Consider the following 55,703-nt stretch of genomic DNA (forward strand, 5'->3'; position numbering starts at 1 on the left):
TCACCAGGTGAGAGATGTCGGCGTCGGTGGCGGGCCGCAGCACGGTGACGGTGGACATGGCTCTATCACTCCAAGGAGTCGGCGGGGGGACCCCAAGACGGTAGCCGCCGAGGCGGCGGCGCGTCTGTGACCTGGGTCAAAGAGTGGTGGCGGTCACGACGGCGGTCCGGTTGCCGGCGCCTGCGCCGGTGCCGGTCAGGGTGCTGGGCGCGGGCCGAAGACCGCCGTACCCACCCGTACGATCGTCGCGCCCTCCGCGATCGCGAGCTCCAGGTCGCCGGTCATGCCCATCGACAGCTCCGTCGCCGAACCCGTCCCCGGTGCCCCCGACGCGAGCACCTCGTCGCGGATCGCACGCAGCCGGGCGAACCCCGCGCGGACGGTCTGCTCCGAGGATCCCTCCAGGCGCGCGCCGATGGTCATGAACCCGGTCAGGCGCAGGCCGGGCAGGGCGGCGACGGCGGTGGCGAGCGCTCCGGCGTCCTCCGGCCCGACACCGGACTTGCTGTCCTCGCCGGTCACGTTGACCTGCACCATCACGTCCAGGGCGGTGTCGCCGGTGCGGCCGTCGCGCACGCAGCGGTCCGAGATCGCCCGCGCCAGGTCGAGCGAGTCGAGCGTCTCCAGGCCCGTGGCGGTGGCCAGCACCTGGTTGATCTTGTTGCGCTGCAGGTGGCCGATCATGTGCACCTGGAGCGTGCCGTCCGCCAGCCGGCCGGCCACGGCCGGTGCCTTCGCGACGAGCTCCTGCACCCGGTTCTCGCCGATCAGGTCGACGCCCGCGGCCAGCGCCTCGAGCACGGCGTCCGCCGTCTGCGTCTTGGTCGCGACCAGCAGCCGCACCTCCTCCGGGCCACGCCCGGCGGCGTCGGCGGCCGCGGCGATGCGGCCCCGGACGGTCGCGAGCCGGTCGGCGACCGTGCCGGGTGCGGGCTGAGGCTGCACTGCCGGGGGCTCCGCTGCCGAAGGCTGTGCTGACGAGGGCGGAGTGGCGGGCTGGGGCTGGTCGGGCACGGGGCGAGTCTATTTCGGGGTGCCGGGGCAGGCGGACGTCGGCAGACTGGACCGGAGGCCGCGTGCGGGCCCGGCGCCGTCGCCGATCACGCCGGGACGCTCAGGGTCGGATCAGGGAGGTGCCTGGTTCCGTGACCTGCTGCTCTACGGAAGGATGGGTCCCATGAGAACTCTGCTGAACATCATCTGGGTCATCTTCGCGGGGTTCGGGCTGTGGCTCGGGTACATGCTCGCGGGGATCATCTGCTGCCTGCTCATCGTCACCATCCCGTTCGGCGTCGCGTCCTTCCGCATCGCGGGATACGCCCTGTGGCCGTTCGGGCGTGAGGTCATCGAGAGCCCGCGCTCCGGCATCTTCTCCCTGATCGGCAACGTCATCTGGGTGATCGTCGCCGGCTGGTGGCTCGCGCTGGGGCACGTCCTCACCGCGATCCCGCTGGTGATCTCGATCATCGGCATCCCGATGGCCTGGGCCAACCTCAAGCTCATCCCGGTCTCGCTCATGCCGCTCGGCAAGCAGATCGTCCCCAGCGACGCGCTGCTGCCGACCTACCGCAAGCAGGCCGCGGCGGCCTGAGCCTCCGGCTCAGTCGCGCGCGATCGGGGCCGTCGTCCCGTTCGTGAGCGTCAGCAGGTCGGCCGGCGCGAGGCCGACGTCGAGCCCGCGCCGGCCGCCGGACACGTAGACGACGTCGAACGCCTCGGCGGACTCGTCCAGCACCGTGGTGTGCCGGGTCTTCTGCCCCAGCGGCGAGATGCCGCCCACCACGTACCCGGTGGCCCGCTCGGCCGCCGCGGGATCGGCCATCGCGGCCTTCTTGCCGCCGGCCGCGCGGGCCAGCGCCTTGAGGTCCAGCTTGCGGTCCACGGGCACGATGCCCACCACGAGCTTCCCGTCGACGTCGGCCAGCAGGGTCTTGAACACCTGCGGCGCGTCGACGCCGATCGCCTCCGCGGCCTCCATGCCGTAGCCGATGTCGCTCGTCGGGTCGTGCTCGTAGGGGTGCAGCGTGTGCGGCACGCCCGACTTCTCCAGGGTCACGACGGCGGGCGTCCCGTGGCTGGCGCGGGCGGACTTCGAGTTCTTGGCCACGACGCGATTGTGCCGTGCGGGCCGCGCGCCGGCGCAACGGTTTTGCGGTACGGACGCCGCCGTCGGCCCGGGGCCCCCAATCCCCTGGAGTCCGGTCGGAAACTACGTGGCTAGCGTAGGGGGCGTGCTCGCCCTCCTCGTCCTCGCCATCCTCGTCGGGGGCTCCCTGCAGCGCGTCGCGGGAATGGGCTTCGGGCTCGTCGCCGGGCCGTTCATCGTGCTCCTCATCGGCCCGATCGAGGGCGTCCTGTTCGTCAACCTCGTGGGCGCGGTGATGGCCCTGCTCGTGCTCGGGCGCACCATCCGCCGCGTGAACTGGCGCCGCTACGGCTGGCTGGTGAGCGCCTCGGTCGCCATGAGCGTGCCGGCGGCCCTGGTCATCCGGGACGCGAGCGCGTCCGCCCTGGAGATCGGCGTGGGCGCCGTGGTCGTGGTCGCCATGACGCTCGCGCTGGTGACCTCGCGCCTGCGCGGCGCGGAGCGGCCCTTCGCACCGGAGGCCCGGCTCCCGCTCCTCGTCACGGGTGCGGCTGCGGGGTTCGGCAGCGTCGCCGCCGGGATCGGGGGACCGCCCATCGCCGTCTACTCCGTGCTCGACCGCTGGGACCCGCGCGACTTCGCGGCCACCGCCCAGCCGATCTTCCTCACCAACGCGGTCGCCGCGATGACGGCGAAGCTCCTCTTCGCCGAGGCCACGTTCCCCTCCTTCGCGGCCTGGGAGTGGGCGACCGTCGGCGTCGCGCTCCTGGCCTCCGTCGGGCTGGGCGAGCTGCTCGTCGGGCGCATCTCGGCGAGTGCCACGCGCAAGGTGCTCGTGACGCTCGCCTACATCGGCGGTCTCGCGACCCTCGGCCGCGGACTGCTGGACCTGCTCTGACCCCCGCCTGGGAGGTGTCAGACGTACAGGTCATCCCGGTGACCTGTACGTCTGACACCTCCGGAGCGGAGCGGGTCAGCGGAGCGACATGACCGGTTCGCCCGTCGGGCTCAGCTTCGCCGTGCCGAGATTGCCGACCGTGCAGCTTCCGCTGCGCGGGTTGCCGGCGTTCCAGACCTGGCGCAGGCAGTTGCGCATCGCGAGCTGCCCCCAGTAGCTGGGGTGCAGCGACTCCTGGACGTAGTAGGGCGAGTCGCCGATCGTGCTGACCGTCCGGATCTGGTTGACCCACTCGGTCCGGTCGACCGCGCCGGGCGACTGCCAGCTCGGCAGGCCTACCTCCTCGTAGAGACCGACCCCGGTCTCGCACAACCGCTTGCCGTCGAACGCGTGCGTCATGTCGAGGGTGCGGACGTTCGGCAGCCCGACGTCGGAGGCGGCGCCCAGCAGCGCGCCGTTGATGGTGGGCAGGGCCGTGGAGTTGGCCCAGTCGGCGTCCTGGTTCCAGAGGCCGCACCCGCCGGTGGACTGGCGCGTGTACCCCGACTCCGAGTAGCGGATCCCGGAGCCGTTCGGCACGGGCGACGGGTAGGTCTGGACCACGAGGGTCCACTGGCCGGTGCTGTACCCGGCGTTGCTCATCGCGGTCGCGACGTTGCGGAGCGCGCCCGCCACCCGGGCCCGGATCGTGGCGACGTTCGAGGCGGTGAAGCTGGCCGTGACCGAGCTGTCGTCGTGGCAGTAGTTCTTCCACCAGGTCGGCGAGGTGAGGAAGTTGACCACGCAGCTCTGGACGACGCTCGCGAACTGGAAGTCGTTCCCGCCGATCGAGACGACGACCATGCGGACGTTCCTGGTGGCGGCTGCCTCCTGGAGCATGCGGGCCTGGCCCTTCCCGGCGGAGCCCTCGTAGAAGTCGATGCCCGGCTTGAAGTACGTGCCGGTCGAGGTGGCGGTCGTGGCCCCGCTGCAGGCGAGGTTGAGGCCGTTCACGCCGCCGCCGATGTGTGCCTCGGCGGAGGAGGCACGGTGGCAGCGCGCGATGGTCTCGCCCGTCCCGCCGGCGTTGTCGTAGTAGGCGGTCGGCCCCAGGGCGTCGGCCCGGTCGGAGTCGCTGTTGGAGCTGCCGGCCCAGCGGCCGGCCTCGCCGGAGATGTAGGAGTCCCCGAGGGTCACGACCCACGGGGTGCCGACGCCGGGGCCGTCGGCGGTCAGGGGAGCCGCGGCCGCCGGCCCCGCCGCCGCGACGGCCGTGGCGGCGGCGAGGCAGGTCGAGACGAGCAGGCCGAGGGCCCGGCGGGCGGACGGGTGTCGGTTGCGGTGGCTGGAGCGGTCGGGAGAGGGCAGGTGCGTCGTCATTGGCACTCCTGTGTCCAGGCAGTGCCGGTGCGGCACTGCTGACCGGATCTTCAATACCGGAGTTTATGCCACGGCCGAACTTGGGTAAATAGACGGTAAATCGCCCGGGAAATCTTCCCGCGGCGCCTAGATCTGGCCGACGGCGACCACCGTCAGCACGACCTCGCCGGCCTCGTCGCTCGCCGCCAGGTCGACCCGCGCGGTGATGGCCCAGTCGCGGTTGCGGTCGGCGTCGTCGAGCACCTGCCGCACCCACCAGGTGCCGGGCTCGACGCGGCCGGTCTCTCCGTCCGGCCCGCCCGGGCCCGCGCTGCTGGTCGGCAGCTCCGCGCCAGGTTCGAGGATCGTGAGCAGGGCGGCCGAGCGGGCCTCCGGGCCGATGCCGACGGCGTCGTCGCCCTGCTCCTCGAACAGCGGGTCCAGGGCGTCGCCCCAGGCGTCGGCGTCCCAGCCCTGGTCGAGCGCGGCCAGCGCCGGGTAGGCCTCGCGGGCGACGAGCTCGACGCGCCGGAACATCGCGTTGCGGACCAGGCGCCGGAACGCGCGCGGGTTGCCGGTGACGGGCCGGGCGGGCGCCTCGGCGCCGGCGTCGGCCAGCTCGCCGTCCGTCACGAGGTCGGCGTCGTCGTCCACAGGGTTGGCCAAGCGCTCCCACTCGTCGAGCAAGGAGGAGTCCACGCCGCGCACGAGCTCGCCGAGCCACTCGATGATCTCCTGCACCTCCTCGGTGCGGTGCTCGTCGGGGACCACCTGGCGCACGGCCCGGAACGCGTCGGCGAGGTAGCGCAGCACCACGCCTTCGGTGCGCTCCAGCCCGTACACGCTGACGATCTCGGCGAACGTCATGGCCTTCTCGACCATGTCGCGCACCACGGACTTGGGCGACAGCTCGGCGTCGGCGACCCACGGGTTGGTGCGGCGGTAGGTCTGGAACGCCGGCTCCAGGAGGTCGGCCAGCGGCTTGGGCCACGTGACCTCCTCCAGCAGCTCCATGCGTTCCTCGTACTCGAGCCCCTCGGCCTTCATGGCGGCGACCGCCTCGCCGCGTGCCCGGTTCTGTTGGCCCATGAGCACCTGGCGCGGGTCGTCGAGGGTCGCCTCGATGACGGAGACGACGTCGAGCGCGTGCGTCGGGCTCTCGACGTCGAGCAGGTCCATGGCCGCCAGGGCGAACGGGGACAGCGGCTGGTTCAGCGCGAAGTCGCGGGGGAGGTCCACCATGAGGCGGGCCGACGGGCGGAGCCGGCCGTCGCCGTCGGGCACCCGGACCTTCTCCACGACGCCCGCGAGCCGCAGCGAGCGGTAGATGCGGAACGCCTGCCGCACGTGCTCGGCCTGCTGCGTCTCCGAGTCGTGGTTGGCGGTCAGGAGGTGGCGCATGGCGTCCACGGGGTCACCCGCGTCGCCGCCCGAGCGCGCCGAGGCGCGGGCCAGCACGTTGAGCACCATCGCGTGGTTCACGCGGAACTGGGAGACCAGGGGCTCGGGATCGGCGTCGCGCAGGCGCTCGAACGTGGCGTCGGTCCAGTTCACGGAGCCCGACGGCGCCTTCTTGCGCACGATCTTCTTGAGCTTCTTCGGGTCGTCGCCGGCCTTGGCCAGGATCTTCCGGTTCTCGATGACGTGCTCGGGCGCCATGACGAGCACCTCGCCCACGGTGTCGTACCCGGCGCGGCCCGCACGGCCCGCGATCTGGTGGAACTCACGGGCGCTGAGGTGGCGCATGCGCTCGCCGTCGAACTTGACGAGGCTGGTCAGGAGCACGGTGCGGATCGGCACGTTGATGCCGACGCCGAGGGTGTCGGTACCGCACACGACCTTGAGCAGGCCCTTCTGAGTGAGGCGCTCCACGAGGCGGCGGTACTTGGGCAGCATGCCCGCGTGGTGCACGCCCACGCCGTGCCGCAGGAACTTGCTGAGGATCTTGCCGAACCCGGTGCCGAACCGGAAGGCGCCCATCTCCGCGATGATCGCCTCCTTCTCGGACTTGCTGGAGACGTTCATCGACAGCAGCGACTGTGCCCGGTCGACGGCGTCCTTCTGCGTGAAGTGCACGACGTACACCGGGGCACGGTGCGTGGTCACCAGCTCCTGGATCACCTCGGTGAGCGGCTCCACCACGTAGGAGAAGGTGAGCGGCACGGGGCGCTCGGCGCCCGCGACCTCCGCGACGGGCCGCCCGGTGCGCTCCTCGAGGTCCTCGCGCAGGCGGGTGGTGTCACCGAGGGTGGCGCTCATCAGGATGAACTGCGTGTTCGTGAGCTCCAGCAGCGGCACCTGCCAGGCCCAGCCGCGCTGCGGGTCGCCGTAGTAGTGGAACTCGTCCATGACGACCTGCGCGATGGCGTCGTCGTCCGCGGCGGTGTCGGTCTCGTCCGCGGCGTCGCCGCGGCGCAGCGCGAGATTCGCGAGGATCTCCGCGGTGCAGCAGATGATCGGGGCGTCCGGGTTGACGGCGGAGTCGCCCGTCATCATGCCGACGTTCTTGGAGCCGAAGGCGGCGACCAGGTCGAAGAACTTCTCGCTCACCAGCGCCTTGAGCGGAGCCGTGTAGTACGTACGGCCGCCGCGCCCGGACCGGTGGGCGGCCAGGGCGGCGAACTGCGCGCCCATCGCGACCATCGACTTGCCGGAGCCCGTGGGCGTCGCGAGGACCACGTGGGACCCCGTCATGACCTCCAGGAGGGCCTCCTCCTGGTGCGGGTAGAGCGCGCGCCCGCCCGCCGCGGCCCACTCGCCGAAGCTCTCGAACAGGACGTCCGGGTCGGGGTCCTTGCCCGTGGGCGCGGGCAGGTAGGGGATCAGGGTCCCCGCGGGCTTCGGGGCGCCCGACGACGAGGCGGGCCGGTCGGTGGCGGAGGGGGCGGTCGAGGTTGTCGACGTTGTCGAGGAGGGCGCGGTCATGGTGCTGCCCATTCTTGCAGGCGGGTGAAGCGGGGCGGCGATGTCCGCCGGTCGTCCGGCTACGCGGGGGTCGTCCGGGCGACGGCGTCCGGCTGGTCGTCCGCGGGGGCGGCGTCGACCCGCTTCTCGCCGGCCTGGACCGCGATCACGCCGGCGAGGATCAGCACGCCGCCCACGAGCTGGACCGGCTGCGGCAGCTCGCCGAGCAGCAGCCAGGCGAAGCCGATGGCGGAGACGACCTCGAAGAGCCCGACGAAGGAGGACAGCCGCGGGCCGAGGAGCCGGCCCGCCGCGATGCCGGCGACGTAGGCGAACGCGGCGGTGACGACGCCGAGGCCGAGCAGCGGCAGCCACCACGGCACCGCCGTGCCCGCGTAGACCGGGGAGGCCGTGCTGTACTCCAGCGGCATCAGCCCGGTCACGCCGAGCAGGCCCAGGGCCACGGTCGCGGTCGTCAGGCCGCCGGCTGCCAGGGCGAGCGGCGGCAGGCCGGTGTCGACGTTCGCGTTGATGACGAAGTACGTCGAGACGCCGAGCATCGCGACCAGGGCCCAGGCGATGCCGACCGGGTCGACGGCCGTGGCGCCCGGGGCGCCCGAGACCAGGTTCAGCACGAGCACGAGGCCGACGGCGGCGAGCAGCGTGCCGCCGATCGTCGCCCTCGTCGGGCGCTGACCGTGCCGGAGCCAGAACCAGAGCACCACGGCGGCCGGCGCCGTGTACTCGATGAGCAGGGCCGGCCCGACGGGCATGTGCTGCACCGCCGAGAAGTAGGCGAACTGGCAGCCCGCGACGGACACCGCGCCGTAGACCGCGATGAGCCCGAGGTTGCGGCGGACCGGCCGCCAGTCGCCGCGCAGCGACACGATGCCGAGCGGCAGCACCACCAGCGTGGCGATCGCCACGCGGACCAGCACCATCGCGCCGGGGCTCCAGCCCGTGTCCAGGAGTCCGCTGGCGAACACCCCGGACAGGCTGAACGCCACGGCCGAGGCGCCGGCGAACACCAGGCCCAGGGCGAGGTGGCGCGACGGTCCGGACCGGACGGCACGGAACGCGCGGAACCCGCGCGGCGCCGGCCGGCCGAGGCTCGGCCCGCCGGGGACCGGCCCGTTGATGTCAGGTGTCACAGCGCCCATGGGTCCTGACGCTACGAGTGGAGCGAGTAATGTGTCAACGTGGTTTTCACTCATGACACCGAGGAGTCGCTCCAGGCCGCCGTCGTGCTCGTGAACGCGGGCGAGCCACCGGTCACGATCGAGACGGTGGCCGACCTCGACGCGTTCTTCGCCGGGCAGGGCTACACGGGACGGCACGACAGCACGCAGGCCGAGCTGGAGGAGGTGCTCGGGCTGCAGCCGCGGCTGCGTGAGCTGCTCACCGCCGACCGCGACGCGGCCGTCGCGCTGGTGAACGACATGCTGTCCACCGCCGGCGCGGTGCCGCAGCTCGTGCGGCACCCGCCGGCCGACTGGCACATCCACGCCGTGCCGAGCGACGCGCCGCTCGCCACGCGCATCCTGGTCGAGACGGCGATGGCGATGATCGACGTGATCCGGGACGACGAGCTCTCCCGCCTCGCGGTGTGCGCCGACGACGACTGCGCGGGGATCGTCCTGGACCTGTCCCGCAACCGGTCGCGGCGCTACTGCTCCACGACCTGCAGCAACCGCAACGCCCAGGCCGCCCACCGGGCCCGGCGCGCGGATCAGGCGTCGACGGCGTAGCGGGAGCGACCCGAGGCCATGGCCGCGACGATCGCGTCGGCCACCCCGGCGACGTCGTCCGGCAGGTCGGTCAGCACGGCCCCGGGTGGGGCGTCCGGGCCGCCGGCGCCGGCCGCGTCGGGGCGCGACGTCGTCGCCCGGACGAAGTCGTCGTGCATGTGCTGCGCGGCGTCGAGGTCCGTGAAGCCGTGGCCGGTGCGCGTCTCGACCCGCTTGAGGCAGACCTCCGCGGGCGGCAGCAGCACCACGTAGTCGAGCACCGCGACGCCGGCGAGCCGTGCGAACGTGGGCAGGAACCACGGCCCGATCACGCCGTCGTAGACCACGGCCATGCCCCCTGCGGCGAAACCGCCCGCGGCGGCCGCCGCCGCGCGGACCGTCGTGTCGTTCTGGGCGTGCGACTCCGGGAGCCACGGCGGGACCATCCCGCGCCGCAGGAAGCGGAAGAACGCGTCGCCCTCCACCAGGACGCTCGGCTCCCAGCGGTCGGCCAGGGCCTCGGACACCGTGGACTTGCCGGAGCCGGGCGGACCGGTCACGACGAGCAGGCCCGGGGTGACGGTCCCCGTCCCGGCCCCGGTCTCGCGGTCGGTCCCGCTCATCCGAGGTCCCACAGGAGGCGGTACCAGGCCACCCGGTCCGGGTCCTCGTCGATCCCGTACGCCTCGTAGACCAGGTAGTCGTACCCGGGGCCGTAGTTCCACCCCAGGCTGTAGGTTGCGACGGCGAGGTCGGCCCAGCGGTCGGCGACGCCGAGCCCGCCGAGGTCCACGTGACCGGCCCACGTGCCGTCGTCGGCGAGCAGGGTGTTGGGCGCGCAGGCGTCGCCGTGGCAGACGACGACCCGGTCGTGCTCGGGTGCGTCCAGGAGGCGCGCCCGCGCCTCGGCCGACCACCCGTCGGCGGCGTGGCCCCGGGCCGCCCGGTCCTCGGCGATCGCCATCCGGTCCTCGATGCTCCAGGTCCACGGGCACTCGTCGACGGGCAGCGCCTCGTGCAGCGCGCGCAGCCCGGCGCCGATGGCCCGGGCCGCCGTCTCGGGCTCGGCGAGCCACCGCGGGTCGACGGCGGAGCGTGCGGGCATCGCGGCCGTGACCAGCCACTTCGCCTGCTCGTCGGAGCCGACGTCGAGGACGTGCGGCACCGGCGTCCAGGTCTCGGCCCAGCGCATCCGCGCGGCCTCGTTCGCCAGGTCGACCCGTTCCGTCGTGGCCCGGTCCGAGAAGGGCATCCACTTGACGTAGCAGGTGGACGACGGCGTCGGGTCTGTCGCGGGGTGCGTCGTGGGCTGTGGCGAGCGGTCGACCCGGAAGGTCAGGCCGCCCAGCTCGTTGCGCCAGGCCGGCGTGATGACTCCGTCGCCGGCCAGCTCGCGCACGACGTCGGGCACCGAGACCGCTTCGGCGGGGATCGTCATGGGCCCAGGGTGGCAGACCGGGCCCCGTGACCACGAGGTGAATTCCGGGTGCGCCGTCCGGGTGCGCCGTCCGTGTCCGCCGAACCGGCCTCCTCCGAACCGGCCTCCTCCGAACGATGTATGCCGCCGTGCGGAGATCGGCCGGATGGCCGACGCCGTGGCGCCCGGACCGCGACAGGCTCGGGACATGCCCGCCAACCAGCCGTCGAGCACGGCCACACCAACCTCGCCCGTCGTGTCGCGGACCCCGTCGTCCGCCGCCGTTCCCACGGGCGCGAGCGGCCGGATCCTCGCGCTCGACGTGCTGCGCGGGATCGCGATCCTCGGCACCCTCGCGAGCAACATCTGGCTGTTCACCACCCCGGGCGGTCCGGCGGCGTGGCTCTCGGACGGCTTCGCCACCGACGACCCGGTGCGGACCGTGCTGCAGGCGCTGTCCAACGGGAAGTTCCTCGCACTGCTCACCCTGCTCTTCGGGGTGGGGCTCGAGCTGCAGTACCGCTCCATGGTGCGGCAGGGCCTGCCGTGGCCCGGCCGGTACGTGCTCCGGGCCGCGATCCTCTTCGTCGAGGGTCTGCTGCACTACGTGCTGGTCTTCGAGTTCGACGTGCTGATGGGGTACGCGATCGCGTCGCTGCTCGCCGCCTACCTGGTCGGACGCAGCGACCGGGTGGTGCGCGTCTGGGGCGGCGTGGTGGCCGGCGTCTACGTCGCGGCGATCGTGGCGCTCACCGCACTGCTGGTCAGCACCTCGGACGCGGGAGGCGGACAGCAGGGCGGACAGGGCCAGCGGGGCGGGCAGGGCGCGCCGGCCGCCGCGGGCGACGGCGCAGCGAGCCTGTCGACCGCGAGCTGGCTGGACCAGGTGGTGCTGCGGCTCACGCACATGGACGTGTTCCGGATCGAGCTGCTCCTCATCGTGCCGTCGGCCACGGTGCTGTTCCTCGTGGGCTCACGGCTCGTCCGCGCCGGGATGTTCTCGACGACGGAGGAGGGGGCGCGGCTGCGTCGTCGGCTCGCGTGGATCGGGCTGGGGGCCGGTGTGCCGCTGAACGCGCTGACCACGTGGGCCGGGCCGGGCTGGGTCCTCGTGGACCGCTACCTGGTCCCGCCGCTGGTGGCGCTGGGGATCCTCGCCCTGGGTACGACGCTCGTCGCCCGTCTTCGGCCGGGCGGCTCGCCGAGCCTGCTGCGGCGCGGCGTCGAGGGGGTCGGGCGGACGGCGCTGTCCTGCTACGTGCTGCAGAACGTGCTCGCCTCGGTGATCTGCTTCGACTGGGGTCTCGGCCTCGCCGGAGGCGAGCCGTGGCAGGTCGTGCTGATCTGGGCGGGCATCTCGCTGACGCTGATGGTGGCGGCGCCCCTGTGGCTGCGCAGATGGCCGCGGGGCCCGATCGAGCTGGTGATGCACCGCGTCTACGACGCGGGCCGCAGGTGACGTCGCCGGCCGGGATCTCGCCGGCCGGGATCCCGCTGGTCGGGGCAGCACGGGCTGGGCTGCCCGACGCGCCGCACCCGGAGCGCCTCCTCGGCGTCCCAGAGGGCCCGGTAGTAGGTGGTGCGTTCGGGGTCGGGCGCGACGCCGTAGGCGGCCAGGACCAGCGGCTCCAGCCCCGGGCCGTAGCGGCGGGTGACGCTGCGCGTGGTCACCGCGATGTCGGACCAGCGGTCGGCCACGCCCAGGTCCCCGACGTCGACGTGGGCCGCGAACCGGCCGCCGCGGTCCAGCAGCGTGTTGGGCACGGTCGCGTCGCCGTGGCACACGACCAGCCGGTCCACCGGCGGCGGGCTGCCCAGCGTCGTCGCGATCGGCGCCCGGGACGCCGCGCCGGTCGTGGTCGTGAGGGCGGCGACGCGCAGCTCCGCCGTGCGGACGAACGGGCAGGTGTCGGTGGGGAGCGCGTCGTGGAACCGGCGCAGGCCCAGGCCGACGGCGATCGCCGAACGCTTCGCGAGGGCGCGCCAGCGGGGTTCGATGGCGGACGTCGCGAGCGCGCCGCCCACCTCGACGGTCTCGGTGAGCAGCCAGGAGCCGTGCGGGTCGCGTCCCACGGCGAGCACGCGGGGCACCGCCGTGAACGATCCGGCCCAGGTCAGCCGGTCCGCCTCGGCGAACGGGTCCGGGCAGGCCGACGCGCGGGGTACCCACTTGAGGTAAGCGCTCCGCCCGGCGGTGTCCGACGTCGGACCGGTCTCCCGCCGTGGGTCCTCGAGCCGGGCAGTGAGACCGCCGTACTCGTTGCGCCACACGGGAACGACCGTCGCGACGGGCCGCAGTCGTCCGGCCAGGTCGTGCACGACGGGCGGTACTTCGACAGGGGTCGGACCGATGCCGACCAGTGCGCTCGACACGCCATCATCGTCCCATAGAGCGGGTGAAAAATGGCTCCCCGTTCTCGACGCTGCCGGGTACTGGTCGACACGGCGGGGCCGGGTGTCCGGCGCACGGATCGGCGTCGGGCACCCGGCCCCGGGTGAGTTCCTGGGCGTCAGACGGCGGTCAGCGCCCCGCGCGTGCCGAGGGCGGTGGGCGCCTGCGTGTCCGCGCCGGCGTCGGCCGCGGCGGCGCCGGTCACCGTGACGTCGACGCACTGGTAGAACGCGTTGACGGTGTTGGCGATGTTCCAGCGGGCGAAGATCGTGTGGTCGCCGGCGGGCAGGCCGGTCAGGGTGTGCTCGACGGTCGCGCCGGGCTGGGCGCCGCCGTCGTCCACGGTCTTGAAGAGCTGGCCGTCCACGAAGTACTCCCACGTGGAGGTGGCGTGCCGGGCGGTGATCTGCCAGCGGAACGTGGTGTCGCCGCCGATGGTGGTGCGCGGCCAGGGCAGCGAGTCGTCGTCGACCACGGTGAAGCCGCTGCCGCCCGAGCACTGCGTGGAGCCCTTCGGGGCCTCGATGCTCTGCGGCTCGTACTGGAGGCCGCCGCAGTCGAAGCTCACGGCGCCGGTGGCGCAGTGGTCCGCGCGGCTCGGCGGGCTGGTGATCCAGCCGTGGGCCTGCGCCTGCGGCAGCAGCGCGCTGGGGGCGGCGGTGAGGAAAGCCGCCGCGAGTGCCAGGGCGGCGAGCGCGGAGAGCAGGAGGCGGGTCTGCGGGCTTGCGGTTCGTGCACGGTTCACGGTGATGCCTTCCGTTGTGCGAGCGGGACGCCCGGCCCGGGCGAGGCCCTGGGGTGGGTGCGCCGCGTCCGCGTCGAGCGGGTGAAATTTTCCGGGTAGGCATCGAACCTAGGAAATGGTCGCTTTGCTGACAATGAGGGTGAATTCGTACGCGGTTCCCCGTATTTTTCGGCCGTGGGTGCCCGAACGGGTCGTCACGCACGTGATCAGGACCGGCCATCTGACTCACCGCACCGCGCTCGCCGAGTCAGCGGGGCAGTCCGACCGAGCGACTGACTCGCCGCATTCCGCGCGGCGAGTCAGTCACGCGGTCGTCTGTCGTAGGACAGGCGAACGGCCGGCCTCCCCGGCGGGGGAGACCGGCCGTTCCGGCCGTCGTTCCTGGCGGCCGTCTACCGGCGAGCGGTCACAGCTGGGCGGCCAGCAGGCGCCCGTCGACCGCCGTCTGGCCGGCGCTCGGGCTGCCACCACCGATGTTGACGTCCATGCAGGCGTAGAACGCCATGGCGGTGTCGTACACGTTCCACCGGGCGAGGATCGTGTGGTTGCCGCTCGGCAGGCCCGTGAGGGTGTGCGTGACGGTCGCGGGCGGTGTGGCCCCGTTGTCGTTCACCGTCTTGAAGAGCTGGCCGTCCACGAAGTACTCCCAGCTGGCCGTCCGGTGGAAGGCCGTCAGGGTCCACCGGAAGGTGTGCGTGCTGCTGATGCTGGTACGGGGCCAGGCAAGGGAGCTGTTGTCCAGCGTGGTGAAGCGGCTGCCGCCCGAACAGAGCTTCGACCCCTTCGGTGCCTCCACGCTCTGCGGCTCCCATTCGACGCCGTTGCAGGACCAGCTCACGGTCCGCTTGGCGCAGTGGTCCTGTCGGCTCGGTGGCGAGACGACCCAGCCGTGGGCCTCGGCCCTGGGGGTCAGGGCGTTCGGTGTGGCGACCAGCGCCGTCAGGGTCAGGGCCAGGACGGCGAGGACGCCGAGCAGGACTCTGACGACGGGTGTCTGCGGTGCGGTGACTCTCATGGGGCTCACCTCGTGATCTGTAGTGGGGAACTACGAACTTGGGAACTTCCTGGAGTGCTCCTGAGTGCTCGGGTGCGACAGACACGACGCTAGAAAGGGGGAGGACCCGGCGACAAGTAGGGCAACTACGTACTCGCGCGGGCCCGAGATCCGCGGATCGGCGCCGGTTACGGCGTGCCGAGCACCGCGTCGCAGGCCTGGAGCAGGCGCTGCCGGAGCGCGCCGGACCGGCGCGCGAAGTCGCGCTGCCGGCGCACGTACTCGGCCTTGCCGTCGGGCGTCTCGATCCGGATGGCGGCCACGCCGTACTCGGAGACGTCGTACGGGGAGGCCGCCATGTCGGTCCAGCGGATGTCGCGGGCCAGCTCGAACGCGTCGAGCAGCAGGTCGCCGGGCACGGCCGGGCCGAGCTTGAGGCACCACTTGTAGAGGTCCATGTTGGCGTGCAGGCAGCCCGGCTGCTCCATGCCGACCTGGGCGGCGCGCGTCGGCTGGAGCTGGTTGCGCGACGTCGCCTCCGGCGTGAAGAACCGGAACGCGTCGAAGTGCGAGCAGCGCACGGGGTTGGCCTCGACCACGGCGTCGGTGCCCTCGTGCCCGAGCCGGAGCGGCAGCGGGTGCCGCTGGTCGCGGCCCGCCTCGCGGTCGCGGTAGACCATGGCCCACTCGTGCAGCCCGAAGCAGCCGAACGTGCCGGGCCGCGACGCCGTCGCCGACAGCAGCTCGCGGACGTACCGCACGGTGTCGCCGCGGTCGGCGAGGAACGCGTCGAGGTCGAGCGTCACGGCGCCGTCCGGCCGGGACACCCGGTGCCACCGCCAGGCGGTGCGGTCCTCCGGGTCGAGCACGCCCCCGCCGTCGGGCAGCGCGAGGGCGACGCCCGCACCCGGGTGCCAGCGGCGCAGGTGTGCGACGCGCGTGGGGTAGTACGTGAACAGGAAGTCCTCGATCGCGTGCTTGCGCCCGGCCGCGCGGGCGGCGCGCCAGACCGCGGTGAGCGCGTCCGCGCGCCCGGCGTGGGCGGCGGCGAGGGGCACCCACTCCTCGGGGAGCAGCGCCGCGGTCGGCCTGCCGAGGACTGTGGTCACCGGTCCAGGGTACGGCGGCCGCGACACCCGTCCGGGCCCGGCCGGCGGTGCGCGACGGCCCGGGCACCGCGGCTCGGGCCGCGCCGCGCGCGACGCATAGGGTGCGACCATGTCCGACCTTCCTCTGCGCCGCCTCGGGCGCTCCGGCCTGTCCGTTCCCGTCGTCGGCCTGGGGTGCAACAACCTCGGCCGCCCCGGCACCGTCACCGAGACCGCGGAGGGGGCCACGGCCCTGGTCGACGCCGCGGTCGACGCGGGCGTGACCTTCTTCGACACCGCGGACGCCTACGGCGCCCGGCCCGGGCTGTCCGAGGAGCTCCTCGGCGCCGCGCTCAAGGGGCGCCGCGACGACGTGCTCATCGCCACGAAGTTCGGGCTCGACGTGCACGGCGCGAACGGCCAGGACTTCGGGGCGCGTGGGTCGCGCCGGTACATCGTGCGGGCGGCCGAGGCGTCGCTGCGCCGGCTGGGCACGGACTGGATCGACCTCTACCAGCTCCACGCGCCCGACCCGGCGACCCCGGTCGACGAGACGCTCGCCGCCCTGGACGACCTCGTCCGCTCCGGCAAGGTCCGCTACGTGGGCCACTCGAACTTCCGCGGCTGGCAGGTGGCCGACGCCGAGCACGTGGCCCGGGCGGCCGGCGGCACCCGGTTCGTCTCCGCGCAGAACCAGTACTCCCTGCTCAGTCGGGGTCTGGAGCGCGAGGTGCTGCCGGCCGCGCGGGCCTACGGGATCGGCGTGCTGCCGTTCTTCCCCCTGGCTAACGGTCTGCTCACCGGCAAGTACACGGGCGGCGCCCGGCCGGACGGATCCCGGCTGGTGGTCCAGAAGCGCGACCTGCTGGAGACCGCCCCGTGGGCGGTGCTCGACCGGTTCGGAGCGTTCTGCCGGGAGCGCGGCGTCGCCGAGACCACCGTCGCGTTCTCGTGGCTGCTGTCCCGGCCCGAGGTGTCGTCGGTGATCGCCGGCGCCACCCGGCCCGAGCAGGTGCGCGGCAACGCCCAGGCCTGGACCTGGACGCCGACGGCGGAGGATCTTGCGGAGCTGGACGAGATCTTCCCGGCCTGACCTGTCAGCCCTCGAGCACGTGTCAGACGTACAGGTCACTCGGGTGTCCTGTACATCTGACACGTGGGGCGCGGTCTGACACGTAGGGACCGGCTGGATAGCGTGGCGGGCATGAGCCACCCGTCGCGTCCGTTCCGTCAGGTCAACGTCTTCTCCGCCACCCCGACGGGCGGCAACCCCGTCGCCGTCGTGCACGGGGCCGACGGCCTCACCGACGAGCAGCTGGCCGCCTTCGCCCGGTGGACCAACCTCTCCGAGACCACGTTCCTGCTCGACCCGACCGAGGCCGGGTGGGACGCCGGCGCCGACTACCGCGTGCGGATCTGGACGCCGGGCGGTGAGCTGCCGTTCGCCGGTCACCCGACGCTCGGCACCGCGCACGCCTGGCTGGAGGCGGGCGGCGTGCCCCGCGGGCCGGACGTGGTCCAGGAGTGCGGCGTGGGCCTGGTGCGGGTGCGGCGCGAGGACACGGGCGCGGGGCAGCGCCTCGCGTTCGCCGGTCCGCCCCTGACCCGGTCGGGCGCCGTCGACGACGCCGACGTGGAGCAGATCGCGCGCTCGCTGCGCCTGGGGGTGTCCGACGTCGTCCGCTCGGCCTGGGTCGACAACGGTCCGGGCTGGGTCGCGGTCCAGCTCCGCGACGCCGGCACGGTGCTCGGCCTGGAGCCGGACCTCGTGGCGATGGGCGACCTCAAGCTGGGCGTCGTCGGCGAGTACCCGAGCGGTCACGGGAGCGGCGACGCCGACGCGCCCGCCGTCGAGGTGCGTGCGTTCGTCCCGTCCATCGGGGTGGGGGAGGACCCGGTGACCGGCAGCCTCAACGCGGGCCTCGGGCAGTGGCTCGCCGGCGACGTGCTGCCGTCGTCGTACGTCGCGTCGCAGGGGACGGCGCTGGGGCGTGCCGGGCGCGTCCACGTCGAGAAGCTGTCCGACGGCGAGGTGTGGGTGGGCGGCGACACGTTCACGACGATCGTCGGCGAGGTGACGCTCTAGCTGTACCCGGCCATGACGTTGGTGACGTTCACCTTGTCACGCAGGGGGTAGAGCTGGGTCACGACCCCCCGCTCGCTGCAGGGCCGCGCGTGGTTCCCAGAGAGCGCGGCGGCTGCTGCGCCCGGTCGACCATCACATCGGTCACTGAGGCGCGCCGTGCTCCTTCGACGTGCGCATCCGGCGCGCGACGGCCAGGAGGACGGCGCCCGTGCCGAGCAGCGCCGTCGCGAGCAGACCCGGTGTCACCCAGGAACTGCCCGTCGCGGCGAGGCCGCCCGACTCGCCCGCGCCGCTGCCCGGGTCGGCCGGTCCCGCGGAAGGTTCGGGACCCGTGGTCGGCGCGCCGGTCGGTGCGGGTTCCGGTGTCGGCGTGGGCGTGGGGGTCGGGCTGGGTGTGGGCTCGACCGCCTGAATGTCGAGAGACCCCAGCGCCGTGCAGTCGCTGGCCGCTCCGCTCACCTGAATCTCCTTGGCGCCGGGGGCGACGTCCTCCGGGACGTCCAGGTCGCCCGCGACGTCTCCCGACTCGTCCGCCGTCAGCCAGCCGAGCGGCGTCGCCTCGGGGTACAGGACCGCGAGGACGTCTTCGCCCGCCTGGAAGCCGGAACCGGTGACCGTGACGGTGCCCCCGCCCGTGAGTGCATCGGGATCTACGGCGAGCGGCGCGTCCGGGGTGGCCGTGGGTTCCGGCGCCACCTCCTCGTCGGGGTTCGCCGGGCTCGGGAGCTCGCTGTCGAACACCTCGTAGCCGATGTCGGCGAACAGGAACCCGTTCCCGGCCGTCCCCGGAGCGGGCGGAAGCCCCGTGAGATAGCCGACGCCGCTCTCCGAAGGAGCGCTCGTGGTCAGCCGGAACGTCAGCTCGTCGACCAGCGCGTCGGTGGCGTTGCCAGTGACCCGGAAATAGTTCTCCCAGGTCGTGACGCCCGAGCAGGCCGAGACGAGCTCGCCGTCCACCAGGATCCGCACGACGTCGCTCGCGTCGGCACGGAACAGGGCAGAGATGTCGATGGTGTGCGGCACCGACGGATCGACGACGGCGAACGTCTCCGAGCGCCACTGGCTGAGGCCTGCCCCCGTCGCCTCCGGCGGCAGCCAGAAGCTCCCGATCTCGAGCCCGGCGGCCGTGTGCCGCAGGACGATCACGCCTCCGTACCTGGACGCGGAGTCGATCGGGACCTCGAGCAGCAGACCGTCCTGCACAGCGCCGGTCGCCGATGCCACCGTGTACCGCGCGGCGAACGTGTTGGCCGTGGCTCCTGCCACTCCCGGCTCTCCCGCGCTGTCGATGATCGGCGACCGGAGAAACCTCGTGCCCGGGATCGTCGCGTTCGAGACCCTCAGGCTCCGTCCCGCACCCAGGCCGGAGTCGGGAAAGGACGAGTTCTCGACGAGTGCGAGGTCGAAGCCCGTGCCGTTGGCCAGCCACCCGTTCTGTCCGGACGGGCTACCCGGGCCGATGGTGTACCCCGGGTCGTCGAAATCGATCACGATCGACGGTGCGGCGAACGCCGCGGACCCGATTCCCAGCACCGCGAGAATCCCCACGGCAGCGCCTGTCGCGACCGCCTGCCATCGTCGGGGGCTGCCGGACAGCTCTCGTCGAACACCAGTCATGAGGGGACCACCCGTCGAGGTCGTTGACGCGAGCGGAACATGCCCGCGGGCTGGAGCCGCCGATTCAAAATAGCCCGGTGTCCGAGGTCCCGCGATCGGTACGGACTCAAAGGAACCGCCGCAGGGACGCCCGCACGACAGGTTCGGGTCCAGACACCACCTCAGCACTGTGCACTTGTAAGTTATGTGACAGACGATCCTCCAGCGGTCGGGCGTCCGGTCCGGGCGCTACGGGAACGACTTCCGGGCGACCCACCCGAACAGGCGCTCCAGCGGGCCGCGGCCCAGCAGAGCCCGCCACAGCGTCGCCACGACGAGGGTGACGAGCACCATCCAGCCCAGCGGCGTGTTGGTCGCGGGGTCGAGGAGGTCCCAGTAGGTGCGGGTCCACCACCAGATGGTGACGATCTGCAGGGAGTAGACGGTCAGGGCCAGCGCGCCGACGGCGGCCAGCGGCGTCACGAACGCCAGCACGACGACGCGAGCGGCCTGCAGGACGCCGCCTGTCTGCGCTCCGTCCCGTGCCGCCGCGTTGTCCCCGGCCCCCGCGACGGCCCCGGCCGACCAGCCGTCCCGCGCCACCCCGCCGAGCAGCAGGCACAGCCCGAGCACGCCGAGCGCGAACCCGCCGGAGCCGAGCGCCTCGAACATCGTGTCGTCGTGCGGCCCCTCCAGGTACAGCCCGGACACGGGCGGCCAGGGGTCCGACCAGGCGGGCGGGGATGCCGCGAACTCCGACGACGTCACGGTGACCTGCCCCTCGATCGCGGTGAGACCCCCGGCGTCGGCCACCAGGACCGCCGAGGCGACCGCCGTCAGGGCGGCCACCCCGAACCCGCCCGCCACCAGGCCCAGGTGCACCGTGGGCGACCGCAGGTCGCAGCGCCCCAGCGCGAGCCCGGCGAGCACGTACGCCATCCAGACCAGGGCGGGGTAGTGGCCCGTGAGGAGAAAGTCGGTGGCCGCGCCGGAACCGTCGTGCGGCGCTCGCAGGCCGGCGCGGGCCAGCGCCTCCGGCCCGTAGTAGACGAGGACCGGACCCACCACCGCGACCAGCACGGCGATCGCCGCCAGCCGCCCCGGCGGCACGCGCAGGAACGGCAGCGCCAGCACGAAGTAGGCGGCGTAGAAGCCCAGGATGAGCAGCACGCGGGTGCCGAACAGGTCGAGCACCGCGACCAGGGCCAGGAGCAGCACGACGCGCACGAGGATCCGGGCGCGGGCCGTGCGCATCCGCTCGCCGGTGAACGGTGTGGAACCGCCCGTGACCAGGGCCAGGGACAGGCCGGCGACCGTCGCGAACAGGATCGACGACCGCCCGTGCGCGAGGCTCAGCCAGCCCTCGAACGTGCCGAGATCGTCCGAGGTGACGCCCACGTGCGCCGTGAACATGCCGAGCACCGCGACGCCCCGCGCGATGTCGGCGCCGAGCACGCGGCCCGGGCCGCCGAGCAGGTGGTCGCGGAGGGTGCTCCGCACGCGGGAGGACGGCTGGGCAAGCGTGGACATGCGCGCATCCTTGCGCGTCGCGCGGACCGGCGCGCGGGGGCCACGCCGGGTGATCAGCTGGACAACCGTCCCGAAGGATGAGAACGCGGATGTGCACGCCCGTGCGGCGCACATACAGTGCGGCCATGACCGGCAGCGCCAACGAGCACGACTCGGCCCGCATCGACCCGTCCGTCCCGACGCCCAGCCACGAGCTCGGCAACCGGTTCGGCGGCCGATTCGGCGATCCCGCCAACGACGGCAGCGGCGGCCCCGCCCGCGACCGGACGACGCCCGCGGGCACCGACCCCATCGACGCGGTCGACGCCCCCAGCAGCCTGACGAGCCTGACCCGCGGTGCGGAGAGCCCCGACAACCCGGGCGCGGGGACCGACCTGACCAAGGAGTCCGAGTCCTACACGCACGGGCACCACGAGTCGGTGCTGCGCTCGCACCGGCGCCGGACGGCGGCGAACTCCGCCGCGTTCCTGCTGCCGCACCTGCTCTCCGACATGACGCTGCTCGACGTGGGCTGCGGCCCCGGCACCGTCACCGTCGACTTCGCCGAGCGGCTGACACAGGGCAGCGTCGTCGGCGTCGACGCCTCCGACGACGTGCTGGAGTCGGCCCGCGGCCTCGCCGACGCGCACGGCACCAAGAACATCAGCTTCGAGCACGCCAACGCCTATGAGCTGCCCTTCGAGGACGACTCGTTCGACGTCGTCTTCGCCCACCAGCTCCTGCAGCACCTCTCCGACCCGGTCGCGGCCCTGCGCGAGATGAGGCGCGTGGCCAAGCCGGGCGGGTTCGTCGCGGTGCGCGACGCCGACTACGAGGCCATGACCTGGTACCCGGAGTCCGCGGAGCTCACCGAGTGGAACATGCTCTACCACGAGGTCACGCACACCTACGGCTTCGAGCCCGACGCCGGGCGCCGGCTCGCCTCGTGGGTGCGGGACGCCGGTTTCGACCCCGCCACGATCGAGCCCGGAGCGAGCGTCTGGTGCTACGCCACCCCCGACGACCGCACCTGGTGGGGCGGGCTGTGGGCCGAGCGCTGCACCGAGTCGAACTTCGCCGTGCAGGCCAAGGACTCGGCGCTCGCGGACGACGTGGCCCTCGAACAGCTCGCCCAGGGCTGGCGCGAGTGGGCCGCGGCACCGGACGGCTGGTTCGCGGTGCTCAACGGCGAGGTCCTGGCGCGCGCCTGACCTGTTCGCCCCGGAGCCGGACGAGGCGGGCGGCGAGCCCGCCGCCCGCCGCCAGCACGAGCGCCACGCCCAGCAGCACCACCGCGGGGTACAGCCACAGCACGACGCGGTAGGCGGCCACGGGTTCGGACAGGCCCATGAGCGTGGCCCCGAGCCAGGGGAGCGCCGCGCCGAGGAGCGTGACCAGCGCGAGCGGCACCAGGCGCAGCACGGTGGCGCGCCGGGAGCCGGCGGCGCGGCGCTCCGCCCACCGGTGGGAGCGGACGACGACGAGCACCCCGGCCAGCAGGACGAGCGCGGCGACGCCCACGAGGACGGCGTTGAACGGGTCGAACGGGTTGGTCATCGGCAGGGGCGTGCCGCCGTCGACCGCCACGACGGCGTCGCGCGTCAGTGCCATGGGATCCCCGGCGGCGTTGGCGAGCACCACGGCGCCGGTCCCGGTCACCGGGGAGAACTCGATCCCGGACGCGAAGGTGGCGAGCGTGCCGCCGTGCCCGACCAGGGGCGCGTCGTCGCCGTCGGCCGTGGTGCCGTGCCAGCCGTACCCGTACTCCGCGCCGCTCGCCGGGACGTCGTGGAACGCGCGGAAGGTCTCCTCGCGCAGCAGCCGCTCGCCCGTCGCGGACGTGCCGTCGCCCACCTGGAACCGCAGCCAGGCCGTCATGTCCCGGGCGGTCGAGACGATGCCGCCGCTCCCGGCGCAGGCGAGCGGGAGCTCCGGCACGGCGACCCGCACGGGACCCAGCAGGGAGAAGCCCCGGTCGAGGCCGGCCGGCTCGGCGTCGCAGCGCTCGGTGACGGTCGTGGACGACATGCCGAGCGGCTCGAAGACGTTCTGGTCGAGGTACGGGCCGAAGTCGGCGTCGGCCGTGCGCTCGACCAGCCGGGCCAGCACCGCGTAGCCGGCGTTGCTGTACAGGGTGGTGGTTCCCGGGTCGGCGGCCAGCTTCTCGGGTGCCAGCCGGCCGACGGTCTCCGCGGGCGCCGACGCCGGGTCGGAGGAGTACTCCAGCCCCGTCGCGGCCAGGCCGGACCGGTGCGTCAGGAGGTGCTCGACCGTGATCGAGCGGTACCGGTCGTCGGCCAGGCGGAACTCCGGGAGCACCTCGACGACCGGGTCGTCGAGCTCGAACCGCCCGGCGTCCACCTGCTGCAGCACCGCCAGCGCGGTGAACGCCTTGCTCATCGAGCCGATGCGCATCGGCGTGTCCTCGCCGACCGGTGCACCGCTGCCCGTCGTCCCGTGCACCCGCACGTGCGCGTCGCCGTCGGCCAGCGTCACCAGGGCCAGGCCCGGGGCGCGGTGCACCCGGACGTACTCGGCCAGGTGCCGGTCGACGTCGGCGTCGTCCGCCGCTGCCGACGCCGCCGGGGCGAACGCGACCACCGCCGCCGTCAGGAGCGCGACGCCCTGTGCCGCGCGGAGGCGCACCCGCCGCGCCCCGGTCCGGTCGTTCCTCATCCGAGCTCCTCGTCGCCGTGCCCGGCGCCGTGCGCGGCCGGGTCGTCCCGTGCGTCACGCTATGGACGTGGGCGGGCCCCCGGCATCGGGGATGACCTGGGCTGGGGCCCTGAACCGCCCCTGACCCACCCCTGACGGGGGTCCACGGCCTCGCGCGGCTTACGCTGAGCCCGTGCGTATCGCGAGATTCACCACCGGAGACGACCCCCGCTTCGCCCTCGTGCAGCAGGAGGGCGACAAGACCTTCCTCGCCGTGCTGGGTGGCGACCCCCTCTACATGCCGGCCATGCCGACCGGCGAGCGCATCGAGCTGGGCGACGGCGTCCGGCTGCTCGCCCCGGTGATCCCGCGCTCCAAGATCGTGTGCGTGGGCAAGAACTACGCCGACCACGCCAAGGAGATGGGCGGCGATGTCCCGACCACGCCGCTGCTGTTCTTCAAGCCGAACACCGCCGTGGTCGGCCCGGACGACCCGATCGTGCTGCCGGACTTCACGCAGGAGGTCTCCTACGAGGCCGAGCTGGCCGTCGTGATCTCCAAGGTCTGCAAGGACGTCACCCCGGAGAACGCGTCGTCGTACATCCTCGGGTACACCGTCGCGAACGACGTGACCGCGCGGGACGCCCAGCGCACCGACGGCCAGTGGGCCCGCGCCAAGGGCTTCGACACCTCGTGCCCACTCGGCCCGTGGATCGACACCGACCTGAACCCGGAGGACGTCGCCGTGCGCTCGCGCGTCAACGGCGAGCCCCGCCAGGACGGCCGCACCCGCGACATGGTGTTCGACGTGCCGTTCCTCGTCTCGTACATCTCCGAGGCCATGACCCTGCTGCCCGGCGACGTGATCCTCACCGGCACCCCCGCCGGCGTGGGCCGGATCGACCAGGGCGACCGCGTCGAGGTCGAGGTCGAGGGTGTGGGCGTCCTGGCCAACCCGGTGCTGCGGCGCCGCTGAGGTGGGCCGCGAGACTCAGCCGGGAACACGGCCAGGGACGCTGCCCGGCACGTCGCTGCACGCCGACGCCCTGGCGACCCTGCGCTCCTGGACCGGGCCGACGCCGGAGCAGGAGCGCCTCCGGGCGCGGTACGTCACCCACCTCGAGGCGCACGCCGACGGGGTGTTCCGGGAGTCGGTGCCGGACCACCTGACGGCGTCGACCCTGGTGCTGTCGCACGACGGCGCGCGGGTGCTCCTCACCCTGCACGCCAAGGCGCGGCGCTGGTTCCAGCTCGGCGGCCACCTGGAGGCCGGGGACGTGTCGCTGGCCGACGCCGCCGCCCGCGAGGCGCGCGAGGAGTCCGGGATCGCGGGGCTCGTGCTCGACGCCGTCCCGGTGCACCTCGACGAGCACGTCGTGCCGTTCTGCCGGCCGGGCACCGGCGACCCGGCCCGGCCGGTGCACCACCTGGACGTGCGGTTCGTCGCGGTCGCGGCACCCGGCGCGGAGACGGCGGTCTCGGACGAGTCCCTGGACCTGCGCTGGTGGCCGGCCGACGCGCTGCCCGAGCCCGAGCTGACCGAGCTGGTCGTGCTGGCCCGCGCCCGGACCCGTGGAGCATGATCGAGCAATGATCATCAGGCGCTCCACGGCCCGGGTCCGGCCCGGGCTGCTCGACGAGTTCCGCACGTTCATCGAGGCGGGCACCGCCGGGTTCACGGCGCTCGACGGCTTCGTGAGCGACGAGATCGTCGTCCGCTGGGGGAGCGCGGCCCCGGCCGGCCCGACGCCCGACACGCTGACCTACGTGAGCCGCTGGCGCGATGCCGCGGCGCTCGCGGCGTACGCCGGGCCGGGGTGGCGCACCGAGCCCGTCGTGCTGCCCGACGAGGACCGGTTCCTCCTCGAGCCGCTGCGCGTGCGGCACGTCGAGCTCCGGCACGCCGTACCGGCGGACGCCCCGGCGATCGCCGCCGTCTGGCACGCCGCCTGGGGCGACGGCCACCGTGGCCTCGTGCCGTCGGCGCTGGAAGCGGTCCGGACCCGGGAGTCGTTCGGCCCCCGCGCGGCGGCCCGGGTCCCGGGGACGACGGTGGCGGTTGCCCTCGCCGCACCGGCGGACGGCGGAGCGGCGGACGGCGGGCCGGCGGACGGCGGGTCGGCGGACGGTGGGCCGGATCAGGACACCGTCGCCGGTTTCGTGACCGTCAAGGGCGAGGAGCTGGAGCAGCTCTTCGTCGCCGCGGCCCACCGGGGCTCCGGGATCGCGTCCGACCTGCTGTCCGCGGGGGAGGCCCGGATCGCGGCCGCCGGGCACACGGAGGCCTGGCTCGCCGTCGTGACGGGCAACACGCGGGCCCGCCGGTTCTACGAGCGGGCGGGCTGGTCGGACGGCGGCCCGCTGGACTACCAGGCGGAGACCTCCGAGGGGCCCGTGCCCGTCGCGACGCGGAGGTACGTCAAGCGGCTGCCCCGCTGACCGATCGGGCGCGACCGCTCCCAGCCGTCCGCCCCGGGCACCCACCGCCGACATTCGTGGTCAGCGCGGTGCCCGGCACGCATCATGGTCCCCGTGGAGACCGCACGACGATTCCTGGCACTGGCCCCCGTGGCATTCGGCATCACCGCGGTGGTGCTCGTCTACCTCCAGACGAGCGGCGACATCGCGTGGGACGGCGTCGGGTTCGGTCTGGTGAGCGCGCTCGCGGTGACGGTCGGCGCGCTCGTGTCGATCGTCGCCGCGGCCGCCCTGCTCCGGCTGCTGGAGGTCCGCAACGACTGGGCGTCGCTGGGTGTGGGCCTCGTCCTGGCCACGGTCGTCCTGGCGGTCGCCTACTTCGTCGTCGCCGTGTCGCTGCCGGAGGGGGACGAGGGGTGGCCCCTGCTCTTCGTCCTGACTCCCGCCTTCGCGTCGATCCCGGTGTGGCCGGGCTTCGCGGTCGCGCTCCTGATCCGTGGCCGGTGGGGCCGGGCGGCCCGGCAGGCGCCGCCGTCGGGCCCGGCAGCGCCTAGGCTTGGCCCGTGACTTCCGTGACCGACACCCCGACCCAGCCCGCGCCCGACGGCGCGGCCGTGCGCGTCCGCTTCGCGCCGTCCCCGACCGGCATGTTCCACGTGGGTGGCGCTCGTTCCGCGCTGTTCAACTGGGCCGTGGCGAAGCAGCAGGGCGGCACGTTCGTGCTGCGCATCGAGGACACCGACGCCTCGCGGAACCAGCCCGAGTGGGTGGACGGCATCCTGTCGGCCATGGAGGCGCTGGGCATCCGCAAGGAGGACCCGGCGTTCGAGGGGCCGTACTTCCAGTCCGAGAACGCGGGCATCCAGAAGGACGCCGCCCAGCGGCTGTTCGCCGAGGGCAAGGCGTACTACTGCGACTGCACGCGGGACGCCCTGATCGCGCGCACCGGAAACCAGCAGACCGGCTACGACGGCTTCTGCCGCGACCGCGGCCTGGAGTACGCCGAGGGCCGCGCGCTGCGCTTCCGCACGCCGGACGAGGGGGAGACGCAGGTCGTCGACCTGATCCGCGGCAACCCGACGTTCCCGAACGCGAACCTCGAGGACTTCGTGATCGCACGCGGCAACGGCTCGCCGGTGTTCCTGCTGGCCAACGTGGTGGACGACATCGACGAGAGCATCACGCTCGTCATGCGCGCCGAGGAGCACCTGCCCAACACCCCCAAGCAGCAGCTGCTCTGGGAGGCCCTGGGCCACACCCCGCCGCAGTGGGCGCACATGCCGGTGATCGTCAACGAGAAGCGGCAGAAGCTCTCCAAGCGTCGCGACAAGGTGGCCCTGGAGGACTACCTCGCGGAGGGCATCCTGCCCGACGCGATGGTCAACTACCTGATGCTGCTGGGCTGGGCGCCGGGCAACGACGAGGAGATCCTGCCGTTCGACGAGCTGGTGCGCCGGTTCCGCGTCGAGGACATCAACTCCTCGTCCGCGTTCTTCGACGTCAAGAAGCTCACCGCGTTCAACGGCGAGTACATCCGTGCCCTGAGCGTCGAGGACTTCGCCGCGGCCTGCGCGCCGTGGCTGCAGGCCCCCGCCGCGCCGTGGACGCCGGAGCAGTTCGACCAGGGCGTGTTCGACGCCGTCGCGCCGCTCGCGCACTCCCGCGTGGCCCTGCTGTCCGAGATCACGGCCAACGTCGACTTCCTGTTCCTGGACGACCCGATCATCGACGAGGACTCCTGGAACAAGGCCATGAAGGCCGGCGCCGCCGAGCTCCTCGCCGACGTCCGCGTGGCCCTGGCCGACGCGGCCTGGGAGGCCGAGCCGCTCAAGGACGTGGTCACGGTCGTGGGCGAGAAGCACGGCATGAAGCTGGGCAAGGCGCAGGCCCCGGTCCGCGTCGCCGTGACCGGACGCCGCATCGGCCTGCCGCTCTTCGAGTCGCTCGAGGTGCTGGGCCGGGAGCGCACGCTCGCGCGGGTCGACGCCGCCCTGGCTCGCCTCGCCGAGACGGCGTCGGCGAACGTGGCGTCCTAGTACCCGGGAGTCCTGAGGTCCGGGGGTCTGGCGCCCGGGGAGTCTTGGCATCCGGACGCCCGGCGTCCGGCGCCTCGACCGGGGCGTTCTGGACTAACGTGGCAGACGTGACCGACGCCATGACACCTGACGCCGTGCCGCCCACGACCGATCAGCCCGCAGCGGCCCCGAGCCCGACCGCACCACAGCCGACGCCGCAGTCCTCGTTGCCGGGGGCTGCGGCGCCGTCGTCCCCGACGGTGTCGTCGGCATGGGCCCCGGCCGCGGCGCCGCAGGTGCTGCCGTCCGGGCCGCGGGAGTACCCGCAGGCCCTCCGGGGCCCGCGGCACCGCTGGTGGAGACCCCTGGTCGGGCTGGCCGCGGTCACCGTCGGCGTGATCGTGGTGTTCGGGGCGATGCTGCTGTACGCCCTCGTGTGGATCGTCGCCCAGGCGCTGGGCACCCAGCTCCCGGACCCGGGCAGCGTCACCGATGCCTGGTTCGTGTCGCCGGCCGGCCTGCTCGTGACGAACCTCGGGCTCGCGCTCGGCATCCCGCTCGCGCTCGTCGCGACCTGGGCGCAGGCCCGGCGTGCCGGCCTGGTCTCCTCCGTGCTGGGGCGCGTGCGCTGGCGCCTGCTGCTCGGCGGGCTCGGGATGTCGCTGCTGCTCCTGGTGCCGCTCACGATCGGCACGAGCATCCTGATGGCCCTGCTCGGCGCGCCCGACGCCGGTGCGGGCGCCGGATCGGGCGCCGACGAGGCCGGCCTGTGGCCGCTCACGCCGGCGTCCGGCTGGCTGGTTCTCGCGCTCGTGATCCTGCTGACGACGCCGCTGCAGGCGGCCGGCGAGGAGTACTTCTTCCGCGGCTGGCTGACGCAGTGGATCGGCAGCATGCTGCGCCGGCGGTGGGTCGCGGTGCTGGTGCCCGCCGCGGCGTCGGCCCTGCTGTTCGCGATGGCGCACGGCGCGCAGAGCCCCTGGCTGTTCGCCGACCGGCTGGTGTTCGGCCTGGTCGCGAGCCTGCTCGTGTGGCGCACCGGCGGGCTGGAGGTCGCCGTCGCGCTGCACGCGGCCAACAACCTGGTGGCGTTCGGCCTCGCGATCGCCTACGACGGGCTCCAGGACTCGCTGCTGATCACCGAGGTGGCGCCGTCCGAGGGAGCGGTCAGCATCGGTGTCACGCTCGTCACGACCGTGGCGCTGCTGTGGTGGGCACGACGCCGCAGGCCGACGCTGGTGGTGACGGATCCTGTGCCGGTGGTGGGTCCGGTGGTGGGTCCGGTGACGGGGCCGGTGGAGTACGAACGGGCAAAGGGAGAGACGGCATGACGACGGACGGCATCCTGTTCGACGTCGACGACACCCTCGTCGACACCAAGGGCGCCTTCGCGCGGGCGCTAGAGGCCGTGCGGGCGGAGCACCTGCCGCACGTCCCGGCCGAACGCGACCCGGAGATCCTGTCGCACTGGCGCACCGACCCGGGCGGCTTCTACGGCCGCTACACCCGCGGCGAGATGGACCACGTGACGCAGCGTCGGCACCGGGCGGCGCTGCTGCACGAGACGTTCGGCGCCGCGCCGGTCACGGAGACGTCCTTCGAGGCGTGGGACGCGCTGTTCTGGGGCACCTTCGAGCGGTCGTGGACGGCGCACGACGACGCCCGCGCCGCCATCGACGCCGCCCTCGCGGCGGGCCTCCGCGTCGGTGTGGTGACGAACGCCGCGACGGAGCTCCAGGAACGCAAGCTGAAGGCCGCCGGACTGGGCGACCTGCCCGTGCTCGTCGGGGTCGACACCCTGGGCTTCGGCAAGCCGGACCCCCGCGTTTTCCTGGAGGGCGCGCGCAAGCTGGGCGTCGAGCCGTCCCGGACCGCCTACGTGGGTGACGAGCCCGCGGTGGACGCGCTGGCGGCCCACGAGGCGGGCCTCACGGGGGTCTGGCTGGACCGGGCGGGCCACCGGCGGGGTCCGGGCTACGGCGGCCACGCGGGGCCGCGCACGGTCCTGCAGGGCGACCCGCAGGACCCGGAGGTGCTGCGCGCGGCGGGCGTCGTGGTGGTCGAGACGCTGGCGGAGCTCCCGGGAGCACTGGGCTACGGGACCGGCCTCGGCTGACGCCCGGGCGCTGAGAACGGTGCTGGGAACGGTGCTGGGAACGCGCTCGGCGGACCCGATCCGACACGGGTGACGGACGGCACGCCCATTCCGTTTTGCCCACCGTCCGAGGTCAGGTAATGTTCTCCAGCGGTAGGGCCCCCACGGAATACCTGTCGGAGACAGGTGTATCCAGGCGGTCATACCCCCATGGGGTATGGTGTAATTGGCAGCACGAGTGGTTCTGGTCCACTTAGTCTAGGTTCGAGTCCTGGTACCCCAGCGCAGAGCATTGCGCATCCCACACCGACGCAAGTTGGTCGTAGGGTGCGCTATCGTTCTCACGGTGCCGGTTCATACCGGTAGTTCAAGGCCCCCATCGTCTAGCGGCCTAGGACGCCGCCCTCTCACGGCGGTAACGCGGGTTCAAATCCCGCTGGGGGTACGCAGTCCACCGGCTTCGGTCGGCGGACGAGTTCAAGGCCCCCATCGTCTAGCGGCCTAGGACGCCGCCCTCTCACGGCGGTAACGCGGGTTCAAATCCCGCTGGGGGTACAGATGAAGGCCCGGTCCACGAGGACCGGGCCTTTTGCTTTCGGGAGCAGGGCGTCGAACGTAGGGTTCGTCGCTCTCTGAGCTTTCATGGGCCGACGATGCCTACGTTCGCCGGCCGGCCGCGTCAGCGGATCTTCGGGTCCTTGCCGCCCTCGATGAACGGGCTGGGCAGGGCGTCCGACCCGTCGGTCGCGGACGTCGGCCCGCCGGGCACGTGGTCGCCGCCCTTGCCGTCGCTGGTCCTGCCCGGCAGCCTCGTGCTGCCCGAGGAGGCCGCCACCGCGGCCGTGCCGTTCGCCGGCGGCCGGACGGCGCCCGCGGGCTCGCCGCCGCCCGGGCGGGTGCCGCCCGCGCCGTCGTGCGCCGCGCTGCCGGAACCCACGCCGGCCTGCCCCGCACCGGCCTGCCCCGCACCGCGGGCGAGCGGGTTCCCGGCCGCCCCGCGGTCCGGAGCGACGCCGTCCGAGACGACGCCGTCCGAGACGACACCGCTCGTCGCGACGCCGTCGGAGGCCACGCCCGAAGCCCCGGGAACCGGGCCCGCCAGGTCGCGCAGCACCGGGACCTCGATGCGCTGCGTCGGCGGGTTGCTGCGGCGGCCGATCCGCGGCATGAGCGCGGGTGGTGCGGCGGGCGCCGGCTCGACAGGCGGTGCCGCCTGCGGGCGGAAGTCGGGGTCGGCCTGGGCGGCGGCCTCGGCGTCGGCGGCGTCCGGGTGGAAGAGCGTCGCGATGATGAGGCGGTACCGCGAGTCGGGGCGCGGGATCCAGGTGACGCGGTCGAGCGCCTGGTCCTGGCCCGCGGTCTCGAAGATGAAGGTGCCGAAGCCGAGCACCTGGCCGAGCGGGGTGCGCTCGTACCCGAGGTCGGTCACCTTCTCGGCCGGCATCATCGCCACCCGGTGCACCAGGAGCCCGGTGAGCAGGATCAGCCGGCGGTCGGTCATCACGAACCACTCGGCCCGCCAGTCCAGCCACTTGTAGAGCAGCCGCAGACCGAGCACCAGGAACGGCAGCCACACCCAGGCGAGGCTGTCGCGGACGTCCGGGTCCACCGCGACGAGGATCGCCAGCCCCAGGACGAACGCTCCGGTCGTCGTGAGGATCGGCTCCCAGAGCCTGGCCCAGTGCCGTCGGGTGGCGACGATCACCTTCTCGTCCGCGAGGATGTACCGCTGCAGGGCGCGATGACGGATCACGAAGTCCGCTGCTGCGCTCATGCGGGTCTCCCCGGGTGCGTTCGGAATGGTCCTCTTGCCGTGGGCACGCCCGCCGGCGGACCCACGGGACGGGCCGGCGGCGGGTCTGCCCGAGGAACCCCGAGCCCCGCCGCCGACCCTACGTCGTCACCGGCCGATGGACCCGGTGAAGAGCTCCTCGAAGAAGGTGCCGATGTTCGCGATGGCACCCCAGATGACGTCCCAGAGGGCGAGCACGACGTCGGCGGATCGCTCGGGGTCGTTGATGACCGAGTAGAGCAGGAAGATCACCACGACCCAGATGATGATGAGTCTCACCTTTGGCGGCATCAGATTCCTCCGACGTTGGTGCGCGCGCACCGGGTGTGCGCACGTCGCGGACGAGACTACTGACACCACCCGGACCTGGGGAATCACCGCGCCCGGCGTGGCGGCCCAACGCTCACGGACCGCTCACCGGCCGCACACGTCGCGCTCACCGGCCGCGGCCGGTGAGGCTCGGCGGGCGCCGTCCGTCGGACGGCGCCCGCGCGTCACTCGCCAGACCGGTGCAGCACCTCGGTGAGCTTGTTCGCGGCGGCGACGACGGCGGCCGAGTGCAGCCGGCCGGGCTGCCGCGAGAGCCGCTCCACGGGCCCGGACACGCTGACGGCCGCCACGACTCGGCCCGAGGGGCCGCGCACCGGCGCCGAGACCGAGGCCACACCGAGCTCACGTTCTGAGACCGACTGTGCCCAGCCCCGGCGTCGGACACCGGAGAGGATCGTGGCCGTGAACGTGGCGTCGCGCAGGCCGCGGTGGAGGCGGTCCGGCTCCTCCCAGGCGAGCAGGACGTGCGCCGCGGAACCCGCGCTCATGCTGAGCGTGGCGCCCACGGGGATGGAGTCGCGCAGGCCGACCGGGCGCTCGGCGGCGGCGACGCACACGCGGTGGTCGCCCTGCCGGCGGTAGAGCTGCGCGCTCTCGCCCGTGTGGTCGCGCAGCGCTATGAGCACCGGGTTCGCTGCCGCCAGCAGGCGGTCCTCACCGGCGGCCGTGGCCAGCTCGTTGAGGCGCGGGCCCAGTACGAACCGCCCCTGCATGTCCCGTGCCACGAGGCGGTGATGCTCCAGAGCCACCGCCAGGCGGTGCGCCGTCGGGCGAGCCAGGCCGGTGGAGGAGACGAGCTGCGCCAGGGTGGCCGGGCCGGCCTCGAGTGCCCCGAGGACGGACGCCGCCTTGTCCAAGACGCCGACTCCGCTAGTATCGTCCATACCGCGATATTGCCGTCTCGGAACGTGAGATTGCAAGTCGAGGCCCAAAGTTGTTTCTGACAGAGGTAGTTTTGACAGGGAGGCGAACCGCAATGGCCGGCACGCTGGCGGAGAAGGTCTGGGAAGCGCACCTCGTGCGTCGAGGCGAGGACGGCTCGCCTGATCTTCTCTACATCGACCTGCACCTGGTCCACGAGGTCACGAGCCCGCAGGCGTTCGAGGGTCTGCGCCTTGCCGGACGGCAGGTGCGGCGACCCGACCTCACGATCGCGACCGAGGACCACAACACCCCCACGCTCGACATCGACCGGCCGATCGCCGACGCGACGAGCCGCACGCAGATCGAGACGCTGCGCGCCAACGCCAAGGAGTTCGGCGTCCGGCTGCACAGCCTCGGTGACGCGGACCAGGGCATCGTCCACCAGGTGGGACCGCAGCTGGGGCTGACCATGCCCGGCCTCACCGTCGTGTGCGGCGACTCGCACACGTCCACGCACGGCGCGTTCGGCGCGCTCGCGTTCGGCATCGGCACGTCCGAGGTGGAGCACGTGCTCGCCACCCAGACGCTGCCGCTCGCGCCGTTCAAGACCATGGCGATCACGGTCAACGGCGCGCTGCCCGCCGGCGCGACCTCCAAGGACATCATCCTGGCGATCATCGCCAAGATCGGCACCGGCGGCGGCCAGGGCTACGTGCTCGAGTACCGCGGCGAGGCCATCCGGGCGCTGTCGATGGAAGCCCGCATGACCATCTGCAACATGTCGATCGAGGCCGGCGCGCGCGCCGGCATGATCGCGCCGGACGAGACCACGTTCGAGTACCTCAAGGGCCGCCCGCACGCGCCCGAGGGCGAGGACTGGGACACCGCCGTCGAGTACTGGAAGACCCTGCGGTCCGACGACGACGCGGAGTTCGACGCCGAGGTGGTGCTCGAGGCGGCCGACCTGGAGCCGTTCGTCACCTGGGGCACCAACCCGGGTCAGGGCCTGCCGCTGTCGGCGTCCGTGCCCGTCCCGGCGGACATCGCCGACGAGGACGAGCGCCTCGCGGCCGAGCGGGCCCTGGAGTACATGGGCCTCCAGGCCGGCACGCCGCTGCGCGACGTGAGCGTCGACACGGTGTTCATCGGCTCCTGCACCAACGGCCGCATCGAGGACCTCCGGTCCGTCGCGAAGGTCGTCAAGGGCCGGAGCAAGGCCGAGTCCGTCCGGGTCCTGGTGGTCCCGTCGTCGGCCCGCGTGCGCCTGCAGGCCGAGGCCGAGGGCCTCGACGTGATCTTCAAGGAGTTCGGCGCCGAGTGGCGCAACGCCGGGTGCTCCATGTGTCTCGGCATGAACCCGGACCAGCTCGCGCCGGGGGAGCGGTCGGCCTCGACGTCGAACCGCAACTTCGAGGGGCGGCAGGGCAAGGGCGGGCGCACCCACCTGGTGTCGCCGCTGGTGGCCGCCGCGACGGCGATCCGGGGCACGCTCTCCAGCGTGGGCGACCTGGACCTGCCGTACGACATCGACATCACCACGTTCGACGGCACGCCGCTCGACGGCGTGGGCGTCTCCCCGCTGGGTGAGTCCGTCGTCGTCGACCTGCCCGTTCCCGTAGCGATCCAGCCCGCGCTGCGCTGAGAGGACCACTGACCATGGAGAAGTTCACCACGCACACCGGCGTCGGCGTCCCGCTGCGGCGCAGCAACGTCGACACCGACCAGATCATCCCGGCCGTGTACCTCAAGCGGGTCACGCGCACCGGGTTCGAGGACGCGCTGTTCGCGGCGTGGCGCGGCGACCCGTCGTTCGTGCTGAACCAGGAGGCGTACTCCGCGGGGTCCGTGCTCGTGGCCGGCCCGGACTTCGGTACCGGCTCGTCGCGCGAGCACGCCGTCTGGGCGCTCAAGGACTACGGCTTCCGGGTCGTGCTGTCCTCCCGGTTCGCCGACATCTTCCGCGGGAACTCGGGCAAGCAGGGCCTGGTCGCGGGCATCGTCTCGCCCGAGGACATCGAGATCCTGTGGAAGATCCTGGAGACCAAGCCGGGCACGGAGGTGACCGTCGACCTGGGGGCCAAGACCGCCACGGCCGACGACGTCACGGTGCCGTTCCAGATCGACGACTACACGCGGTGGCGGCTCATGGAGGGGCTCGACGACATCGGGCTCACCCTCCAGGAGGCCGACAAGATCACGGCGTTCGAGGAGACCCGGGCGTCGTGGCGCCCGAAGACGCTGCCGGCCCGGCACCTGCCGTCCGTCGAGATCGAGGCGGCGCGCCCGGTCTGAGGTCCGGCTTCCGCCCGACGTCTCTCGCTCGCGCCCCTGCTGCGGTCAGTCTCCTGACCGCAGCAGGGGCGCGAGCGCGTTCGCGACGTAGGGCCCGGGTCGACGATGGCGCCCGCTACAGGGCCGGCGGACCCTGGCGCACCTTCTCCAGGAGCGACTCCGCCGAGTCCTTCGCCGGGTCCCACCAGGACTCGATCCACCAGGTCACGCCGGCGTCCGCCATGGCGCGGGCCTGCTCGGCGGCCTGGGCGGGGTCGCTGGACAACTTGCCCTGCAGGATGACGTCGAACGGGCGATCGGCATCGTCTGGGCTCGCCGGCTCCGGCCGGTTCGCCGTGAGCCACTCGACCAGCCCGGCGATGTCGTCCGTCGTCAGGTCGTCCGCCGTGCCCCGCAGCTGCGGGACGATCCCGTCCCAGCGCAAGGCCCGCCGCAGGTTCTTGGCGGGCGGGCGCTCGGCGTCCCAGACACCGACCGGCCACACCGGGATGCGGCCGTTCACCGGGGGCTCGGGAAAGCGGAACGGACCCGTGGTGATCTGCCCGCCGGAGACCTCGAACTCCTCGCCCGACCACGACTTCTCCAGCCACGCCAGCGTCTCGTCGAGCAGGGCTGCGCGGTCCTTCAGCTCCGTGGCCTGGCCCGGGACGGACGTGAAGCCCCGGTCGTCGGTCACGCCGACGCCGACGGGCAGCACCAGGCGTCCGCCCGAGAGCCGGTCCACGGTGAGCGCCCGCTGCGCGAGCTCCCACGGCCGGTGCCGGGGCACGGCGAACACCATCGCGCCGAGCGTGATCCGTTCGGTCACGACCGCCGCGGCCGCCAGGATGGCGAACGGGTCGTAGACCGGCATGGCCCACTCACCGCCGAGGTTGATGGCGTCCCAGGTGAAGTAACCGTCCCAGCCGTGCTCCTCGATCTCGCGGGCGAGTGCCACGTGCTGGTCGATGGTGCCGAAGCTGCTGATGAACCCGAACTTCATCGGTCCTCCTGATGCGTCGTCGTACGGGGGCCGACTCACACGCTATGCCGGACCACTGACACTCGGCCCGGTGGTGGCCCGGCGGCGGTGCCGGTCACGGCGTGCGTCGTCGGCCCGCCGGTTAGGGTGAGCCCCGTGACCAGCACGAGCACCAGCACGAGCGCGACGCGGCCGACCGCGGAGATCTGGACCGACGGAGCCTGCAAGGGCAACCCTGGCCTGGGTGGATGGGGCGCGCTGCTGCGTTCCGGCACGCACGAGAAGGAGCTGTTCGGCGGGGACCCGGTCACCACGAACAACCGCATGGAGCTCACCGCCGTCGTCGAGGCGCTCAAGGCGCTCAAGGGCCCCACCGTCGTCACGCTGCACGTCGACTCGACGTACGTGATGAACGGGATGAAGACCTGGATCCACGGCTGGAAGCGCAACGGCTGGAAGACGGCGAGCAAGCAGCCCGTCAAGAACGTAGACCTCTGGCAGGCGCTCGACGCCGAGGTCGCCAGGCACGAGGTGAGCTGGGTCTGGGTCAAGGGCCACGCGGGCGACCCGGGCAACGAGCGCGCCGATGCGCTCGCGAACAAGGGTGTCGACAGCGTGCGCTGACGCAGGGCAGGGCACGTCGGGCCGCAGGTCCGGCCAACGAGACAGAAGTCACGTCACCACGATTCGCGCGCACCAATACCCTTGAGTCATGGCTTCCCACTACGACGTCGTACTCCTCGGTGCGGGCCCCGGCGGCTACGTCGCCGCCATCCGCGCTGCCCAGCTCGGCAAGTCCGTTGCGATCATCGAGGAGAAGTACTGGGGTGGTGTCTGCCTCAACGTGGGCTGCATCCCCTCCAAGGCTCTGCTCCGCAACGCCGAGCTGGCCCACATCTTCACTCACCAGAAGGACTTCTTCGGCATGGCCGGAGACGTCACGTTCGACTTCGGGAAGGCCTGGGACCGTTCTCGCACGGTCGCGGACGGCCGCGTCAAGGGCGTCCACTTCCTGATGAAGAAGAACAAGATCACCGAGCTCGACGGCCGCGGCACGTTCCGCGACGCGAACACCATCGAGGTGGCCCTCAACAAGGGCGGCACCGAGACCGTGACCTTCGACAACGCGATCATCGCGACCGGCTCCGAGGTGCGCCTGCTGCCCGGCGTCGAGCTGTCCGAGAACGTGGTCACCTACGAGAAGCAGATCCTCACGCGCGACCTGCCCAAGTCGATCGCCATCGTCGGCGCCGGCGCGATCGGCATGGAGTTCGCCTACGTCCTGAAGAACTACGGCGTGGACGTCACGATCATCGAGTTCCTCGACCGTGCGCTGCCGAACGAGGACGCGGACGTCTCCAAGGAGATCGCCAAGCAGTACAAGAAGCTCGGCATCAAGGTGCTGACCTCGACCGCCGTCCAGACGGTGAAGGACGAGGGTTCGTCCGTCACGGTCTCCTTCAAGGGCGTCAAGGACGACAAGCCGGGTGAGCTCGTGGTCGACAAGGTGCTCATGGCCGTCGGTTTCGCGCCGAACGTCAAGGGCATCGGCCTGGAGAGCGCCGGCGTGCAGCTCACCGACCGCGGCGCCATCGGCATCGACGACTACATGCGCACCAACGTGCCGCACATCTACGCGATCGGTGACGTCACCGCCAAGCTCATGCTGGCGCACGTGGCCGAGGCGCAGGGCGTCGTCGCCGCCGAGACCATCGCCGGGGCCGAGACCCAGACGCTGGGCGACTACCGCATGATGCCGCGCGCGACGTTCTGCTCCCCGCAGATCGCGTCGTTCGGCCTCACCGAGCAGCAGGCCAAGGACGAGGGCTACGACGTGAAGGTCGCCTCGTTCCCGTTCATGGCCAACGGCAAGGCGCACGGCCTGGGCGACCCGACCGGCTTCGTCAAGCTGGTCGCCGACGCCAAGTACAACGAGATCCTCGGCGCCCACATGATCGGCCCGGACGTCTCGGAGCTGCTGCCCGAGCTGACGCTCGCGCAGAAGTGGGACCTCACGGCCGACGAGATGGCGCGCAACGTGCACACCCACCCGACGCTGTCGGAGGCGCTCCAGGAGTCGATCCACGGCATCGCGGGGCACATGATCAATTTCTGAGTCCGGCTGCCCGGCCTGCCGGGCGCCGAACCTGGCCAGAGGCCCGGATCCGCGGGATTCCGCGGGTCCGGGCCTCTTCGCGTCCTGGGTGTCGTGGACACCAATGGCCCTGTGATCGGAATCTCGGGCGCCGGATCTACCGGAGTACGCCCCGACGTAGAGGCTCGGAATGTTTGACGGTCGGTCTATCGCTCGGCCCAGGCCCGTTCGAGCACCCCTAGGAATGTGGCTGTGGTTTGCGCGCCGGAGAGGCCGTACTTCCGGTCGACCACGAAGAATGGCACGCCTGTGATGCCCAGCCGGGCCGCCTCGTCCTCGTCCGCACGCACGTCCTCGGCGTAGGCACCGGCGTCCGTCAGGACGGCGCGGACCTCGGCCTCGTCGAGCCCCGCGCGGATGGCGAGCTCCACCTGGTGCTCCGGGTCGTAGATGCTTCGCTCGGCGGAGAAGTTGCCCTCGTAGAACAGAGCGAGCAACTCGTCGCCGACACCACGGTCGGCCGCCAGGCGCAGCAGCCTGTGCAGGTCGAAGGTGTTGCCGTGATCGCGGAAGTCGACGAGGTAGTCGAGCCCTTCGGCTCGGGCGAGTTGGGCGAGGTCCTCTTCGGCGGCGCGGGCCTGCTGCGGTGTCATGCCGTACTTCTCCGCGTGCTTCGGCCCGGTCGTCGGGCGCGTCTCGGCCAATCGGCGGTCGAGCTCGAAGGAGCGGTGGACCACCTCGACGTCGTCGCGGTGGGGGAAGGCGACCAGAGCCTTCTTGAAGCGTGCCTTGCCGATGAAGCACCAGGGGCAGGACACGTCGGACCAGATCTCGACGCGCAATGCACTTACTCCTTGGGTTCTGCGGGATGCGCCGACCTCTGCCGGGTCCGACGGGGCGGGCGCTCGTTTACGGACGACAGTCGTCCGCTTCTGTTGGAGTGTAAGCGGACGACGCTCGTCCGTCTGGTTGTAGTGGGCAGATCATGTGTCGCCTGGCTCACAGCAGCCTCCGGGAATTCGGACGATGGCCGTCCGGTTAGGCTCGGTACGCAAGCGGACGAGAGTCGTCCGAATGTCTTGGCGCCCGGTACGGCGCCGGAACACCCGAGGAGACATGGATATGAGTGACCTGGCTGAGCTCACCCGGCGCCTGGACGCGCTGGAGGCGGTCGAGGAGATCAAGAAGCTGAAGGCGCGGTACTTCCGCTTCGTGGACGAGAAGAAGCATGACGAGCTCGCGGCGCTGTTCACGCCGGACGCCACGCTGGTGACCGACGGGATCACCTGGGGTTCCCCTCGTGAGTTCGCGGACACCATCCGCGACCTGACGGGTGACGCGCCGTCGGTGCACCACGGGCACATGCCGGAGATCGAGATCCTGGGCGAGGACTCGGCGTCCGGTATCTGGGCGATGGAGGACTTGCTGACCTTCCCCGTCGGGCCCGAGGCCCCTGAGGGGCACAACGGTTACGGGCAGTACCGTGAGACCTATCGCAAGGTCGACGGCCGGTGGCTGATCGACTCGGTGCTGCTGACTCGCCTGCGGATGGACGCTCTGGAGAACTGGGACCCGGATGCCTGACCTGGATACCACCACGGATGTCCGCGCCGACGCGCGGCGCAACCGGCGCCAGCTGATCGTCGCGGCCCGGGAAGCTATCGCCTCCCGCGGCCTCGACGTATCGGCGCTGGACATCGCGACCGCCGCGGGAGTGGGGGTGGGCACCCTCTACCGCCGCTTCGGCACCAAGGACTCGCTTTTGGACGCCGTCGTCGTCGGCCTGTACGACGAGATGCTCGAAAGCGCGCAGGAGTGCCTGCGCATCGAGGATCCCTGGGAAGGGCTGAGCCGGTTCGTCATGGAGCTGGCCGGCGCCCACCGCGACAGCCGAGGTGTGGCCGAGGTGACCGCCGCGTGCGACACCGTGCCCACGCCCGAGATCGAGGAGCGGACCACGGCCCTGCAGGACGCCGTCATCCGGCTCACCGACCGGGCGTACGCGGCCGGCGCGCTGCGCGCGGACGTGACGTGGCAGGACGTCATGATCAGTTCGCGCGCGGGGTTGGACACCGACCACTGCCTCGGCGTCGACGCGGGACCCGACGGATGGCGCCGCGTCATCACGCTCCTCCTTGACGGGATGCGCGCCCCCGGACACACGCCCCTGAGCGGCACCGCGCCCCACCTGCACGACAACTCCTAGCACCAGGCCGACCAGGCCACGGCACGTACGAGGTCGTGGCTGGTTCCCGTGCGCCCAGAACTGAGTGAGGAAGAACCGGCATGAGAGCCATCGGAATGACGACATTCGGCGGACCAGACGTCCTGCGCGAGCTCGACCACCCCGAGCCGGAGGTGGGTGACGATGAGGTACGGATCCACGTGGCGGCCGTGACCGTCAACAACGGCGACCTCAGGATGCGCCGCGGCGAGGTGCACCAGCTTCGCCACGACGCCCCGTGGGTCCCGGGGATGGAGGCCGCGGGGGTCGTCGACGCCGTCGGAACGCGGGCTGCGGACCGGTTCCGCGTCGGCGAGGCGGTCACGGCACACGTGTGGCCGATCGACCCACGCGGTGGCGCCTACGCGGAGCTCACCGTCGCCGACATGAACCGTGTGGTGCGCACACCCCACGGCGCCTCGATCGCGCAGGCGGCGACCCTGCCGATGAACGGTCTGACCGCCTACCAGACCGTCGAGGCGATGGGGCTCGAGCGGCCGGGCACGGTGGCCGTGATCGGCGCCGCGGGCGCGGTCGGCGGCTACATCGTGCAGCTCGCCGTCGCCGCCGGGCACCGCGTGGTCGCGGACGCCGCGGACACGGACCGGGCGCTGGTCGAGAGCCTCGGCGCGCACGTCGTCGTCCCGCGCGGGGACGGTGTGGTCGACGCGATCCGTGCGGCGGTCGGCGAGGTGGACGCCGTCGCCCTGGCAGCCATGCCCACGCTCGATGTCGCGGAGATCGTCCGCCCCGGTGGTGCCGTGGCGTCCGTCGTCGGGTTCGGCGATCCCGGCCAGGTCATGGCCGCGCGCCGCCGTCGCGTCCGGCTCGCTCCCGTGGTGGTGGACGCCATCGCCGAGCCGGCACCGATGCTCCGGCACCTCGGCGAGCTCACCGAGCGCGGCGAGATCACGCTACGGGTCGCGGACGAGCTCCCGGCCGAGGACGCATCCGAAGCCCATCGCCGTCTGGAGTCGGGCGGCGTCCGCGGGAGGATCGTCCTCAGGTTCTGAGGCGGTGCCGCGATCCAGGAGTGGGCCCGGCGCCGGGCCGGCCCACTCCCGGGCCGCCGAAAGGCCACGGAGGCTGCTGGGCGCGTACCAGCTCGACCACCGGTATCAGCCGGTCGGTCATGCTCTGGTACCCAGCGAACTGCGGCTGGACGGCGGACTGCTTTGGCGAGGTACTCCTCGCTTCCGCCCTTGCTGGCGAAGGCGAGGATGCGGCCGTTCTCACCTAAGTGGACCAGGGGCGTGATCCGCTCCTTGACGGACTTGGCGCCGACGTTGTGCACCAGGACCAGAGGCTTGTCCGCGAAGACGCCTCCGGCGCGGCCGCCGTTCGCACGAAACTCGGCGATCACGGTCTGGTTCATGGCATCGCGTCTCTGTCCCGGTTCGATAACGGCCCCCGAGCAGCGCGACCGTGATGTGCTCTCACCGTCGAGGTTCATGGATGATGACTGCTCATGGACGCCAGAAAGCCGCTGTCGGGTCTCTACGCCCCGATGCCCGAGGTAGGCACGAAGAAGTTCTGCGTGTTCTGTCGCGAGCCGGTGACCCTGGAGCGGGCGGCGTCGGGGTGGCACTACTGGACGGCGGCCGGTGACCCGGTGGACGGCGGCCGGCACTGCTACGGCGGCACGATGGGCAACGTCCACTCGCCGGCACTGCGCACCCTGCACCTGCCGCTGGCGGAGTCCGACGACCAGAAGTGGGCCTGGCGGTACTCGCCGGAGGGCGAAGGCCGGTTGCAGTAGCACGCGTGCGCGACGTGCCCGCCGGCTCAGAACGGCCAGATCAGCGGCACGTACCACACCGCCGCCGCGAGGAACACGAGGGCCAGCGGCAGGCCGAGACGCCAGTAGTCCCCGAACCGGTAGCCCCCGGGCTGCAGCACCATCAGGTTGACCGGTGTCGCGATCGGGGTGAGGAACGCGGCGGCCCCGACCACCGCGAGGGCCATCATGAACGGCTGCACGCTCACGTCGAGCGTCTGGGCGAACGACACCGCGACCGGCGCCATGACGAGCACGGTCGCGACGTTCGAGATGAACTGGCCGAGCACGAGCGTGAGCGCGCACAGCGCCAGGAGCGCCAGATGTGGCGAGCCGCTGCCGGTGAGGCGCATCACGACGTCGGCCATCGCCTCGGCCGCGCCCGAGGACACGAACGCCGCCGACAAGGGGATGAGCGCGGCGATGAGGATGACCGTGTCCCACGAGATCGCCCGGAGGCTCTGGGGAACGGTGAGCACCTTCAGCAGGACCAGCGCCCCCGCGGCGAGCAGCCCGACGATCACCGGAGGGACGGCGCCGGTCGCCAGGAGCCCGATCGTCGCGATCAGCACCCCCAGGCAGCGCCTCCAGCCGGTCCCGAGCGGCACGCTCCGCTGGAGGCTCTGCGACGCCTCGACGGCGATGACGTCCGGTGACCGGGTGTAGCGGTGCAGCGCCTCCCACGGCCCGCGGACCAGGACGGAGTCACCGGCCTGCAACGACAGCGCTCCCGACGAGGCCGAGCCGTCGGAACCGGCCGAGGAGTCGCTGCCGCGGCGCAGCGCGACCACCACGAGATCCTCGTCCCGCGTGGTCATGCCCGGGCTGACGCGCCGCCCGATCAGGGTCGAGCGCGGCGCGATGAGCACCTCGACGACTCCGGCCGTGTCCGTGAAGAGGCGGGCCGCGTCGAGCTCCGCGGTGTAGCTCTCCCGCCACGAACGCACCCGTTCGTGCGGGTCGGCCGCGACGTCGACCAGGTGCTCCGGGACCCGCTCCGGCAGGAGACGCTCGCCGAGGGTCACGACGAGGAGCATCGTGACCAGGACGAGCGGCAGGCCCACCAGCGCGAACTCGAAGTACCCGAACTCCCGGCCGCCCGACTCCGCGGCGACCTCGGAGACGATGACGTTCACCGGGGTCCCGGTCAGCGTCAGCATCGACCCCGCGCTGGCGGCGAACGCCACGGGGACGAGCATCCTCGACGGCACGATGCCGGCCCGCGCGGCGGCGACGACGGCGACGGGCAGGAGCGCCGCGACGGCTCCGTTGATGCTGATGACCGCCGCGAGGAGCGCCGTGCCGCCGACCATCGCCACGAGCAGCCCGGCGCGCCCCCACGACGAGCACTTCTCGAGCTGCGTCCCGATCCACGCCGTGATCCCCGTCGTCGCCAGTGCCTCACCGAGCACGAACAACGTGGCGATGAACAGGACGATCGGATCGCTGAAGCCGGACAGGGCCTCGCCCAGGTCGAGCACGCCGGTCGCCCACAACGCGACCGGCACGAACAGCGCGACGATCACGAGCGGCACCCGGTTGGTCGCGAAGCCGAGCACCGCCAGCGACAGGATCACGAGGGTCGCGACCAGGGGGTCGATCATGCCTGTCCCGTCGGTCGAGGGTGTCGTTGCACGAGCCCCATCGTCGCACCCGGCCGGACGGGACGGGCGGGCCGGGACGCCGCGCTGGTCGTGATCCGGGCCACCCGGCAAGATCGACGCATGACCAACCTCGCTGACGAGTCCGTGACGACCCGGTCCGCCGAGCTCGACGTCGACCTCGCGGTGGTCGGCTTCGGCAAGGGCGGCAAGACCCTCGCGGCCACCATGGCCCGCCACGGCAGCCGGGTCGCGATGATCGAGCAGTCCGACCGCATGTACGGCGGGACGTGCATCAACATCGGGTGCGTCCCCACCAAGGCCCTCGTGCACGACGCCGAGAACGGCTCGGCCGACGTCCCCGGTCCGGACCGGTACCGTCGCGCCGCGGAGCGCACCGACGCCCTGACCACGCTGTTGCGCGGCAAGAACTTCGCGATGCTCGACACCCTCGACACCGTGACCGTCATCACCGGCACCGCGGCCTTCGCGGACCCCCACACCCTGGTCGTCACGGCCGGCGACGACACCCTGCGGGTCACCGCGCGGACGATCGTCGTCAACACCGGCGCCGATCCCGAGCTCCCGCCGGTCCCGGGACTGCGCGAGAGCGAGCGCGTGGTCACCAGCACCCAGCTGCTCGCCCGCACCGAACGGCCCGACGAGCTCGTCGTCCTCGGCGGCGGGTACGTCGCCGTCGAGTTCGCGTCGATGCACGCCGCGTTCGGCGCGCGCGTGACCCTCCTCGCCCGGGGGCCGCGCATCCTGCGGGCCGAGGACGACGACGTCGTCGCCACCGCCACCGAGATCCTGACCGACGCGGGCGTCACGATCCGCACGGGAGCCACGGTCACCGGCGTCGCCGACGAGGACGGCGTCGCCGTCGTCAGCTACACCGATCAGGCAGGCGGGCCGCAGACGGTCCGGGGCGACACGGTGCTCGCCGCCCTGGGACGTCGTCCGCACACCGCCGGTCTCGGTCTCGACGCCGCCGGGATCCGGACGGACGCCCGCGGCGCCGTCGTGGTCGACGAGCACCTGCGCACCACCCAGCCGCACGTCTACGCGGTCGGTGACGTCAACGGCGGGCCGCAGTACACCTATGTCTCGCTCGACGACCACCGGATCGTGCTCGACCACCTCACCGGGGAGGGCCACCGCACCACCACGGACCGCAGGGCCGTCGCCTCCGCGCTCTTCATGACCCCGCCCCTGGCGCGGGTCGGCCTCACCGAGGCCGAGGCCCGCGCGTCGGGCCGCCCGCTCCTCGTCGCCCGGAGGCGGGTCGCCGACATGGCGACCGTGCCCCGGGCGCGCATCGTCCACGATCCGCGGGGCGTCATGAAGGCGGTCGTCGACGCCGAGACCGATCAGATCCTCGGCGTCACGATGCTCAGCCACGACGCCCACGAGACGATCAACACGGTCGCGCTCGCCATGCGCCACGGCGTGACGGCCGGCGAGCTGCGCGACGAGATCTACACCCACCCGTCCATGACCGAGGCCCTCAACGACCTGTTCGCCAACCTCCGGCCGGTCGAGGACCCGGTCGACGACGGTGCGCCCGGCCGGTCACACGGACCGGCCGGGACCGAGTGATCACCGCGGGACGTATCCCAGCGACGACGCTGCGCCGTCACCCCGGGTCCCGGCGGGGACCAGCGTGAGCACCAGCGCGTCCGCCGCGTCCATGGATGCGGCTCCGCCGTCCGGGCCACGTGGGGCCTGTGCCTCGGCCAGGAGGTTGCCCGGGCCCTGGGCGACCACGTAGGCCCGCTCGACGGTGCACGGCGTGCCCAGCACCACCTTGGCGTCGCCCTCGCCCGTCAGCGTGGTCCTGTTCGCCGTGTCCGCCTGCCACGGCAGCGCCGTGCAGGAGGACGCCCCGCTCGCCGAGGAGTCGACGTCGAGGACGGCGAGCGCTCCGGAGGGCCGTTCGAGGTACCTCGGCGCCGTGATGCCGGGGGCCTCGGCCAGCGCCGGAACGAGGCCGTCCGCGCCGGCCGGGTCGGCCGTCGGGCCGACCACCGCGTCGACGACGACGCGGACGCGTGCGGCGCCGGATACGAGCACGAGCCGGTCGGGCGTCTCGGTGACGATCGACCACCCGCCGGCGGCCAGCTCGCCGCTGTCCAGTGCGGCGCGGCCGCCCAGCACGAGCCTCGGCCCGTTCGTCTCCTCGTCCTCCAGGGGCCGTGCGGTGGCCGGTGCGCCCAGCGCGAGCGTCGCGGCGCCCACCGCGGCGAGCATGCCCGCCAGCAGGCCGGCGCGACGCGTGTCCCGAGGGTTCTGTCCAGTCATGGTTCCGTTCCTTCGTGATCGGACCCCTCCCGACGGAGCCCTGGTACGAGCGACGCTAGGAGCGGGCGCGAGACGGGACATGACCGGAACGGACCATCTTCGAGGGCCGGCGCACATGGTCAGATCTGACCATCGACCCGTTCGAGCGCCCCGGCGTAACGTTGCTGACGTGGCCGGTTGGTCGGCGCAGGAGCAGCCGCACCGCGGCGAGGCGGCTCGGGGCCGGTTCGTCGGGCGCCGGGCCGAGCGCGCCCAGCTCCAGGAGGCCTGGGCGGCGGCGCGCGCCGGGTCGCGCCAGGTCAGGTTCGTGGGCGGCGAGCCGGGGGCCGGGAAGTCGCGCCTCCTGACCCAGCTCGCGGCCGAGCTGCCGCGTGACGGGGTGACGGTGCTCACCGGCGCGTGCCCGAGCACGCTCGCGTCACCCTACGAGCCGTTCGTGGCCCCGGCCGCCGCGATGCGGGCGGCGATCGCCGACGGCGCGCTCCCGCTGGCCCGCCCGTCGCCCGACGAGCAGGCCGTGGCGGGCACGGTCGCGCTCCTGGGCACGGTCGTGGGCGAGCGTCCGGCAGGCCGCGCGTCCCGCCGCGACCTGCTCGACGCGGTCGTCACCTCGGTGCGTTCGGCGGCCGCCGTCGAGCCGCTCGTGCTGCTGCTCGACGACGTGCACTGGGCGGGCGAGACCGCCTGGGAGCTGCTCTCGTACCTCGTGGAGCAGACGGCGGACCTCCGGCTGCTTCTCGTGGCGACCCACCGCGTGACCGCGACCGACCGGACCGACCACCTCGTGAACCATGTGGCCCGCCTCTACCGGCTCGACGGTGTGCGCCGCGTCGACCTGCCGCCGCTCGCCGCGGCGGACGTCGAGGAGTATCTCCAGAAGGAGGCGAACGTGCCGGCCGCGCTGGCCCGGACCGCCGCCGTGGACCTGCGCGAGCGCACCGGCGGCAACGCGTACTTCGTCCGCGAGCTCGTGCAGACCCTCGCGGCGGAGGGCCCCGCCGGGTTCGTGCAGCCGGGCGGGCGGATGCCGCCGTCGGTACAGGACGCGGTCGAGGCACGGCTGGGCGCGCTGGACGCCGAGGCGCGGGGGACGGTCGAGCGTGCGGCCGTCATCGGCGACGTCGTGGACGTGGACCTGCTGGTCGCCGCGGGCGAGACCCAGCCCGAGGCGGCGCTCGGTCACCTCGACGCCGCGGTCGACGCCTACCTGCTCGAACCGGTCGACGACGCGCCGACCGCCGTCCGCTTCCGGCACGCCATCACGCGGGACGTCGTGCTCGGCGCGATGCCGTCCGCCCGCCGTACGGTCCTCCACCTGCGGGTCGCCCGCGCGCTCGAGGCGCGCGGCGGCCGGGGCGCCGCTCATGCGGCCCAGGTGGCCCACCACTTCGAGGCGGCCTATGTGCTGGGCCATCGCGCGGAGGCCGTGCGCTACCTGCGCCTCGCCGCCGTCCTGGCGGCGGAGGGCCTGGCGCACGACGAGGCCGCCGACCTCTACGAGCGCGCCGCGGCGATCGACGACGACAGGGCGCGGGCCGACGACGCCACCCTGCTCGCCTCCCGGGAGCGCATGCTGACCGGCGCGTTCGTACGGTCGCGGGCGCTCGCGGAGCCGGTCGCGGACGACGCGGCGTCCGCGCACAGGCTCCGGGCCGCCGTGCAGTACGAGGACGCCAACTGGCGGACCAACGTCGCCGGGGGCAGGTCGGTCGCGCTGCTGCGTGCCGCACTCGACTCGTCGGACGACCAGGACGAGGAGCTCCGGATCCGCGCGAAGGCGGGCCTGGGCCGCGCGCTCGCCTTCGACGGCGAGGACGAGCCGGGCCGTGTGCTGTTCGAGCGCTCGATCACGCGTGCCCGCGAGCTCGGGGGCGATGACCTGCTCGGGGATGTCCTGGTCGCCTCGCTCGTCCTCGGCAGCGCCGTCACCGACGCCGACGTCAAGCTCGGCCGTGCGATCGAGCTGTCCGAGCTCTGCCTGCGAACCCATGACCTCTTGCGCCTGGGCCCGGCGGCCTCGTACCGCACGCTGCTCGGCTACCAGCGCGGGGACACTGCTGTCGTCCGGGCAGGTCTCACCGACCTGCGCCTGGCGGTCGAGAGCACCCACCAGCGCTACTTCGGCTACCTCGCGGGCTGCGTGGACTTCTCGGACCACCTGGCCGCCGGACGCCTGGCACGAGCGGCCCAGGTGTCGGAGGCGCTGCTCGAGATCGGCCATGCCGTGGAGCTCGACGAGCACGTGGGCCCTGACGGCCAGTACGGCGTGCAGCAGTTCGTGCTCCGCCGGGAGCGGGGTGAGCTGGACGAGGTCCGCGGGCTCGTCAGCGGCGACGACGACTTCGGCGGACGGTGGGTGCCCGGCCTGCTCGCGCTCTACACCGAGCTCGGGATGCACGACGCCGCGCGCCGCGCGCTGTGGTGGCTGATCGAGTCCGGGACGGCCGAGTCGTCACCCGGTACCCGCGCGGGCGTCCTGGCGTTCCTGTCCGACGCGGCGGTCGCGCTCGGCGACCTGGAGGCGGCCCGGGTGGTGCGCACCGCGCTCGCACCCTACGCCGGGCTCAACATCATGTTCGGCTCGCTCGTCAGCGCGATGGGCAGCGCCGACCGCTACCTGGGCTCCCTCGACGCCCTGCTGGGCACGGAGGGCTGGGAGGCGGAGTTCGCGCGGGCGGAGGCGATGGACCGCGCGATGGGAGCGCACCTGCACGTGGCCCACACCCTGGCCGCGCACGTGGCGGCGCACCTCACGACGGGCGCGGACGGCTGCGACGTCGGGGCGCTCGCCGCCGAGGCGCGGCGCATCGCCACATCGGTGGGGTCACGACGGGTGCTCCGCATGCTCGACGCCGCGCTCGGGGAGCCCGTCGGCGTCCGGGCGCGGCGCGCCGACGGGCTCACCGAACGTGAGATCGAGGTGCTGCGGCTCGTGGCGCAGGGACTGAGCAACCGCGAGGTGGCGCGCTCGCTGGTCATCAGCGAGAACACGGCCGCCAACCACGTGCGCAGCATCCTGCTCAAGACGGGCTGCGAGAACCGGACCCGCGCCGCGCGGTACGCGGCGACCCAGGGCCTGCTCGACTGACACGGAGGATGTCCGACGGCCGGGACCGTCGGACGGTCGAGCCCTCAGACGACCGGTTCGAGCGCACCGGACGGCAGGATCCGCCCGGCGACCTCGACCACCCGGTCCGCGGGGATCCCTGCCACCGCGGCGGCGCTCAGGATCAGCTCGGCGGTCGGCGCCTCGTAGAGGCAGTACGACTTGCGATGGTCGAGCGAGAGGAACGAGTACAGCCAGCGCACCCCCTCGTTGGCGTTGATCTCGTTGAGCTTGTCGAAGGCGCCCAGGTAGGGCTCGACGCGTTCCGCGTAGGTACGCTCGATGACATAGAGCGGCACGATGGACCTCCTTCAGCCCGGTCTCACGGACAGCGCGGCACCGGAGCGCTCCACGTGGTGTTCGACCGGTTCGAGACGTAGTAGTCGCTGACCCAGCGGTTGCCGTACAGCTTGTTCCACACCGAGGTGGTGCCCACTCGGCTCCCCGTCGCCTGGCACATCACGGGGGCCAGGGCGCCGCGGCGCAGCGGGCTGCCGGTGGTCGGGAACGACGCCCCCGGGCCGGTGCGCGCGTTGAGCGAGTCGACGGTCACCTGCCCCGGGTAGAGGCACCGCGGCAGCCCCGAGGAGAACCCGGTGTTCGACGGCGTCGAGACGTAGTAGTCGCTCGCCCACGCCCCGTTGGTCAGCCGGTCCCACACCGACGTCGTGCCGACCGTCTGCCCGGTGGCCTGGCACACCACGAACAGCGTGGCACCCGGCTGGTAGGTACGGACGGCGGGGTAGGACGTCGCCGGGCCGCTGCGGACGTTCAGCGACTCCGTGCTCGTCACCCGGTAGGTGCGCGCGACCGTGGCGACGGGCGCCTTGACGTTGTCGGAGTCGATGGCCATCGTCACCCCGCCCCAGGGCTCGGTGTGGTCGCCCTGGTACTGCTTGGCGCGCTGGTAGTTCGACCAGTGCGCGTTCGGCGCCGTCGGCCAGTCGGTCAGCGAGGGGTCGCCGTCCCAGCGGGCCATCCAGACGGCGTCCGGGCGGGCGTACGTGGTCCAGTTGTAGGCGTCGGAGAGGTCGCGGATCCCCGAGTCCTGGTGCGCGTACACGCCCGCCAGGTACCCCGAGGCGTGCACCGTCTTGGTCCACGCCGAGACGTACCGGTGCACCGCCGTCCGGCAGCTCGCGTCGGCCCGGTCGTAGTGCTCGACGTCCGCGTACAAGCCGCTGCCCGGCCGCACGCCCAGGGCCGCGGCCCGCGTGACGGCGTCCGCGCCGTCCGAGTTTCCCCGGGCCGTGGCATCGGCCGCGGTGTAGCGGTTCGGCTTGCTGCTGCCGAACTTACAGAACGGCTGGTAGCCGAAGTAGGTGGGGAGCAGCTTCCACCCGCCCACGACGGCGTCGCGCACCCACGTCCGGGTCAGATTCGGCTGGGCGCAGCCGCGGTTGTTGCCGCCGAAGTAGATGTTCACCACCTTGTACGGCGACATGCCCTGCCACGCCGCCAGCTTCGCGAGCGTCGGCGCTTCGCAGGTGTCGAAGCCGAGGCCGTCGGCCCGGGTCATGGTCGATCCGGACGTGAAGTACACCGGGGTCTCCGGCTCGGCGGCGGCAGGGAGGGCGAGTCCGCCGAGCAGCACGGCCAGGCTGCCGCCGAACGCCGCCAGGCTCCTGAGGATGGTGCGGATGGCGGACATGGGGAACCTCCGTGGACGGGCCCCCTCACCTACCTCGGAGTGTCCGTCTCCCGAGGTCGCGGCGGCAGGGTCTTTGGTCCCGACCCTGCGGGCCCGCGGGTAGGGTCCGGGCATGGCTGGTTCGAGCGAGGCGGGTCCGGGCGCCGTTGGTTCGGGGGACGCCGGTTCGGGCGGCGTCGGCCCCCGGCGCTACCGGGACGTGCGCGCCGCGACGGTCGGCGCCCCGCCCGAGGTGGTGTGGCGCGCCGTCCTGGACCAGGTCGAGGTGCTCGGGCGGCCCGCCTGGTACGTGCGCCTGATCGGCTGCCGCGACCGGCGGCCCGAGGGGCCGCGCCCGCTCACGGCGGGTTCCGTGGTGCCGGGCTTCCGGGTCCGGGCGGCGGACGCGCCGGGTCGGCTCGTGCTCGACGGCGTCCACCGGTTCTCGGTCTACACCCTCACCTTCCGGCTCGTGCCCGACGACGCCGGCACGCGGGTCGAGGCGCACACCGACGCGACCTTCCCGGGCGTGCTCGGTGCGGTCTACCGCCTGCTGGTCATCGACTCCGGCTTCCACAAGATCGCGACCCGGAGCATCGTGACGCGCGTCCGGCGCCGGGTGCTGGCGGCCTGAGCAGCCCGGGTTCACCTCGTCGTGGGGCAGGGTTCACGAAAACGAATGTGTCGGCCCCTCGTCGTGCGCAAGGATGACGGGCGTGGACCCGCGAGCTGACGCTGCTGCCCTGGTGGCCGACCGTTACCCCGAGGCGCGCTGGGCGCTGCTCGCGGGCAGCGTGCTCGACCCCGGCTCCCGCACGGCGGGCTCCGACCTGGACATCGTGGTGTGCCTGCCGGACGACGCCGTCGGGCACCGCGACGCGCTGCGCTGGCGGGGCTGGCCGGTCGAGCTGTTCGTGAACACCGAGGCGGGGCACCGCTGGTTCATCGCCAAGGAGACGGCCCGGAGACGGCCCACGCTGGCGCGCATGATCGCCACGGGGGTGCTCGTGGCGGGCCCCGCCGGGGCGGTCGACGGTCTGCAGGCCGAGTGTCGCGCCCTGCTGGACGCCGGCCCCGGTCCGGCGTCGGACACCGCGCTGGAGGACGCCCGGTACGGCGTCACGGACCTGCTGGACGACCTCGCGTACGCGCGGGACGGCGGCGAGGCGGACGTGGTGCGGTCCGTGCTGTGGGAGCGGGTCGGGCACCTCGCGCTGGCCGCGGCCGGGCGGTGGGACGGCGGCGGCAAGTGGCTGCTGCGCGAGCTGCGCACCTGGGACCTGGGCTATGCCGCCCGCTGGGTGGCCGCCCGGCACGACGACCAGGCCATGGTCGACGTCGCCCGCGCCACCCTGGACGCGGCCGGCGGACCGCTCTTCGAGGGGTACCTGCGCCAGGCGCCCGTCGTCGACGAGCCGCAGGCGGTCCGCACCGTCCCGCCGGTGGTGGTGCGCCGCTCGGCCCGCGCGATCCTGCTCGACGCCGCCGGTCGCCTCGTGCTGATCAAGCGGACCGTGCGGGGCCGGGCGCCGTACTGGGTGACGCCCGGCGGCGGCGTCGAACCCGAGGACGCCTCCGTCGAGCACGCGCTGCGCCGCGAGCTGATGGAGGAGCTGGGCGCCACGGCGGACGTCGTCCGGCAGGTGTTCCTGACCTCCCGGCCCAAGGACGCGGGCGTCGCGGTGCACCACTACTTCCTCGCGCGCGTGACCTCCATGGACCTGGCACTGCGGTCCGGCCCGGAGTTCCAGGAGCCGACGCGCGGCACCTACGACGTCGAGCACGTGGACCTGCGCGACGAGAAGGCGCTCGCGGACGTCGACCTGGTGCCCACCGCGCTCAAGGCGTTCATCCGGACCAACCGGCACGCGCTGCTCGCGGAGGCGCCGTGACCCTCGCGGAGGCGCCGTGATCGAGGTCCCCGCGACCTTCCTCGCGATGCCGCGCTGGTGGACCGCGACGGCCGCCGAGGAACAGTGGCTGGCCGATCTGCCGCGCCTGGTGGACGCCCGGTGCCGGCGCTGGGACCTGACGGTCGACGGCCCGCCCCTGCACGGGTCGAACGCGCTGGTCGTCCCCGTGCGCCGGGCCGGGTCGCCCGCCGCGCTCCGCCTGACACCTCCGGACGACGACACCGCCGCGCTCTCGACGGCGCTGGAGTTCTGGCGCGGCCACGGCGTGGTGGGGGAGCTCGAGGCGGACCCCGCGGCCGGGGTGCTCCTGCTGGAACGGCTCGACCCGCACCGCTCGCTCGCGCGCCAGCCCCTGGACGTCGCGTTCGCCGAGATCGGCCGGATCGCTCGGTGCCTCGCGATCCCCGCCGGCGACGACGTCGCGGCCGGCGTCGGCCGCGTGGCGGACGACGTGGCCCGGCTGACCCCGCGCCTGCGCCCCGCCTGGGAGCACCTGGGCCGGCCGTTCGACCCGGGCGTGCTGGACCTCGCGGCCGACGCCGCGGCCGTGATCCTCGCCGGCGACCGGGATCCGGTGGCGGTGAACACCGACCTGCACTTCGACCAGGTGCTGCGGGACCGGGACGGCCGGTGGTGCGTGGTCGACCCCGTGCTGAGGCGGGGCGACGCGGAGCGGACGGCGGTGAACGTGCTCTGGCACCGGGTCGACGAGATGACCGACCGGGAGATCCCCGGCTGGTTCGACGTGCTGGTCGAGGCCGCGCGGCTCGACGTCGAGCTGGCCCGGGCGTGGGCGCTGTGGCGGGTCACCGACTACTGGGTCTGGGGTCTGGACAACGGCCTCACCGAGGACCCGCCCCGGTGCGCCCGGCTCGTCGCCGCCCTGGGCTGACCGCGCCGCGTGTCGCGCCGACGGCGTCCCGAGCTGCGTTCGCGACCTGCTGACGCGTGGCCCAGGATGGTGGCGACAGGCACCGGCGACGAGAGCCGGCGCCGCGAGCACCGGAGGACGTCGTGGGCTCCACCAAGTCGGGCGGCAGCACCAAGCACCGCGGGGGCGGCCTGAAGCGGCTCGTCACGATCGTGACCATCGGCCTGGCGGTCGTGGCAGTGATCAAGGAGCTGCGCCTTCCGGAGGAAGAACGCACGTGGAACGGCAAGGTCGCGGCCGTGGTGCCGTACGACTTCCGGTTCCCGACGCTGGAGCGCGCCAAGGAACGGCTGTGGGACCCGGACGCGGAGCACGTCATCGGGCCGCGCGTCTTCGGCGTCGGCTGGGCGGTCAACGTGGGCCGCGTCGTCGCGCTGGTCCGGGAGAAGCTCGGCGTCTGAGTTGCTCGGCGGCTGCCCGGCAGGCGGCGTTCCGACCGCCGGCTGCGGCGCTGACCTCCCCGTCCGGCGAGGGTTCCGGCACAGACCTCAGTGGTCGGCGTCCCACCGTGCGACCTCGGAACCCTTCGCCCCGCCGTACATGTCGACGACCTCGCCGTCGGGCCCGTAGGTGACCGAGGCGTCGTCGTACGGGCCGGAGCCCCAAACGACGATCTCGTAGGCCCGGCCGGTGTCGCCGAACGCCGGGTTCGGCACGTGGACCCGGACGGTGACCAGGTCCTCCGGCTCGAAGCCCGCCTGCCGCGGCAGCCGGTCGGCGAGCTCCTGGAGCGAGCCCCAGTCGACGTCGGCGGCGTCGAAGGTCAGCAGCGGCAGCTCGTCGTCGCTCGGCTGGATGGGCGACGGTTCGTGCCGCACCACGTCGCCGCGCGCCCAGACGAGGTCGTCGGTGTTGTCGGAGCCGGGGGTCGCGGGCACGGTCGCGGTCGCCGTCGTGCTGCCGAGGCCGACGTCAGTGAAGGAGCTGTCCCCGGCCTCGGCGACGAACGCGTCGACGACCTCCTGCGCGCGCACCGGGTCGAGGGTGCTGGCCTCCCGGTCGACGCGCCGCTCCTGGGCCGCGGAGACCTCCAGCAGCGGCGTGCCGGAGAGTACCGCGGCGACGTCCTCGCGCACGGGGTAGAGGCGGGCGGCGAACCCGACGAGGACCAGGAGCGCGAGCAGCACCGCCGGGATCTTCACCAACCCACGCGCGTCGCGGCCCGCGCTCACGGGCACCGCCGCCCACTCGTCGGGCTCGTCCATGCGGGCGACCGTGTCCGCCTGCGCGGCCTTCTCCCGCCACGACTGCGGCGGGGACTGGAGCAGGGTCACGCCGGGGGCGTCCGCCTTCTCCTGCAGCACCACGACCACGGCCCCCGGCTGGAACTGCGGCAGGCGGGTCCTGTCGATCAGCGCGCGGGTGGTCGTCGTGTACGCGGCGCGGGTCCGGGCGGCGACGGCGAGCCGCAGCTCGGCCACGGGGTCGTCGTTGATCTCGGTCCCGGTCGAGGAGATGTCCAGCACCTTGGCCAGGTGCAGGCGGCCCTCGCGCTCGGCGGTGACCACGACGTCGACCGACGGCGTGGTGCGCAACGCGCTGGTCCCGCCGATGCCCACGAGGGTGGTCACCACGGCCGTGAGCGCGACCGCGAGGATGCTCACGACCAGGGCGACGGGCAGCCACCAGGCCGGGGCGCCGTGATCGAGCCGGAGACCGATCAGCAGGATGCAGGCGAGGGCGAAACCCACGGCGAGAGAGCGCACTATCCGGATCACGCGGCAAGTATTCCGGACACCTCTGACATTCCGGGGTGGCATCGTTCGCCGACGAGGTCACCGTTAGGTCAAGCCATGAGAACTTTGTGGCGTACATCACATGTTGGGCGGTAATGTCACGGTCTCGACCGGATCGACTGCCACGGATCAACCTCTGCCAGATCAACGATGATCGGAGACGGACATGACCCCCGCCGCACCCCGG

54 protein-coding genes, 3 tRNA genes and 1 pseudogene (2 of these 58 cut by a window edge) are annotated in these 55,703 nt (G+C 72.9%); 32 read left to right on the plus strand and 26 right to left on the minus strand.

The genetic code is table 11. The annotated features are described in order from the left end of the window. On the minus strand, positions 1–58 hold the 5' portion of the coding sequence (locus tag QRN56_RS22845; protein ID WP_285107177.1) for a GNAT family N-acetyltransferase. The gene continues 482 nt to the left of window position 1, outside the view; 58 of the gene's 540 nt are visible here — the first part of the coding sequence; it begins with the start codon at positions 56–58; its stop codon lies beyond the left edge, outside the window. 137 nt (positions 59–195) lie between these two features. Continuing rightward, on the minus strand, positions 196–945 hold the full coding sequence (locus QRN56_RS22850; RefSeq protein ID WP_285107179.1) for a YggS family pyridoxal phosphate-dependent enzyme: 750 nt from the start codon (positions 943–945) through the stop codon (positions 196–198). A 232-nt stretch (positions 946–1,177) separates the two neighbouring features. Here QRN56_RS22850 and QRN56_RS22855 point away from each other — a divergent pair, with 232 nt between their 5' ends. Beyond that, the gene (locus QRN56_RS22855) at positions 1,178–1,591 is read left to right on the plus strand and encodes a YccF domain-containing protein (RefSeq protein ID WP_285107181.1); all 414 of its coding nucleotides are present in this window, start codon (positions 1,178–1,180) and stop codon (positions 1,589–1,591) included. 9 nt (positions 1,592–1,600) lie between these two features. Here the strand turns inward: QRN56_RS22855 and ybaK are convergent, their stop codons facing one another. Next, positions 1,601–2,107 carry a Cys-tRNA(Pro) deacylase gene (gene ybaK / locus QRN56_RS22860; RefSeq protein ID WP_285107182.1) on the minus strand — a complete coding sequence of 169 codons (507 nt, stop codon included), beginning with the start codon at positions 2,105–2,107 and terminating at the stop codon, positions 1,601–1,603. 124 nt (positions 2,108–2,231) lie between these two features. On the opposite strand from ybaK, the gene QRN56_RS22865 reads away from it, so the two are divergent. Further along, on the plus strand, positions 2,232–2,984 hold the full coding sequence (locus QRN56_RS22865) for a sulfite exporter TauE/SafE family protein (protein WP_285107184.1): 753 nt from the start codon (positions 2,232–2,234) through the stop codon (positions 2,982–2,984). 75 nt (positions 2,985–3,059) lie between these two features. On the opposite strand, the gene QRN56_RS22870 is transcribed toward QRN56_RS22865, so the two are convergent. The 3 genes from QRN56_RS22870 to QRN56_RS22880 all read right to left on the minus strand — a co-directional run bounded on the left by QRN56_RS22870 (position 3,060) and on the right by QRN56_RS22880 (position 8,386). Further along, complete coding sequence (locus QRN56_RS22870; protein WP_285107186.1) at positions 3,060–4,343, minus strand: SGNH/GDSL hydrolase family protein; 1,284 nt, start codon at positions 4,341–4,343, stop codon at positions 3,060–3,062. A gap of 126 nt (positions 4,344–4,469) precedes the next feature. Further along, entirely contained in the window at positions 4,470–7,247 is a 2,778-nt protein-coding gene (locus QRN56_RS22875) for a DEAD/DEAH box helicase (protein WP_285107187.1), read from the minus strand. 59 nt (positions 7,248–7,306) lie between these two features. Then, on the minus strand, positions 7,307–8,386 hold the full coding sequence (locus QRN56_RS22880; protein ID WP_285107188.1) for an EamA family transporter: 1,080 nt from the start codon (positions 8,384–8,386) through the stop codon (positions 7,307–7,309). A 39-nt stretch (positions 8,387–8,425) separates the two neighbouring features. Between QRN56_RS22880 and QRN56_RS22885 the strand changes: the two genes are divergently transcribed. Further along, positions 8,426–8,974: a CGNR zinc finger domain-containing protein gene (locus QRN56_RS22885; protein WP_285107190.1), complete on the plus strand. Its 549-nt coding sequence runs from the start codon at positions 8,426–8,428 to the stop codon at positions 8,972–8,974. On the opposite strand, the gene QRN56_RS22890 is transcribed toward QRN56_RS22885, so the two are convergent. Together QRN56_RS22890 and QRN56_RS22895 are read right to left on the minus strand one after the other, a co-directional pair. Then, entirely contained in the window at positions 8,956–9,576 is a 621-nt protein-coding gene (locus QRN56_RS22890) for an AAA family ATPase (RefSeq protein ID WP_285107192.1), read from the minus strand. The two genes, QRN56_RS22885 and QRN56_RS22890, sit on opposite strands and share 19 nt — an antisense overlap. Continuing rightward, the gene (locus tag QRN56_RS22895; protein ID WP_285107193.1) at positions 9,573–10,391 is read right to left on the minus strand and encodes an aminoglycoside 3'-phosphotransferase; all 819 of its coding nucleotides are present in this window, start codon (positions 10,389–10,391) and stop codon (positions 9,573–9,575) included. Before QRN56_RS22895 ends, QRN56_RS22890 begins: the two co-directional genes overlap by 4 nt. Before the next feature lie 187 nt (positions 10,392–10,578). Here QRN56_RS22895 and QRN56_RS22900 point away from each other — a divergent pair, with 187 nt between their 5' ends. Beyond that, entirely contained in the window at positions 10,579–11,829 is a 1,251-nt protein-coding gene (locus QRN56_RS22900) for a DUF418 domain-containing protein (protein ID WP_285107195.1), read from the plus strand. Here QRN56_RS22900 and QRN56_RS22905 read toward each other — a convergent pair. The 4 genes from QRN56_RS22905 to QRN56_RS22920 all read right to left on the minus strand — a co-directional run bounded on the left by QRN56_RS22905 (position 11,808) and on the right by QRN56_RS22920 (position 15,610). Beyond that, complete coding sequence (locus QRN56_RS22905) at positions 11,808–12,743, minus strand: phosphotransferase (RefSeq protein WP_285107197.1); 936 nt, start codon at positions 12,741–12,743, stop codon at positions 11,808–11,810. The genes QRN56_RS22900 and QRN56_RS22905 overlap by 22 nt on opposite strands. 137 nt (positions 12,744–12,880) lie before the next feature. Beyond that, a complete protein-coding gene (locus QRN56_RS22910; RefSeq protein ID WP_285107198.1) occupies positions 12,881–13,507 on the minus strand; it encodes a lytic polysaccharide monooxygenase auxiliary activity family 9 protein in 627 nt (208 codons plus the stop codon). 406 nt (positions 13,508–13,913) lie between these two features. Beyond that, positions 13,914–14,522 (minus strand): lytic polysaccharide monooxygenase auxiliary activity family 9 protein, encoded by a 609-nt coding sequence (locus QRN56_RS22915; protein ID WP_285107200.1) that lies wholly within the window; start codon positions 14,520–14,522, stop codon positions 13,914–13,916. A gap of 167 nt (positions 14,523–14,689) precedes the next feature. Beyond that, positions 14,690–15,610 carry a 3-methyladenine DNA glycosylase gene (locus QRN56_RS22920; RefSeq protein ID WP_285107202.1) on the minus strand — a complete coding sequence of 307 codons (921 nt, stop codon included), beginning with the start codon at positions 15,608–15,610 and terminating at the stop codon, positions 14,690–14,692. 109 nt (positions 15,611–15,719) lie between these two features. Here QRN56_RS22920 and QRN56_RS22925 point away from each other — a divergent pair, with 109 nt between their 5' ends. Both QRN56_RS22925 and QRN56_RS22930 read left to right on the plus strand, forming a co-directional pair. Then, positions 15,720–16,682: an aldo/keto reductase gene (locus tag QRN56_RS22925; RefSeq protein ID WP_285107204.1), complete on the plus strand. Its 963-nt coding sequence runs from the start codon at positions 15,720–15,722 to the stop codon at positions 16,680–16,682. 111 nt (positions 16,683–16,793) lie between these two features. Then, the gene (locus QRN56_RS22930; RefSeq protein WP_285107206.1) at positions 16,794–17,675 is read left to right on the plus strand and encodes a PhzF family phenazine biosynthesis protein; all 882 of its coding nucleotides are present in this window, start codon (positions 16,794–16,796) and stop codon (positions 17,673–17,675) included. 141 nt (positions 17,676–17,816) lie between these two features. Here the strand turns inward: QRN56_RS22930 and QRN56_RS22935 are convergent, their stop codons facing one another. Further along, positions 17,817–19,208 carry a hypothetical protein gene (locus QRN56_RS22935; protein ID WP_285107208.1) on the minus strand — a complete coding sequence of 464 codons (1,392 nt, stop codon included), beginning with the start codon at positions 19,206–19,208 and terminating at the stop codon, positions 17,817–17,819. Between the two features lie 312 nt (positions 19,209–19,520). Continuing rightward, positions 19,521–20,801: a heparan-alpha-glucosaminide N-acetyltransferase domain-containing protein gene (locus tag QRN56_RS22940; protein WP_285107210.1), complete on the minus strand. Its 1,281-nt coding sequence runs from the start codon at positions 20,799–20,801 to the stop codon at positions 19,521–19,523. 374 nt (positions 20,802–21,175) lie between these two features. Here QRN56_RS22940 and QRN56_RS22945 point away from each other — a divergent pair, with 374 nt between their 5' ends. Next, the gene (locus tag QRN56_RS22945; protein WP_285107305.1) at positions 21,176–21,991 is read left to right on the plus strand and encodes a class I SAM-dependent methyltransferase; all 816 of its coding nucleotides are present in this window, start codon (positions 21,176–21,178) and stop codon (positions 21,989–21,991) included. Here QRN56_RS22945 and QRN56_RS22950 read toward each other — a convergent pair. Then, positions 21,963–23,456, minus strand: a complete 1,494-nt coding sequence (locus tag QRN56_RS22950; protein ID WP_285107211.1) for a serine hydrolase domain-containing protein — start codon at positions 23,454–23,456, stop codon at positions 21,963–21,965. The two genes, QRN56_RS22945 and QRN56_RS22950, sit on opposite strands and share 29 nt — an antisense overlap. A gap of 172 nt (positions 23,457–23,628) precedes the next feature. Between QRN56_RS22950 and QRN56_RS22955 the strand changes: the two genes are divergently transcribed. The 10 genes from QRN56_RS22955 to QRN56_RS23000 all read left to right on the plus strand — a co-directional run bounded on the left by QRN56_RS22955 (position 23,629) and on the right by QRN56_RS23000 (position 30,518). Continuing rightward, positions 23,629–24,411 (plus strand): fumarylacetoacetate hydrolase family protein, encoded by a 783-nt coding sequence (locus QRN56_RS22955; protein ID WP_285107212.1) that lies wholly within the window; start codon positions 23,629–23,631, stop codon positions 24,409–24,411. A 1-nt stretch (position 24,412) separates the two neighbouring features. After that, positions 24,413–25,018, plus strand: a complete 606-nt coding sequence (locus QRN56_RS22960) for an NUDIX domain-containing protein (protein WP_285107214.1) — start codon at positions 24,413–24,415, stop codon at positions 25,016–25,018. Between the two features lie 7 nt (positions 25,019–25,025). Continuing rightward, positions 25,026–25,874 carry a GNAT family N-acetyltransferase gene (locus QRN56_RS22965; protein WP_285107215.1) on the plus strand — a complete coding sequence of 283 codons (849 nt, stop codon included), beginning with the start codon at positions 25,026–25,028 and terminating at the stop codon, positions 25,872–25,874. Positions 25,875–25,967: 93 nt separating this feature from the next. Further along, positions 25,968–26,420 (plus strand): hypothetical protein, encoded by a 453-nt coding sequence (locus QRN56_RS22970; RefSeq protein ID WP_285107217.1) that lies wholly within the window; start codon positions 25,968–25,970, stop codon positions 26,418–26,420. After that, positions 26,417–27,889: a glutamate--tRNA ligase gene (gene gltX, locus QRN56_RS22975; RefSeq protein WP_285107219.1), complete on the plus strand. Its 1,473-nt coding sequence runs from the start codon at positions 26,417–26,419 to the stop codon at positions 27,887–27,889. Before QRN56_RS22970 ends, gltX begins: the two co-directional genes overlap by 4 nt. 107 nt (positions 27,890–27,996) lie before the next feature. Next, entirely contained in the window at positions 27,997–29,199 is a 1,203-nt protein-coding gene (locus QRN56_RS22980) for a CPBP family intramembrane glutamic endopeptidase (protein WP_285107221.1), read from the plus strand. Then, positions 29,196–29,984: an HAD family hydrolase gene (locus tag QRN56_RS22985; protein WP_285107223.1), complete on the plus strand. Its 789-nt coding sequence runs from the start codon at positions 29,196–29,198 to the stop codon at positions 29,982–29,984. Before QRN56_RS22980 ends, QRN56_RS22985 begins: the two co-directional genes overlap by 4 nt. A gap of 190 nt (positions 29,985–30,174) precedes the next feature. Continuing rightward, positions 30,175–30,246: transfer RNA gene (locus QRN56_RS22990), tRNA-Gln, on the plus strand. Between the two features lie 89 nt (positions 30,247–30,335). Then, positions 30,336–30,408: transfer RNA gene (locus QRN56_RS22995), tRNA-Glu, on the plus strand. A gap of 37 nt (positions 30,409–30,445) precedes the next feature. Beyond that, positions 30,446–30,518: transfer RNA gene (locus tag QRN56_RS23000), tRNA-Glu, on the plus strand. 124 nt (positions 30,519–30,642) lie between these two features. On the opposite strand, the gene QRN56_RS23005 is transcribed toward QRN56_RS23000, so the two are convergent. The 3 genes from QRN56_RS23005 to QRN56_RS23015 form a co-directional block, all read right to left on the minus strand. Next, positions 30,643–31,737 carry a PH domain-containing protein gene (locus QRN56_RS23005; RefSeq protein WP_285107225.1) on the minus strand — a complete coding sequence of 365 codons (1,095 nt, stop codon included), beginning with the start codon at positions 31,735–31,737 and terminating at the stop codon, positions 30,643–30,645. Between the two features lie 126 nt (positions 31,738–31,863). Continuing rightward, entirely contained in the window at positions 31,864–32,034 is a 171-nt protein-coding gene (locus QRN56_RS23010) for a hypothetical protein (protein ID WP_020013705.1), read from the minus strand. Between the two features lie 215 nt (positions 32,035–32,249). After that, a complete protein-coding gene (locus QRN56_RS23015; protein ID WP_026365378.1) occupies positions 32,250–32,969 on the minus strand; it encodes an IclR family transcriptional regulator in 720 nt (239 codons plus the stop codon). 92 nt (positions 32,970–33,061) lie between these two features. Between QRN56_RS23015 and leuC the strand changes: the two genes are divergently transcribed. Next, positions 33,062–34,591, plus strand: a complete 1,530-nt coding sequence (gene leuC / locus QRN56_RS23020) for a 3-isopropylmalate dehydratase large subunit (RefSeq protein ID WP_285107227.1) — start codon at positions 33,062–33,064, stop codon at positions 34,589–34,591. A 14-nt stretch (positions 34,592–34,605) separates the two neighbouring features. After that, positions 34,606–35,241, plus strand: a complete 636-nt coding sequence (gene leuD / locus QRN56_RS23025; RefSeq protein WP_285107229.1) for a 3-isopropylmalate dehydratase small subunit — start codon at positions 34,606–34,608, stop codon at positions 35,239–35,241. A gap of 115 nt (positions 35,242–35,356) precedes the next feature. On the opposite strand, the gene QRN56_RS23030 is transcribed toward leuD, so the two are convergent. Next, positions 35,357–36,223 carry an LLM class flavin-dependent oxidoreductase gene (locus QRN56_RS23030; protein WP_285107231.1) on the minus strand — a complete coding sequence of 289 codons (867 nt, stop codon included), beginning with the start codon at positions 36,221–36,223 and terminating at the stop codon, positions 35,357–35,359. 135 nt (positions 36,224–36,358) lie between these two features. Between QRN56_RS23030 and rnhA the strand changes: the two genes are divergently transcribed. Beyond that, positions 36,359–36,826 (plus strand): ribonuclease HI, encoded by a 468-nt coding sequence (gene rnhA, locus QRN56_RS23035; RefSeq protein ID WP_285107233.1) that lies wholly within the window; start codon positions 36,359–36,361, stop codon positions 36,824–36,826. Positions 36,827–36,914: 88 nt separating this feature from the next. Continuing rightward, positions 36,915–38,318 carry a dihydrolipoyl dehydrogenase gene (gene lpdA / locus QRN56_RS23040; protein ID WP_285107234.1) on the plus strand — a complete coding sequence of 468 codons (1,404 nt, stop codon included), beginning with the start codon at positions 36,915–36,917 and terminating at the stop codon, positions 38,316–38,318. Between the two features lie 185 nt (positions 38,319–38,503). Here lpdA and QRN56_RS23045 read toward each other — a convergent pair whose 3' ends face one another. Further along, positions 38,504–39,139: a DsbA family oxidoreductase gene (locus QRN56_RS23045; RefSeq protein ID WP_285107235.1), complete on the minus strand. Its 636-nt coding sequence runs from the start codon at positions 39,137–39,139 to the stop codon at positions 38,504–38,506. A 280-nt stretch (positions 39,140–39,419) separates the two neighbouring features. On the opposite strand from QRN56_RS23045, the gene QRN56_RS23050 reads away from it, so the two are divergent. The 3 genes from QRN56_RS23050 to QRN56_RS23060 all read left to right on the plus strand — a co-directional run bounded on the left by QRN56_RS23050 (position 39,420) and on the right by QRN56_RS23060 (position 41,534). Then, positions 39,420–39,881, plus strand: a complete 462-nt coding sequence (locus QRN56_RS23050) for a nuclear transport factor 2 family protein (protein ID WP_116674311.1) — start codon at positions 39,420–39,422, stop codon at positions 39,879–39,881. Further along, positions 39,874–40,503 (plus strand): TetR/AcrR family transcriptional regulator, encoded by a 630-nt coding sequence (locus QRN56_RS23055; protein WP_285107236.1) that lies wholly within the window; start codon positions 39,874–39,876, stop codon positions 40,501–40,503. The genes QRN56_RS23050 and QRN56_RS23055 overlap by 8 nt, the downstream gene beginning before the upstream one ends. Before the next feature lie 80 nt (positions 40,504–40,583). Beyond that, positions 40,584–41,534, plus strand: a complete 951-nt coding sequence (locus QRN56_RS23060) for an NADP-dependent oxidoreductase (RefSeq protein ID WP_285107237.1) — start codon at positions 40,584–40,586, stop codon at positions 41,532–41,534. Between the two features lie 185 nt (positions 41,535–41,719). On the opposite strand, the pseudogene QRN56_RS27675 reads toward QRN56_RS23060, so the two are convergent. Continuing rightward, positions 41,720–41,974 (minus strand): annotated as a pseudogene (locus tag QRN56_RS27675) (nitroreductase/quinone reductase family protein); the annotation flags it as partial. Between the two features lie 15 nt (positions 41,975–41,989). Between QRN56_RS27675 and QRN56_RS23065 the strand changes: the two are divergent. Next, entirely contained in the window at positions 41,990–42,280 is a 291-nt protein-coding gene (locus tag QRN56_RS23065; RefSeq protein WP_285107238.1) for a hypothetical protein, read from the plus strand. A gap of 26 nt (positions 42,281–42,306) precedes the next feature. On the opposite strand, the gene QRN56_RS23070 is transcribed toward QRN56_RS23065, so the two are convergent. Then, a complete protein-coding gene (locus tag QRN56_RS23070) occupies positions 42,307–43,902 on the minus strand; it encodes an SLC13 family permease (protein WP_285107239.1) in 1,596 nt (531 codons plus the stop codon). A 120-nt stretch (positions 43,903–44,022) separates the two neighbouring features. On the opposite strand from QRN56_RS23070, the gene QRN56_RS23075 reads away from it, so the two are divergent. Beyond that, the gene (locus QRN56_RS23075) at positions 44,023–45,498 is read left to right on the plus strand and encodes an FAD-dependent oxidoreductase (protein WP_285107241.1); all 1,476 of its coding nucleotides are present in this window, start codon (positions 44,023–44,025) and stop codon (positions 45,496–45,498) included. On the opposite strand, the gene QRN56_RS23080 is transcribed toward QRN56_RS23075, so the two are convergent. Further along, complete coding sequence (locus QRN56_RS23080) at positions 45,499–46,200, minus strand: hypothetical protein (protein ID WP_285107243.1); 702 nt, start codon at positions 46,198–46,200, stop codon at positions 45,499–45,501. A gap of 169 nt (positions 46,201–46,369) precedes the next feature. Between QRN56_RS23080 and QRN56_RS23085 the strand changes: the two genes are divergently transcribed. Further along, entirely contained in the window at positions 46,370–49,288 is a 2,919-nt protein-coding gene (locus tag QRN56_RS23085) for a helix-turn-helix transcriptional regulator (protein ID WP_285107245.1), read from the plus strand. A gap of 44 nt (positions 49,289–49,332) precedes the next feature. On the opposite strand, the gene QRN56_RS23090 is transcribed toward QRN56_RS23085, so the two are convergent. Both QRN56_RS23090 and QRN56_RS23095 read right to left on the minus strand, forming a co-directional pair. Continuing rightward, on the minus strand, positions 49,333–49,605 hold the full coding sequence (locus tag QRN56_RS23090; protein ID WP_285107246.1) for a DUF4242 domain-containing protein: 273 nt from the start codon (positions 49,603–49,605) through the stop codon (positions 49,333–49,335). 23 nt (positions 49,606–49,628) lie between these two features. Beyond that, positions 49,629–50,957, minus strand: a complete 1,329-nt coding sequence (locus tag QRN56_RS23095; RefSeq protein ID WP_285107247.1) for a glycoside hydrolase domain-containing protein — start codon at positions 50,955–50,957, stop codon at positions 49,629–49,631. Positions 50,958–51,069: 112 nt separating this feature from the next. On the opposite strand from QRN56_RS23095, the gene QRN56_RS23100 reads away from it, so the two are divergent. From QRN56_RS23100 to QRN56_RS23115, 4 genes are all read left to right on the plus strand, one after another. Beyond that, the gene (locus QRN56_RS23100; RefSeq protein ID WP_285107249.1) at positions 51,070–51,570 is read left to right on the plus strand and encodes an SRPBCC family protein; all 501 of its coding nucleotides are present in this window, start codon (positions 51,070–51,072) and stop codon (positions 51,568–51,570) included. 82 nt (positions 51,571–51,652) lie between these two features. Next, complete coding sequence (locus QRN56_RS23105; protein WP_285107250.1) at positions 51,653–52,828, plus strand: NUDIX hydrolase; 1,176 nt, start codon at positions 51,653–51,655, stop codon at positions 52,826–52,828. 16 nt (positions 52,829–52,844) lie between these two features. Further along, positions 52,845–53,741, plus strand: coding sequence for an aminoglycoside phosphotransferase family protein (locus QRN56_RS23110; RefSeq protein ID WP_285107251.1), 897 nt, complete (start codon positions 52,845–52,847; stop codon positions 53,739–53,741). Positions 53,742–53,863: 122 nt separating this feature from the next. Further along, positions 53,864–54,181, plus strand: coding sequence for a DUF5808 domain-containing protein (locus QRN56_RS23115; protein ID WP_285107253.1), 318 nt, complete (start codon positions 53,864–53,866; stop codon positions 54,179–54,181). Between the two features lie 87 nt (positions 54,182–54,268). On the opposite strand, the gene QRN56_RS23120 is transcribed toward QRN56_RS23115, so the two are convergent. After that, positions 54,269–55,498, minus strand: a complete 1,230-nt coding sequence (locus tag QRN56_RS23120) for a hypothetical protein (RefSeq protein ID WP_285107255.1) — start codon at positions 55,496–55,498, stop codon at positions 54,269–54,271. Between the two features lie 184 nt (positions 55,499–55,682). Between QRN56_RS23120 and QRN56_RS23125 the strand changes: the two genes are divergently transcribed. Continuing rightward, on the plus strand, positions 55,683–55,703 hold the start of the coding sequence (locus QRN56_RS23125) for a tripartite tricarboxylate transporter substrate-binding protein (RefSeq protein WP_285107257.1). 993 nt of this gene lie beyond the right edge of the window; 21 of the gene's 1,014 nt are visible here — the first part of the coding sequence; it begins with the start codon at positions 55,683–55,685; its stop codon lies off the right edge, out of view.

Source organism: Promicromonospora sp. MEB111, assembly GCF_030209445.1.
Taxonomy (GTDB): Bacteria; Actinomycetota; Actinomycetes; order Actinomycetales; family Cellulomonadaceae; genus Promicromonospora.

Coding starts and splice junctions, on each gene's coding strand:
- QRN56_RS22855 (WP_285107181.1), top strand. CDS start 1,178: ATGAGAACTCTGCTGAACATCATCTGGGTCATCTTCGCGGGGTTCGGG.
- QRN56_RS22870 (WP_285107186.1), bottom strand. CDS start 4,343: ATGACGACGCACCTGCCCTCTCCCGACCGCTCCAGCCACCGCAACCGA.
- QRN56_RS22875 (WP_285107187.1), bottom strand. CDS start 7,247: ATGACCGCGCCCTCCTCGACAACGTCGACAACCTCGACCGCCCCCTCC.
- QRN56_RS22880 (WP_285107188.1), bottom strand. CDS start 8,386: ATGGGCGCTGTGACACCTGACATCAACGGGCCGGTCCCCGGCGGGCCG.
- QRN56_RS22890 (WP_285107192.1), bottom strand. CDS start 9,576: ATGAGCGGGACCGACCGCGAGACCGGGGCCGGGACGGGGACCGTCACC.
- QRN56_RS22895 (WP_285107193.1), bottom strand. CDS start 10,391: ATGACGATCCCCGCCGAAGCGGTCTCGGTGCCCGACGTCGTGCGCGAG.
- QRN56_RS22900 (WP_285107195.1), top strand. CDS start 10,579: ATGCCCGCCAACCAGCCGTCGAGCACGGCCACACCAACCTCGCCCGTC.
- QRN56_RS22915 (WP_285107200.1), bottom strand. CDS start 14,522: ATGAGAGTCACCGCACCGCAGACACCCGTCGTCAGAGTCCTGCTCGGC.
- QRN56_RS22925 (WP_285107204.1), top strand. CDS start 15,720: ATGTCCGACCTTCCTCTGCGCCGCCTCGGGCGCTCCGGCCTGTCCGTT.
- QRN56_RS22930 (WP_285107206.1), top strand. CDS start 16,794: ATGAGCCACCCGTCGCGTCCGTTCCGTCAGGTCAACGTCTTCTCCGCC.
- QRN56_RS22940 (WP_285107210.1), bottom strand. CDS start 20,801: ATGTCCACGCTTGCCCAGCCGTCCTCCCGCGTGCGGAGCACCCTCCGC.
- QRN56_RS22950 (WP_285107211.1), bottom strand. CDS start 23,456: ATGAGGAACGACCGGACCGGGGCGCGGCGGGTGCGCCTCCGCGCGGCA.
- QRN56_RS22965 (WP_285107215.1), top strand. CDS start 25,026: ATGATCATCAGGCGCTCCACGGCCCGGGTCCGGCCCGGGCTGCTCGAC.
- QRN56_RS22985 (WP_285107223.1), top strand. CDS start 29,196: ATGACGACGGACGGCATCCTGTTCGACGTCGACGACACCCTCGTCGAC.
- QRN56_RS23005 (WP_285107225.1), bottom strand. CDS start 31,737: ATGAGCGCAGCAGCGGACTTCGTGATCCGTCATCGCGCCCTGCAGCGG.
- QRN56_RS23015 (WP_026365378.1), bottom strand. CDS start 32,969: ATGGACGATACTAGCGGAGTCGGCGTCTTGGACAAGGCGGCGTCCGTC.
- leuC (WP_285107227.1), top strand. CDS start 33,062: ATGGCCGGCACGCTGGCGGAGAAGGTCTGGGAAGCGCACCTCGTGCGT.
- leuD (WP_285107229.1), top strand. CDS start 34,606: ATGGAGAAGTTCACCACGCACACCGGCGTCGGCGTCCCGCTGCGGCGC.
- QRN56_RS23030 (WP_285107231.1), bottom strand. CDS start 36,223: ATGAAGTTCGGGTTCATCAGCAGCTTCGGCACCATCGACCAGCACGTG.
- lpdA (WP_285107234.1), top strand. CDS start 36,915: ATGGCTTCCCACTACGACGTCGTACTCCTCGGTGCGGGCCCCGGCGGC.
- QRN56_RS23050 (WP_116674311.1), top strand. CDS start 39,420: ATGAGTGACCTGGCTGAGCTCACCCGGCGCCTGGACGCGCTGGAGGCG.
- QRN56_RS23055 (WP_285107236.1), top strand. CDS start 39,874: ATGCCTGACCTGGATACCACCACGGATGTCCGCGCCGACGCGCGGCGC.
- QRN56_RS23060 (WP_285107237.1), top strand. CDS start 40,584: ATGAGAGCCATCGGAATGACGACATTCGGCGGACCAGACGTCCTGCGC.
- QRN56_RS23065 (WP_285107238.1), top strand. CDS start 41,990: ATGGACGCCAGAAAGCCGCTGTCGGGTCTCTACGCCCCGATGCCCGAG.
- QRN56_RS23070 (WP_285107239.1), bottom strand. CDS start 43,902: ATGATCGACCCCCTGGTCGCGACCCTCGTGATCCTGTCGCTGGCGGTG.
- QRN56_RS23075 (WP_285107241.1), top strand. CDS start 44,023: ATGACCAACCTCGCTGACGAGTCCGTGACGACCCGGTCCGCCGAGCTC.
- QRN56_RS23080 (WP_285107243.1), bottom strand. CDS start 46,200: ATGACTGGACAGAACCCTCGGGACACGCGTCGCGCCGGCCTGCTGGCG.
- QRN56_RS23095 (WP_285107247.1), bottom strand. CDS start 50,957: ATGTCCGCCATCCGCACCATCCTCAGGAGCCTGGCGGCGTTCGGCGGC.
- QRN56_RS23100 (WP_285107249.1), top strand. CDS start 51,070: ATGGCTGGTTCGAGCGAGGCGGGTCCGGGCGCCGTTGGTTCGGGGGAC.